A 57,671-nucleotide genomic window follows, 5' to 3' on the forward strand; every position below is an offset into this window, starting at 1 on the left:
GGCAGATTTTTTTATTGTCATAAGAACGAGCGTTGAATCTTATGCCAAAATGTATTGTTCGTCAATTTGACGGTTTTCAGTTCTTTTTCAGAAAGTTGGATATCGACTGAATCTGTTCGTGTGAGACTGAGTGCTTCGTTATCCATCCCGATGATCGGATAGTCGTTCCCGTCTTCAATGATGCGTAACGAAAGTTTCCGTCCACGGTTCAGTAGGAAAGCAGAACCGAGTGTCCGGTACCGGTTGTTGTTGACGGAAGCAATTTCGCTGACTTGAAGACAGTGAATCAATGGATCGACGATCGCACCAGAGAGTGACTTATTATAAGCCGTAGAGCCCGTCGGTGTTGAGATGACCATCCCATCCCCGCGGAATGTCTCAAACAGGAAGTCGTCGATATAGACTTCGATTGCGAGTGATTTGATGATGCTCGACTTCACGGAACATTCGTTCAGACAGAGCATCGGTGGTCCACCGTTGATGGATGCTTCGAGCAGTGGATAACGACGTACTTCGATTTCACCATCCGAGACACGGTTGCCTGTCTCTTTAAAGATCGCTTCGACCGCAGAAAGATCATTGATATCAAAATCACAGTAGAACGAGTTTGGTCCTTCAGCGAATCCAACATAGATCGCATCATCACGGAAACCTGTGAAGCGTGCCGCTTGCAAGAAAGCCCCATCTCCACCAATCGAGACGATGATGTTTGCTTGTCGGTGATCTTGGACAACGTTCAGTCCGTATCGTGTACCGACATCAATCAACTTTCGCACCTGCGTCTCGTGTCTTTGTGTATTTCGGTAGTACAGGTAGACATTATTTCGAGCCATGGTCAATTCCCCCTTGAAAGCGTTTCATGAACTCTTTCATTATACCTGTTTTTTGGAAAGACGGGTACTGAAGTCCATCAATTATGGCAGAACGCTTGCCATCTTCGCGGATCATTCCTATAGTTAAATAGAAAATACAGTATATCCAATCAGGGGAAAAGGGGAATTCATAATGGCAACGTTTAAAGGAAATCCAATCACACTTCAAGGTACGGCGGTTCAAGTCGGACAAACAGCACCTGACTTTCAAGTGTTAGCTAACGACTTATCACCGGTAACACGTGATACATATCAAGGTGTCCGGATCATCAGCGTCGTCCCATCAATCGATACAGGCGTTTGTGATGCGCAGACACGTAAATTCAATGAAGAAGCAGCAACAATCGAAGGTGTGACGGTCATGACGGTCTCAAACGACCTTCCATTCGCACAACGTCGCTGGTGCGCATCAAGCGGTCTCGATCAAGTCGTGACGTTGTCTGATCACCGTGATCTTTCATTCGGTACACAGTATGGCGTAGCCATCGAAGAATTACGCCTGCTTGCCCGTTCTGTTTTCGTTCTTGATTCAAACAACGAGATTACGTACGTTGAATATCTTGAAGAATCAACAGACGAAGTCAATTTCGAAGCAGCACTCGCTGCAGCACGTGAAGCGAAGTAAGAATGGTTTACAAACGCCGCTGAAGCGTTACAATGGAACTAATGATAGAAACGGCTCCCGCTCTACGGGGGGCCGTTTCGTTTTGGAGAGGATGACGTACATGGAGCCGTTAGAAAAGTTATATAAGGAATTAACACGTCAAACAAAACAAATCGAACGTGATCTGGATATGCCCTATTTAGAAGCGTTGACGACGGTGATTGATCGATTGAACGATCGTCATACTGAAAATGTAGACAAAGAGGTCATTCGGAAGGCAGTATCGCTTGCTATTCTAGAAGGTATGAAACAAGCGCAACCGAATCATTTGCCGACGCCAGATAGCGTCGCTTTGTTTGCTGGTTATCTAATCGGGAAATTGGTAGGTAAGGAGGACATCCGACTACTTGAGTTGGGGAGTGGGACAGGTGGCATGTTACATGCTGTCTTAAGTCAGCTTTCGACAGGTACATCTGCTGAGGCGGTCGAGGTAGATGAGACATTGATTCGTTTATCGGCAGCGGTAACGGAATTACTCGACTATCCTGTCACGTATACGCATCAAGATGCATTGCGACCATTATTGCTAGATCCGGTCGATCTTGCGATGGCCGATCTTCCTGTTGGCTATTATCCAGATGAGGAAGCAGCCGCTTCATACATTTTGAAACGAGACGAAGGCATGAGCTACAGTCATTTCTTGTTGATTGAACAAGCGATGCAATACGTCAAACCAGGCGGATTCGGTGTCTTCGTCATTCCGAACGGACTGTTTCAACATGATACGGAAGGGAAGTTGAAACAGTACTTCGAATCAAAAGCGCATGTCATCGGTATTTTGCAGTTACCGCTCACGATGTTCAAACAAGAACAGGCAGCAAAAAGTTATTTGATCGTCCGTAATCATTTAGCCGGTATGAAGATGCCAAAACAAGCATTGCTTGCTGAGTTGCCATCGTTCACAGATGCTCGCGCGTTTGGTGGTATGGTGAAACAGATTGATGAATGGATTAACACAGAATTAAAATGAATTACGCAAAGTGATTGAAATCTGTCGTTAATTTGACTATTCTAGTTGTAGAACAGAAATAGAAGAAAACCTAAACAGATGTGAATGTTCATTGGATTCAAATGGAAAAGGGGAAAAATCATGGCAAAAATTATGGCGGTAAACGCAGGTAGTTCGTCTTTGAAGTTCCAATTGCTCGAAATGCCGAACGAAACGATGATCGCAGTCGGACTCGTTGAACGCGTCGGTAAAGACGATGCAATCTTTACGATCAAATATGGTGAAGGACAAAAGTATACAGATGTCCTCCCACTTGCAACACATAAAGAAGCAGTCGAGTTGTCACTCGAAAAATTGATGGAGTTCGGAATCATCTCGTCTTACGATGAGATTAAAGGTGTTGGACACCGTGTGCTTCATGGTAAAGAAAAATATGCAGACTCTGTATTGATTACAGATGAAGTCATGCACGATATCGAGTCGTACACAGAACTCGGACCACTTCACATTCCACCAAACTTGATCGGAATCCGGGCATTCCAAGCATTGCTTCCGGAAGTGCCACAAGTGGCAGTCTTCGATACAGCGTTCCACCAAACGATGCCAGAAGAAAACTTCCTTTACAGCTTGCCGTATGATTACTATACAGAATACGGTATCCGTAAATATGGTTTCCACGGTACGAGCCACAAATACGTTACGGAACGTGCATCTGAATTACTCGGTCGTCCGTTAAAAGACCTCCGTTTGATCTCGTGTCACCTAGGTAGCGGAGCATCGATCGCAGCAGTTTCGGGTGGCGAATCAATCGATACGACGATGGGCTTCACACCGCTTGAAGGGATTACGATGGGAACACGTTCTGGTTCACTTGACCCAGCGTTGATTCCATTCTTGATGGAGAAAACAGGGAAAACAGCAGAAGACGTCTTGAACGTCATGAACAAAGAGTCTGGAATCTACGGTCTTTCAGGTCTTTCAAGTGACTTGCGTGATGTCCAGACAGCTGCTAAAGAAGGAAACCATCGTTCAGAGATGGCACTCCGTATCTTTGCGAACCGTATCCACGGTTACATCGGGCAATACGCTGCTGAGATGAATGGTGTCGATGCGATCATCTTCACAGCCGGTGTCGGAGAAAACTCAGATTCAATCCGTGAGCGTGTCTTACGTGGTCTCGAATTCATGGGCGTCTACTGGGATCCATCACTCAACAATGGTGCTCGTGGAGAAGAACTCTTCATTAACTACCCACACTCACCAGTTAAAGTCATCATCATTCCAACGAATGAGGAATTGATGATTGCACGCGACACGGTTCGTGTTGGTGGATTGGTTGCTCAAAACGCATAATTGTGTCAAAAGGACTGAGTCGTTATTCCGACGATTCAGTCCTTTTTTTGATGAAATCTAAGAATGAAAATATACGAACGTACGATCTATTGTTACGGTGTTTGTCATATAACGAAAAATGAATCGTCATCTTTGTAAAAATAAACCTGAAAAAGGGCGATTTCTTAAAAAAATGAGTCCTTTGTAACATAAAAGTAATAGTACAGACATATTTTTGTGGTCTATATGTAACGGCACGCTCTCATTTTGTCATGTATATTAATCTCAGTTAACAAACACGAAACAATGATGGAGGAGAAAATACATGATGAAACGGATGCTCGCAAGTGTTTTAACGGTCGTGTTAGCACTCAGTTCGTTCGCAGGTCTTCAAGCAGAGGCTGCAACTAAGAAAAGCGTCAAGTCAACAGTCGATAGCCTAGTCATTCGTCAAAAAGCAACTACTTCGTCGAAAAAACTCGGTCTTCTATATAAGAACCAAACGTTATCGTACAAAGCAAAAACAGGGAACTGGTACAAAGTAAGCTACAAAGGTAAAACGGCTTATCTTAGCGCGAAATACTCGAAACTCGTAAAATCGAGTGGATCGAAAAAACAATCGACAGGTGGTTGGAAAACAATCACGAACGTTAGTGCAACAGCTTATACACCATATGATCCAGGTAGTGGTAATCTGACAGCAATCGGTTGGAACATCAAAAGCTCGAAAAAGAAAGTCGTAGCGGTTGATCCACGTGTCATTCCACTTCGTTCGACAGTGAAAGTGTATTACAAAGGGAAATTAAAAGGGACGTATACAGCTGCTGATACTGGCGGTGCCATTAAAGGGAAAAAGATGGATATCCTTTACTACTCTCGTTCAGAAGCATTCAACTGGGGTCGTCGTTCGGTCACAGTAAAATACAAATGATTGCAAACCATCGGACATTGGTTCGATGGTTTTTTATTTAAGCAGATCGTCAAAAAGCCTCTCTTCCTTTGTAAATGAAGGAAGAGAGGCTTTTTGACGAAGAGTGATTCATAAACGGACGATCAAGACGTCACATTTTGCGTAACGCGTAATACTTTCAGAGACACTACCGATGAAGAAACGTTCAACAGCGTTTAAACCAGTTGCGCCACAAATGATTAAATCAGCATCATGATTAGGGGCAAGCTTTTTGGCGATCGTTACTTTCGGTGAGCCGTATTCAATCGCTACTTCGACTTCCTGTACACCGCGATCTTGAGCAGTCTTGACGTATTCGTCTAGCAATTCCTTCGCGTAAGATTCGGCACGTTCCGTGATAGTGCGGTCATAGGCTTCTACTGTTGCGAATGTCCGTGTATCAATGACGTGTGCGATGATCAATTTTGCATCATTCCGCAATGAAACATCGATTGCCGTCTCAAAGGCACGTTCTGCCTCTTTTGAGCCATCTACTGCTACGAGTACATTATGATAGACGATTGCCATGATGAATCCATCCCTTCGTAATCGATATGATGAGTACAACCTAATTATACCATTCTCTTACTGGGAGCGGATGAAACATTCAGTGAGTTCTAAAAATTGTCCTTCCTTTCTGTTCCGTCGTAAGATGGAGTCAGTGAAAGGGGGCGATGCCAAGATGAGGCACGCGTTAATTACAGCAGGTACAAAAGGACTGGGAGAACGAGTGACGCGCCAGTTACTGGAAGAAGGTTGGAGAGTGACAGCGTTTCATCGTTCCGAACCCGAATTTACACATCCGAATCTCATGACGATTCAAGCGGATGTGACGAATCAAGAAGAATTGGAACGCGCAACCCAACAAGCAATCAACGAGCAAGGTCGGATTGATGCGTTGATACTTAATGCAGGACCTTATATATTCGAACGAAAAGCGTTAGTAGATTACACGGATCAGGAATGGAATGAAGTGATCACCGGAAATCTGACAGCTAGTTTTTGGCTGTTGCGTCAAGTATTGCCTGTCATGCGTAAACAAGCCTACGGTCGAATCATTACGTACGGTTTCCCGGAAAGTGCAACAGCGCCAGGCTGGGTATGCCGGGCAGCGTTCGCTGCTGCTAAAAGCGGGATGGTAAGTTTGACGAAGAGTGTAGCGCTTGAAGAAGCGGAACACGGCATTACGGTCAACATGGTCAACCCAGGAAACATCGTCGGCGACAATAAGACGAAGTTGATTTCTGAAGCGGAGCAAGATGAGGCGACGCCGGTCGGAAGAACGGGTGTCGGAGAAGATATCGCTCGCGCAATCTCTTTCTTGTTGGCAGAAGAATCAAGTATGATCACGGGAGCAATCCTCGATGTGACAGGTGGCGTCAATGTCGTCCATCAATCCCGTAAGTAAGAGAAAATGAGGTTGACTCAAAAAAAAGAATGACGCGTCTTTTCACGCCCTTTCCTCAGGCGAGACACAAGCCAGTTTTCCTGCTTCATTTAAGCAGGAAAGCGGGTCTTGTTCGTCTCTGACAGCGCATAAATGCGCTTTTCCTGTAGGAGTGGCGTGTGACGCGTCATCCACGAGATAAGGGTGGCAGATTATCATTCTGCCACCCTTATCTTTATAGAGACTGACTGTTGAGTCAGCTCCATTTTTCTTGAGTTAAGATGATGGAATGGATTGAAGATGTTTTGGTGTGCGAGTTAACGCAACTGGACCTTCCGCAGTGAGATGAATATCATCCTCGATACGGACGCCACCGACACCTGGAACATAAATGCCTGGTTCGAGTGTGTAGACGATACCAGCTTCAGCCGTCAGTAGGTTGTTTGACGCGAGGGACGGGAATTCATGAACCTCGATTCCGAGTCCGTGACCGACACGGTGCGTGAAGTACTGTCCGTAGCCAGCGTTTGTAATAACGTCACGGGCTGCCTTATCTAACGCACCGAGTGTCGTGCCGATCTGACTCGCTTCTGTCGCGGCTTCAAGTGCTTGGCGAACCGTTTCATAGATCTTTTTCTGTTCTTCGTTCGCTTCGCCATAAATGAAGGTCCGTGTAATATCGGAACAGTAGCCTTTCCAAACGACGCCGAGGTCGAATAAGACGAAGTCGCCTTCTTGGATGACACGGTCGCCGGGTACACCGTGCGGATCAGCACTGTTTGCACCAAATAGGACAAGCGTATCAAATGACATCTCACGGACACCTTTTTTCTTCATTTCATATTCGATTTCTGCAATGACTTCGATTTCCGTGATCCCTGGGCGGATTGCTTGTTTACCGATTTCGATTGCTTCATCCGCAAGTGTGGCTGCTTCTTGAAGAATAGCGATTTCTTCCGGTGTTTTCTTCAGACGAAGCGCTTGTAAAGACTCACCGATATCAAGAATGGCTGCGTTCTCGAGACGTGAGCTTAGTTCCTGATAGCGACTAAACGTCATGTGTTCTCCTTCGATACCGATTCGGTTATTCAAGTGCTCGAATGTCGCGAATAATTCTGCTAATCGATCAAATGGGTTTTCGTGATCCTCATAGGTCACGACGTCTCCTTCCCAAGGACTCGCTGCAACGATACTTGCTTCGAGTGCCGGACAGAATAATACATGTTTGCCGGTTACATCGACGAGGACCGCCATGACACGTTCGTGGGGTTCAGCGTAGACTCCTGAGAAGTAAAACACATTTGCCTTCGAAGTGACGATGGCTAAGTCGATTCCTTGTTCTTTCAGGAATTCACTGATTTGATTCGTACGTTCGCTCATATATGATTCCACCTCTCTACTCATTTTCTACATAAGTATATCATCGTCCGGTTCGAAAAACATTTATCGTAAATCAGACTAGTACACGTTTTCATCTTTAGAGTAGTACAGTATAATGACAGGAGAGTAGAAAAAAGGAAAAGAAGGGATACAGTATGCCTACGAAACACGAACAGATCATTCGACATATCGAAGATCTTGATGTCGGAACAAAGATTTCCGTCCGACAAATCGCGAAGGATTTGACCGTATCCGAGGGGACGGCTTATCGCGCCATCAAGGAAGCAGAAAATTTAGGGTTCGTTTCGACGATTGAGCGAGTCGGAACGATTCGGATTAAAAAGAAACAAAAAGAAAATATCGAGAAGCTGACATTCGCGGAAGTCGTGAATATCGTTGATGGTCAGGTACTCGGTGGTCGAAATGGATTACACAAGACGTTGACGAAATTCGTCATTGGCGCAATGAAGCTCGAAGCGATGATGCGCTATATCGATGTCGATAGTCTCGTCATCATCGGAAACCGCGAAAAAGCACATGAACTCGTGCTTGAAGCTGGAGCTGCTGTATTGATTACCGGTGGCTTCGATACGACGGAGGATGCAAAACGACTGGCAGATGAGATGGAGTTGCCGATCATTTCGACGTCCTACGATACGTTCACGGTCGCGACGATGATCAACCGAGCGATTTATGATCGATTGATCAAAAAAGAGATTTTACTCGTTTCGGATATTTTAATTCCGTTGCATGATACGTTCTATTTGCAGACGACGGACCCGATTTCACGTTGGCACGAGTTGAACGAACAGACGAAACACAATCGTTATCCCGTCATCGATGAACAAATGAAGGTCGTCGGTGTCGTGACAGCGAAGGACATCATTGACCGTCCACATGACTGGGCTGTTGAAAAAGTCATGACCCGTCATCCGATCACGGTCGGTATTCGAACGAGTGTCACGAATTCTGCGCATCAGATGGTCTGGGAAGGAATCGAGATGTTACCGGTCATCGACCAGTACGGTCGATTGCTCGGGATCATTAGCCGTCAAGACGTCCTCAAGGCACTGCAACTCGCGAATCGTCAGCCACAAGTCGGAGAGACGTTCGACGATCTAATCACGGGGCAAATCAAGGCGGCAGAGGACGAACGGGGACCGTACTTATCGCTTGAGGTCTCACCACAAATGACGAACTTCATGGGGACTGCTTCGAGTGGGGTGTTGACGACACTTCTAGTCGAAGGGGCGACGCGAATGTTGCGTCACATGAAGAAAGGTGACCTTGTCATCGAAAACGTCAGCATCTATTTCATTAAACCTGTTCAAATCGAGAGCACGGTAACGATCCGGGCGAATGTCTTTGACGTCGGTCGAAAATTCGGGAAAGTCGATGTCGAGATGTATCAAGGCACACAAATCGTTGCGAAGGCACTCGTGACATCCCAACTCATCGATCGTTAAATGAACCAAAAAGAACCGAAGTCAATGGACTTCGGTTCCTCTGAATCTAGCTCAGGATTGCTCCATCTCGCGGACGACATACGGATAAATCTTTTTGTAACGGATGAATCCGGCGATGAATGAAGCAACACCGACGATGATTAAAATGGAACAAACGATTTTCCCGACGAGTGTCGTTAATCCGTTTCCAGAAACGAACTGGTTGACGGCAAATAGGATAACGAACAAGCTCAACCAAATGCTCGCTTGCGTATTGAACAAGTATTTTCGGTTCGTGCTTTTCGTATGGAACGCGCGGCGTTTTGCTAACAAATACCCACCAAGCGAGAAAACGATGAGGGCGATGAGGATGAATTGCATGTTAAAAGGACCTCCTTTTTGTCTTCATCTCATATCATATCAAGATTAGAGGAGCTGTGCACAGTGAAAGAGCAAATCAAACAAATGATTGAAGCGGCAGATACGATCATCATTCATCGTCATGAACGTCCAGATCCCGATGCACTCGGTAGTCAATTCGGTTTGCAATTGACGTTACAACATCAATTCCCTAGCAAAACGGTATTAACGGCCGGAGAAATGGCGACATCATTGTCATTCATGGGAGAGCTCGATCAAGTAGACGATGAATTATACAAAGAGGCGTTAGTCGTGATTCTGGATACAGCGAATCAAGCGCGGATTGACGGGAAGGTCGCAATGACAGGAAAAGACGTCATTAAAATCGACCATCATCCGGATGAAGATCCATACGCACCAGTACAACTCGTCGATACGACGATGAGTTCGACATCGGAACTGCTCGTTCATTTATTGAACGAATGGGGATACGAGATTCCAACATCAGCTGCCATTCAATTCTACGCTGGGATCGTTGGTGATACGGGACGTTTCCAATTCCGTGGCACGACGAAACGAACATTTGAAGTCGCAGCGCAATTGATTGATGCAGGAATCGATACGGACTGGTTGTATCGCAATATGTACGAAACAGAACTTGCGGCGCTTCATTTACAAGGATACGTCCTGCAACATATTCAATTGACGGATCAAGGTGTCGGTTATGTCGTATTGACACAAGATACGTTGAAGCAGTTTGGTGCGACGGTTGAGCAAGCATCGTTGCTCGTCAATAGTTTTGCCGGTTTAAAAGGCATGAAGTGTTGGGCATTGTTCCTTGAGACGGATACGGAGGTTCGCGTCCGGATTCGTTCGAAGGGTCCCGTCATCAATGAAGTAGCAAAAGAATTCAATGGTGGTGGACATCCGATGGCGTCTGGTGCAACGATTGGACAGTTGAGTGAAGTCGAACGTGTCATCCGTCGTCTGGACGAGGTCGCTGCTAACTTCCAGTTTTAAATGGAAAAAGGCTGCTCGGTCTCACTCCTCTCATTGAGGAAGCGAAGCGAACAGCCTTTTTACGCTTATTGCGTTTTTGTTTCGTCTTGCGGAATGAACCAAACGCCACGATCTGTGTGATCTTCAATGACATTCAGTTGAAGTTCAGCGACAGATTTGCGAATCTTCTCAGCGATTTCTTCCGTTTCAGTAAAAGCGGTAACACCGAGCTTTAATTGTTCGACTTTTTCACGTGCGATTTGACTGCGATTCAAAATCATGAGAAACGCTCCTTCCGTACCCGTCATGATATTTCTATACTTATTGTATCGAATAATAAATCAGATGGCGAGTACTTGAGTCAGTTAGATATGAAGGTTCTGAAAACTTTTAAAAACATCCATCAGAAGAGAAAGGAGAATGGAAGATGCATATAAATGTTCGAACGCAGTTTAGTCCATTGCAGAGTTTAGTTCGAATCGAGCCCTATCTCGATGAACTAGTCCGTCGACACATCGGACGAGCGGTCATCTGTGAAACGACATTGACAGGAGTTCCCGCATTCATCGATGCATGTCAGCGTCGAAATATGCAACCGATCGTCGGATGGGAGCAGCGAATCGAAGAAGAAGAATTTTGTATCTTATGGTTTGCTTTTTCTTCTGATGGACTGCGTCAACTGTATCGACTAGCCAGTCAACAAGGGGAGACTGAAGTTTCATCACTGATCGCGGTGCTCGTGCCACTGCGTCAAGCCTCTGAAGATGCGACGCGTCTACGTCGTTCCTTCGTTCAATGGATGGGACATGTTCCAGGAACGCGTACATATATGGGTGTGACCTCTAGTCGCTCAACGGTCGAACGAGAGAGTCGTGCGCGTTACCGCGAAGTCGCAGCAGCGCTTGGTGTTGAGACCGTCCCAGTCGATCCTGTTCGTTACATCCGTCGAGATGAAGCGTCAGCGTATCAAGCGATACGTGCGATTGGTGAAGCGACGACGTTCCAAGACCAAAAGACAGATCGTCTGATGCATTTAAAGACCCGGGAAGAGTTACTCGAAGACTTTACCGAGCGAGAAATTACGATGGCGGAGCAGTTTGCTACGACATCTGAACGCTTGGAATTACCGTTTCAACAACGTCCACTGCCGCGTGTCGCGGAAGACTCGAATGCGTTATTACGGAAACGTGCTGAGGAAGGGTTACTGGCACATGGTCATGAAAGTAATGAAGCGCGGGAACGTCTCGCTTATGAACTATCAGTCATCCATAAGACAGGATTTGCCGATTATTTTTTAATCGTTGAAGAACTCGTACGTAGTGCAAAAGCGAAAGGCATCTTCGTTGGACCTGGTCGAGGCTCAGCAGCCGGATCACTTGTCAGCTATGCGCTTGGGATCACGACGGTGGATCCATTGAAGTATGGATTACTATTCGAACGTTTCTTGAACCCCGAGCGGATTTCGATGCCGGATATCGATATCGATATCGAAGATGAACGACGCGAAGAAGTATTAGAGGATCTCGTGATGCGTTATGGAAAAGATCACGTCGCTCAAATCGGTACATTGTCGACGCTCGGTGCCAAAGCCGCTTTGCGAGACGTCGGACGGACGCTAGAGTTTTCGAAGGATGAATTAGATGCTGCGGTCAAACAGCTCGGAAAATCCACGACGTTACAAGGAATCGAACAAAACAAACAGACATATCGCTGGTTCTCTGGAAGCGAAAAGCGCCGGCAACTGTTGCAACTAGCGCAAGCGGTCGAGGGTCTCCCGCGACAACGTTCGGTTCACGCGGCTGGCGTCGTCATTGGATCTGAACAGCTCGTCGAGACGACACCCGTTGAAACGGGACCAAATGAACGCTATGTGACGCAGTTTTTGATGCAGGCATTGGAACGTCAAGGATTGTTGAAAATTGACTTGTTAGGATTACGAAATCTCAGTCGTTTGCGTCGGATGGAAGAATTGATTCGACGAGAACAGCCATCCTTTACGCTCACGCAAATTCCGGAAGAAGACCGCGCGACATTCCAAGTCTTTGCCCGCGCCGAGACGGATGATATTTTCCAATTCGAGTCGACAGGTATGAAACAGACGTTGCGCGAAGTCAAACCGAATCGGTTCGAGGATTTGGTAGCAACGATGTCACTCTATCGTCCGGGACCAATGAAATTCATTGATCTGTACGCGAAACGAAAAGCTGGTCAACCTTATCAGATGTTACATCCCGTATTAGAAGACGTACTTGCACCAACGTATGGCATCATCGTCTATCAGGAACAAGTCATGGAAATCACTCGTCGAGTGGCTGGATTTACACTCGCACAAGCAGATTTATTACGACGTGCGATTTCTAAGAAAAGTACGGATTCACTCGAACAGGAACGGGTTCGTTTTCTCGAAGGAGCAAAATCGAATGGATTCGATGATGCGATTGCACATTCACTCTATGAACAAATTGAGCGATTTGCTGGGTATGGATTCAACCGAAGCCATGCGGTCGCCTATTCAAAGATTAGTTACGCCCTCGGATATATCAAAGCGCATTTCCCACACATTTTCTTACTCGTCTCGGTCGAACAACCGGAGCGTCTCGTCCGATTGATGCGCGAACGACGTCTTCCTGTCCTATCGCCGGACGTCTGGATTTCCGATTACCGTTCTTCGTTAGAAGGCAAAGGGATTCGACTCGGAATACATGTGATTAAAGGTATTTCCGAGCGAGAGTTCGAACGTGTAAAGGAAGCATCAAAGCACACGGCGACGATTGCTGATCTATTGACCCACGTCGGATGGGGTAAGAAGGAGCGCGCAAAAATCGAATTGTTACTCTACAGTGGTGCGCTAGATCGAGCGACACACGGCGATCGCGGACTCGCTGAACAAGAAGTACTCGAATATTTCACTGAGTCGTCGAATACATTACTTCCAGACGAGTTGGCAATTCTCGGGAAACGCCGGACACAGAAGTCCTCGAAACGAAGTGATTCCGATTGGGCACGATTAGAACGGGAAGCGCTTGGGTTCTGGTTGACGTATTCGCCGTTGACGACAGCAATGAAAGCTCCGGTTGAATCTGCTTATTTCCATGACCTTGGCGTTGGTTCGGAAACACATTATTTAGTCTGTTATATTGATCAGATTCGAGAATTCAAGACGAAACGCGGTCAAGCGATGGCGGTCATTCAGGCAGTCGACGGATATTCGAATGAAGAGGTCGTCGTCTTCCCGAATCAATATGAACGATTCCGTCGATCACTTTATTTAGGGAACGTCTTGCTGATTGAACTAAAGGTGCAGGATCGCGAAGGGGAGCGTCAGTTCATTTTGGAACGTCTGCGTCCGCTTGGGCAAGATGTGCTATTCGTCAAGTTAACATCAAAAAATGAGCTAGCTGCACTCGAACAGTTGCTTGAAGCAGTACCAGGCGATATTCCAGTCGTCGTTCGCTACGCGGATTCACGCGAGACGAAATCGTTACCGCCGCTCTATGCAGTGCAGCATGATGAGGAATTACTAGCTCGGCTACGTATTCGGTTTGGCGAGGATCATGTCGTCCTGAAAAATGTCCCCCGCTCAAACTAGTACTAGGTAATAAGATTTGTTATAATAAGGGGTAATTGGTCTGACCAATGCCACCGATTGAAGCAACCGACTGAAGGGTCAGAAAGGTGGTGCCGTATCGATATGGAGAAGAAACGAAATGCGTTTGAAGCCAATATCGCGGCGATTAAATTGATGATCGAACAAGATGGATTAGTTCCAGGAGACCGTATTCCATCAGAACGGGAACTGGCAGAACGACTATCCATCAGTCGACCGTCCGTGCGAGAAGCATTACGGACGCTCGCTTATTTAGGGATCGTCGAGACACGACATGGAGGCGGAAGCTTTCTATTGAACCGTGACGATCATACCTATATTCAAATCATTGCTCAATTCTTAGTGACTGGCGATTCGAAGTTCGAAGACTTGGCAGGAACGCTCCGCTTGCTTGAGCAAGCAGCGCTCACGCAGCTGGATGACCTTTCGGTGCTTGCACCAGTCGTATCATCCGATGCAGCGTTTCGTGAGACGTTGATTCAGACGGTCGATAACGATTTGTTTGAACGAATCTGGCGACAAGTCAATGCCTTCCATAAAAGCTTCGGTCAAGGGGAACTCTATACGCAGGCGGAACGGGAACAACTCTTGAACCGCCCATAGGATGACAAGGGGGAACTGAACGTGCAAGCATTTTTTCGAAAACCTAAAAAGTTCGTCACGCTGACTTCGAAGGAGCAGCGTGTCGATGTGCCAGTTGGCCTAATGACGAAATGTCCGAAATGTAAATTAATCCAATATACGAAACAACTGGAGGCGAACTTACGTGTCTGTTCATGTGGGTATCATCACCCGTTGACCGCGCAAGAACGTTTTACGCAATTATTCGATGAAGGTTCGGTGACGTATTTCGACTTACCGGCAGTTCAAGCGGATCCGCTTGGATTCCAGGATTACCCGGAAAAATTAAAGGGCGACCAAGTCAGAACGGGTCTTGAGGAAGCGATCGTCTGTGGCGTCGGGAATGTGAATGGTCACCCACTCGTCGCTTGTGTCATGGATGCACGATTCCGCATGGGCTCGATGGGTGCAGCAGTCGGTGCTGCGATTTCTGAAGCGGTTCGTTACGCAACAAAACATCGTCTACCTGTCACGATTTTCTCCGCTTCAGGTGGAGCACGGATGCAAGAGGGAATGGTTAGTCTCATGCAGATGGCGAAATCGAGTCTCTTCTTAAAACAGCATTCAGATGCTGGATTACTTTATATTTCTTGTATGACGCATCCGACGACCGGCGGGGTATCAGCAAGTTTTGCGATGCTCGGTGACTTTAACATCGCTGAACCGGGGGCGTTGATCGGGTTTGCAGGTCGACGGATCATCGAACAGACGATACGTGAAAAACTACCGGAAGATTTCCAAACAGCAGAATTCTTATTACAAGCAGGTCAACTGGACGATGTCGTATCACGACATGATCTGAAAACGTACTATACGCGAATCTTAAAGCTACATGCGGAGGGAACGAACCATGCAACCATTTGACCAACCAGTCATCGCGTTACGCGAAAAAATTCTTGAGCTCCATGATATGGCGGAAACACAAGGACTAGACTTCAAGGAAGAACTCCAACTTCTTGAAGAACGCCTTCATCGGTTAGAACTCGATATTTACGGGAATATGAAAGCGTGGAATCGCGTTCAATTGGCACGTCATCCAGAACGTCCAACGACACTCGATTACATTGAATCCATTTGTGAAGACTTCATCGAGTTGCACGGCGATCGTCATGGATATGATGATGCGGCAATCGTCGGTGGAATCGGAACACTGAATGGTCGTCCGGTGACGATCATCGGTCATCAACGCGGAAAAGATACAAAAGAAAACATTCGTCGTAATTTCGGAATGCCACATCCGGAGGGGTACCGAAAAGCACTACGTCTCATGCAACAAGCGGAGAAATTCAATCGACCAATCATTACGTTTATCGACACGAAAGGGGCTTACCCAGGACGTGCAGCAGAAGAACGTGGTCAGAGTGAGGCCATCGCGAAAAACTTGTTTGAGATGGCTGGCATGACGGTTCCAATCATCTCAATCGTCATCGGTGAAGGTGGATCAGGTGGTGCTTTAGGAATCGGAGTGTGTGATCAACTCTTGATGCTCGAGAATTCAACGTATTCGGTCATCTCTCCTGAAGGTGCTGCAGCATTGTTATGGAAAGATGCAAGTCTTGCGGAGAAAGCGGCAGAATCGATGAAAATCACAGCGCCTGATTTATTACGACTCGGGATTGCGGATGCCATCATTCCAGAAGTCGTCGGAGGGGCGCATCTCGATGTGTCATTACAGGCGGATAAATTAAAAACTGTATTGGTACAGAAGCTTGAATCATTGGTTCATCTGACCAAGGAAGAGCTCATTGATCAGCGGACCGAAAAATATCACCAAATTGGCACATAAGCACCATGTAATCGCTATCATGATTGATATTCCTCATTTCCGGAATCGATGATGAAAAAGCTAGTGAAAGTTTATGCAATCTGCCCTGTTGTAAAACAAGAAAACAACGTGCTATTTTAGATTCAGATTAATGGAGAGGTGATTAACGTGAGTTTAAAACGGATTGCTGTCTTAACGAGTGGCGGCGATGCACCCGGTATGAACGCTGCGGTGCGTGCTGTCACGCGTAAAGCGATTTTTCATGGCTTAGAAGTATTCGGTGTCTACAATGGCTACCAAGGATTAATCAACGGGGACATCGTCCAGTTGAACCTTGGATCAGTCGGTGACATCATTCAACGAGGCGGAACGTTCCTACGTTCAGCACGTTGCCCTGAGTTCCGTACAGAAGAAGGACGAGCAAAAGCGGTCGTCAATCTAAAGAAATTTGAAATTGATGCACTCGTCGTCGTAGGCGGAGACGGGTCGTATCGTGGTGCCCAAAAATTGACGGGACTTGGTTTCCCGACAATTGGACTTCCAGGTACGATCGATAACGACATCCCTGGAACGGACTATACGATCGGTTTTGATACAGCGCTCAACACGGCGCTTGAAGCGATCGATAAAATCCGTGATACGGCATCGTCGCATGAGCGAACGTATGTCATTGAAGTCATGGGACGCGATGCGGGTGATATCGCATTATATGCAGGACTTGCTGGTGGAGCAGAATCGATTCTTGTTCCCGAGCGTCCTGAAGATTTAAAAGAAGTGCTTTCCCGTATTCAAAGTGGTGTCGACCGCGGTAAGAAGCACTCAATCGTCATCGTCGCTGAAGGAGCAGGTCGTGCTCAGGACGTGGGAGACGCTATCGCAAAAGAAACAGGTCTCGATACACGCGTCACGGTACTTGGTCACGTTCAACGTGGTGGAGCACCAACGGCAGCGGACCGTGTACTTGCAAGTCGGATGGGGGCGCATGCCATCGAAATCCTACTTCAAGGAAAACAAGGACGTGTCGTAGGTGTACGTGGTGGTAAGATGATCGATCTCGATATCGATGAGGCACTCGACGAAAATAAACATGAGCTGGATCTTGATATTCTTGAGCTTTCAAAACAGCTTTCGATTTAACGAACGTCGATAGGATTGAAATGGACAAGAGAACTTGGCCAAACACCGTAGGAGGTTTATGGAATATGCGTAGAACTAAAATTGTATGTACGATTGGACCGGCGTCAGAAAAACGTCTTCCAGAAATGATTGAAGCAGGTATGAACGTCGCTCGTTTGAACTTCTCACACGGCGATTATGAAGAACACGGTGCACGTATCACGGATATCCGTCGTGCAGCGAAAGAAGCAAACAAAATCGTTACTATTCTTCTTGATACGAAAGGACCAGAAATCCGGACACATTCGTTTGAAGAAGGAAAAGCGCTTCTCGAACGTGGTCAAGAAGTCATCATCGTCAGCGGAGACGCAAACGAAATCGTCGGAACGAAAGATAAATTCTCAGTCACGTATGAAGGACTCTATGATGACGTCGAAGTTGGTTCGATGATCATGCTTGATGACGGTCTCATCGGTCTTCGTGTCACTGAAAAACTTCCGAACCGTGAGCTTCGTTGTTCCATCGAAAACGAAGGCGTCATCAAGACGAAAAAAGGCGTTAACTTGCCAAACGTGAAGGTTAACCTTCCTGCTTTGACAGAAAAAGATATTGCGGATATCGAGTTCGGTATCAAGAGCGATATCGATTTGATCGCGGCATCTTTCGTACGCCGTGCGTCAGACGTCGTTGCGATTCGTCAATTGCTTGAGAAAAACAACGCGAGCCATATCAAAATCTTCCCGAAAATCGAGAACCAAGAAGGTGTCGATAACATCGAAGAAATCCTTGCGATTTCGGACGGTTTGATGGTAGCGCGTGGTGACCTCGGTATCGAGATTCCAACGGAAGAAGTCACGCCAACTCAAAAAGACTTGATCAAGCTTTGTAACGACTTCGGTAAACCAGTCATTACAGCAACACAAATGCTTGACTCGATGCAACGTTTCCCACGTCCAACACGTGCTGAAGCATCAGACGTCGCGAACGCGATTCTTGATGGTACGGATGCAATCATGCTTTCAGGTGAGACAGCAGCAGGGGACTACCCAATCGAATCTGTCCAAATGATGCACTCGATCGCAAAACGTACAGAAAAAATGCTCGACTACAAGCTCTTGTTGAAAGATCGTCAGACACGTAGTGAGCACACAGTAACGGATGCAATCGCTCAAGCGGTTACGCACACTGCAATCAACTTGGACGCAAAAGCAATCTTGACACCGACACAATCGGGTTACACGGCTGCACGTATCTCGAAATACCGTCCGGAGCCAAACATCGTCGCGGTTACACCAAGCGCACGTGTCGCACGTCAGTTAAACATCGTATGGGGCGTGTACCCAATCGTCGTTGATCATCTTTCAGACAACACGGATGACATGTTGACACTTGCTGCGGACACAGCAAAAGACGCTGGTTTCGTCACAGATGGTGATCTCGTCGTCATCTCAGCAGGTATTCCTGCTTTGACTGCTGGTACAACGAACATGTTGAAAATCCACATCGTCGGTAAAGAGATCGCAAACGGTCGCGGTATCGGTGAGCGTGGAGTCGTTGGCGAAGTCGTCATCGCAAACAATGCTGAAGAAGCAAACGCGAAAGCGAAGCCAGGCATGATCCTCGTTACGAACTCAACTGATCGTGACATGATGCCTGCAATCGAGATGGCTGCAGCGATGATCACAGTTGATGGCGGATTGACAAGCCATGCTGGAATCGTTGGACCATCACTCGGTAAACCAGTCATCGTTGGTGTCGAAGATGCATTGACAGTCTTCAAAGACGGTCAAATGATCTCAATCGATCCATTGACAGGTAAACTATATAACGCATAATCCATTCATGACGGACGTGACTTAGGTCATGTCCGTCTTTTTTTGTATGAGGAGGACGTATGGAAGCTTATCTTTTTTTGATTGCCCTCGTCTTCATTGGGGTCATCGCACAAAATAAATCATTAATCATCGCTGCAGCCTTCCTGCTGATCATCAAGGCGATCGGGCTGGATGGTAGACTGTTTCCTTCCTTACAGGCAAAAGGGATCACGTGGGGCGTCACATTGATCACGGTAGCGATCCTCGTACCGATTGCAGCAGGGGATATCGGATTTAAGGAGTTGCTCCAAAGTATTCGGGGACACATCGGCATCATCTCATTTTTATCAGGAATCTTTGTTGCAATCGTCGCAGCACACGGTGTTGGACTGATGAAAGAAGATCCACTCGTGACGACAGCCTTGCTAGCTGGAACGATTCTTGCAGTCGGACTCTTTAGAGGTGTACCGGTTGGACCATTGATTGGTGCTGGAATCGCGGCGCTCGTCATTGGAATGTGGGATGTCATCGCAAAAGCGTTCACAGGATGAGCCGAATCAGCAAAGTAACTGAATTAATTTTTTGATAATAGTATGCAAGTTCATTCACTTTTTGGGTATTTTTGTTTATACTAAGAACAGAAACAAGATGGTCTATTCAAGAGTACAGCGCTACAAGCATGGGGAACGACTCTTGAGTGGACGTCTTTTTTTCAATACGGAAATGAAAGCGTTTTAAATTTCTGGGGAAAAAAAGGGGGATTATTGTCATGACGCAAACTAAAGGTTTAGAAGGAATCGTCGCGACTTCATCGAAAATCAGTTCGATCATCGATGGTCAATTGACGTATGGCGGTTATACGATTGATGATTTGGCGGAGCACGCCTCATTTGAGGAAGTCGTCTTCTTGTTGTGGAACGACCGTCTACCAAAAGAAGAGGAATTGAAGCAACTATCGGAAGCACTCATTTCCGAAGCAACGGTTGCGACTGCCGTTCTTGAAACAATGAAGGCAGCACCGAAGTCGGCGAATGCGATGGCGACGATTCGAACAGCGCTCTCTCAACTCGCGCTTTACGATGAGACATCGGAAGATATGTCGACTGAGGCGAATTACGCTAAAGCCATCAAATTACAGGCACAAATCGCAACACTCGTCACAGCTTACGCCCGTATTAAAAAAGGACAAGAGCCGATCGCACCTAAAACGGGTCTTTCATACGCAGGAAACTTCTTGTTCATGTTGACGGGTGAAGAGCCAACGGAAGTTGCAGAAAAAGCTTTCAACCAAGCGCTCGTTCTTCACGCTGACCACGAGTTGAACGCTTCGACGTTCACAGCACGCGTGTGTGTCGCGACGCTCTCTGACGTCTACTCAGGTGTGACGGCAGCGATGGGCGCATTAAAAGGACCACTTCACGGTGGCGCGAACGAAGCCGTCATGAAGATGTTGTTAGAAATTGATTCGGTTGAAAAGGTTGACGAGTATGTTCATAATAAACTTGAGAACAAGCAAAAAATCATGGGCTTCGGTCACCGTGTCTACAAGGACGGCGATCCACGTGCGAAGCACCTTCAAGAAATGAGTCGTCAGCTGACTGCTCAAATCGGGGAGCCGAAATGGTATGAGATGTCAGTTAAGATCGACGAAATCGTCCAATCGGAAAAAGGATTGAAACCAAATGTTGATTTCTATTCCGCTTCTACGTACCATGCACTTGGACTTGATACAGAACTATTCACTCCAATCTTTGCAGTAAGTCGGATGTCAGGTTGGTTGGCGCACATTTTAGAGCAGTATAGCGATAACCGTCTGATTCGCCCGCGTGCAGACTACACGGGTGAAACGCACCGGACATACGTGTCCATCCAAGAACGTTAAAAGGACGGGGAGGAGCAATCCTCTCCTGATTTTTGATGTAGATTACAATTACTTAAGGGGGATTTTTAGACATGGCTACACTTCAAGGCGAAAACATCACAGTAACTAACGGTACACTTCAAGTTCCAAACGCTCCAATCATTCCGTTCATCATTGGTGACGGAACAGGACCTGACATCTGGAACGCAGCGGTACGTGTGTTTGATGCAGCAGTTGAAAAAGCATACAACGGTGAAAAGAAAATCGAATGGAAAGAAGTCTACGCTGGTGAAAAAGCATTCAACAAAACAGGCAACTGGTTACCGGAAGAGACACTTGACCTCATTCGCGAGCACATCATCGCAATCAAAGGACCACTTACGACACCAGTCGGCGGCGGAATCCGTTCGTTGAACGTTGCTCTACGTCAAGAGCTTGATTTGTACACATGTCTTCGTCCAGTTCGTTACTTCACAGGTGTTCCTTCACCGGTTAAACGCCCAGAAGATACAGACATGGTCATCTTCCGTGAAAATACTGAAGACATCTACGCAGGAATCGAATACGCAGAAGGCAGCGAAGGCGCTGCAAAACTGCTTGAGTTCCTTCAAAACGAAATGGGTGTCAATAAAATCCGCTTCCCTGAGACATCTGGTCTTGGAATCAAACCGATTTCAAAAGAGGGAACAGAACGCCTTGTTCGTGCAGCAATCGAATATGCACTCGAGAACAAACGTGCTTCATTGACGCTCGTTCATAAAGGAAACATCATGAAGTTCACTGAGGGTGCTTTCAAAAACTGGGGCTACGAGCTTGCTGAGCGTGAATACGCAGAGCACGTCTTCACTTGGAACCAGTACGATCGCATCAAGGAAGAAAAAGGAACAGATGCTGCGAACAAGGCACAAGCAGACGCAGAAGCTGCTGGTAAGTTGATCGTGAAAGACTCAATCGCTGATATCTTCTTACAACAAATCTTGACTCGTCCAAAAGAGTTCGATGTCGTTGCGACAATGAACTTGAACGGTGACTACATCTCGGATGCACTTGCTGCACAAGTCGGTGGTATCGGAATCGCACCTGGAGCAAACATCAACTACATGACAGGTCATGCGATCTTTGAAGCAACTCACGGTACAGCACCGAAATACGCTGGACTTGATAAAGTCAACCCATCGTCTGTCATCTTGTCAGGCGAAATGATGTTCCGTCACCTCGGCTGGAACGAAGCGGCAGATCTCATCATCAAATCGATGGAAACATCGATCGAATCGAAAGTCGTCACATACGACTTCGCACGTCTCATGGATGGTGCGACTGAAGTGAAGTGTTCTGAATTCGCGGACGAACTCATCAAAAACATGTAATCCGATCAGGAGGAATGAGTCGATGAACAGACGGAAGAAGATCGCAGTCATAGGAAGTGGCTTTACGGGAGCGACGACGGCACTCTATCTTGCTCAGCGAGAGCTAGGAGATGTCGTCCTCGTCGACCGACCCGAGCAAGAGAATCCGACGAAAGGAAAGGCGCTTGATATGCAAGAGGCAGCGCCGATCCTCGGATTTGATGCTTCGGTAAAAGGGACATCGAACTATGCGGACATCAACGGTGCGGATATCGTCGTCATCACTGCCGGTATCGCCCGAAAGCCAGGCATGAGCCGCGAAGACCTTGTAAGTACGAATGCCACCGTCATGACAGCTGTGACGAAGGAAATCGTCGCGCATGCACCGGAATCAATCATCATCGTTTTGACGAATCCCGTCGATGCGATGACGTATACGGTCTATCAGGCATCTGGTTTTCCGAAAGAGCGTGTCATCGGTCAATCCGGTGTCCTCGACACGGCACGCTTCCGGACATTCTTAGCAGAGGAACTGAACGTTTCTGTAAAGGATGTATCGGGATTCGTACTCGGAGGACACGGGGATGACATGGTGCCGCTAATGCGTTATTCGCAGGCGGGAGGCATTCCAATCGAGAAACTGATATCCAAGGAACGGTTAGATGCGATCGTTGACCGAACGCGTAAAGGCGGCGGTGAAATCGTTCAATTACTCGGAAACGGTTCCGCTTACTACGCACCGGCAGCAGCAATTGCTGAGATGGTCGAGGCGATCTTGAAGGACCAGCGACGTATTCTACCTGCCATTGCTTATCTCGAAGGCGAATATGGATATGACGATATGTATTTCGGTGTACCGGTCATTCTTGGCGGAAACGGTGTCGAGCATGTCTATGAACTCGAACTGACGACTGAGGAGCAAGAGGCTTTGAATCGCTCTGCCTCTACAGTCCGTTCTGTACTCGACTTATTAAAATCTTGATTCAAAAAAAGACGAACTTGTCACTTTCGACAAGTTCGTCTTTTTTCATCTCGTCATAATCGATGAGGAGAAGCATAGTGCGATAACTTGGCATACCAAGGGCAGACCAGTATAAGAAGAAATGTCAGCCACGGAATCAAATATCCGATTCGAAGGAAGTGACCTTGATGTTCCATATGGAGGTGTTGTGAGTTTTGACAATGCGGACAGGGCAGTCCGTGAGCAGACCACATTAAACGATAGATTGTTCGAGCAGACCAGGATTGACGACAAACGGTGCATCGTGCCACGCGAGTGCCTCCTTTCATTCATAGGTTAATTGTGTAAAGTGTGTTTTTCACAACATACGATACACATAGGAGAAAAGTTCCAATTTCAATAAACATGTAGAAAAAAAGATTGTATTAGGGTAAGGACAAAGGTACGTCATTTTATTCCACTAAGGGGGATGCCATATGCGCGCCGTAACATACCAAGGAGCAAAAGATGTTCAAGTCAAACAAGTCCAGGATCCATCGATTGATAAAAACGATGATATCATCGTCAAAATCACATCGACTGCCATTTGTGGATCAGATTTACACATCTATCAAGGAAATATGCCGGCTCACAAAGATTATGTCATTGGTCATGAACCGATGGGCATCGTTGAAGAGGTTGGACCAGGTGTGACGAAGGTCAAGCGTGGCGACCGCGTCGTGTTACCGTTTAATGTTGCTTGTGGTCACTGTTTCTTTTGTGAACATGATATGGAGAGTCAATGTGATAATTCGAACGGAAATCCCCATGTCGATACAGGTGGGTACTTCGGTTTTACAGAAGAGTTTGGTGGACATCCCGGTGGTCAGGCGGAATATTTAAAAGTTCCGTTCGGGAATTTCATGCCACTCGTGATTCCTGAATCATGCGAATTAGAAGATGAGGCATTATTGTTCTTATCTGACGTTTTACCTACGGCGTATTGGAGTGTCCTGCACGCGGGTGTGAAAAAAGGAGATACGGTCGTCGTACTCGGATCAGGACCAGTTGGACTAATGACACAAAAATTTGCATGGATGCAAGGAGCAAAGCGAGTCATTGCGGTGGATGATCAAGTGTATCGATTAAATCATGCTAAAGTCACGAATAAAGTCGAGACAGTAAATTTCTCGGATCACGCAGAAAGTGGTGCGTATATTAAAGAGCTGACACAAGGTGGAGCAGACGTCGTAATTGATTGCGTCGGTTTTGATGGGAAGATGTCCCCTGTAGAAAAAATTGAACAAAAGATTGGTCTACAAGGTGGAACGTTGAGTGCCATTGACATTGCAAAGGACGCTGTCCGGAAATTTGGTACTGTGCAGTTGACAGGAGTCTACGCTAAAAAATATAATCAGTTTCCGCTTGGCGATTTCTTTACCCGAAATATTACGCTGAAAATGGGACAAGCACCAGTCGTTCATTTGATGCCGGAACTGTTCCAGAAAATCATCAATCAAGAATTTGATCCGACGGATATCGTGACACACCGAGTGGCACTTGATGATGCTGCTTCTGCCTATCAGACATTTAATGATCGGACAGATGGATGCATCAAGGTCGTCTTGAAACCATAAGCTATATCATACTCAAACAGCCCATCCGATTATTGGATGGGCTGTTGTACATCATAGGATTAAAAGAAGAAGAAGGGCCATAGAAGACCGACGACTAGTCCGAGTAACAGACCGACGAACACCTGAAACTCGGTATGACCGACGAGCTCATTCAGGAGAGGAGTCTCATGGCGAATTCCTTTGAAATAATCATTGAGTAGTTTTGCCTGAACACCGACTGCTTGTCTGACACCGGTCGCATCATACATGATGATTGTCGCAAAGATGACAGCCAGTGCGAAAATCGAAGACGAGAAGCCCTCCTGAAAACCGATGACAACGGCTAAGGCGACGACAGTCGAACTATGTGAACTAGGCATACCACCGGAAGCAAACATGATTTCCAGGTCGAACTTTCGTGTCCGAACCAAACTCGTGACAAGCTTCGCTGCTTGAGCGATGAACCACGCCGTGATGGCTGCAAAAAGGGGATGGTTCCATTCCATACATTCTACCTCCTACAATTAACGATATGTATTGTTTCCCCGTTTTATTAGCTTTTACACGAACGATCTAGTTGGATTCGGCATCTCCTTTAAAGATTATGTAAAGAAACTGCAGAAAGATTTGTGGTTTTCCATTAAAAGTCGGTAAGATGAAGACAGACGAAGCGGATTCCACGGAATTCCTCATTCGAAAAGAAGGAAACTTGAGGGGGATGCAAGGTTTGAAAGATAAAATTATCGTGGTAGATGATGAGTTGTCGATTGCAACGTTGTTGAAGTTCAACTTAGAACAAGCCGGCTTCATCGTTGAAACAGCTCATGATGGGATGTCTGGTTTAAAATTAGCAGAAAAACAAGATGCGGCATTGATCGTCTTAGATTTGATGTTACCGGAGCTTGATGGTCTTGAAGTATGTAAACGTCTCCGCCAGCAAAAAATCAATACACCGATTTTGATGTTGACGGCAAAAGATGACGAATTTGATAAAGTTCTCGGATTAGAACTTGGAGCGGATGATTATTTGACGAAACCATTCAGTCCACGTGAAGTCGTTGCGCGCGTAAAAGCAATTTTACGTCGCATGAGTCATCAAACGACTTCGTCGGAAGAAGTGACGGATGGAACAATCATTATCGGAGATGTCAAAATCGTTCCTGACAATTACGAAGCATTTAAAGCCGAAGAGCGGTTAGAGCTCACGCCAAAAGAATTTGAGTTACTTGTTTACCTTGCAAAAAATAAAGGACGTGTGTTGACTCGCGACCAGTTGTTATCTGCCATCTGGAATTATGATTTTGTTGGCGATACCCGTATCGTAGATGTCCATATTAGTCATGTCCGAGAGAAAATCGAGCCGAATACGAAAAAACCGATTTACATTAAAACGATTCGCGGTTTAGGTTACAAGATGGAAGAGCCGAAGGCGGAATGAGTAAGTATCGCAAACGGTTTATCTTTAAAATGATTTCGTTCATCAGTCTCGTCCTTGTAGCACTTGGATTTTTATTAGGTCAATCCTTCAAAGAATTCTATGTCCAAAATGAAAAAGAAAAATTGATGGATGAAACAGCGCTAGTTGAGACGATTTTGAGAGATCGAGAAGTACCAGACATGTCTCGGTATGTAAATGAACTATATGCTGAATCGAATTTCGATATGATTTTATTCAACAGCCGTGGAGAAATCATTGCTGGAACACCTGTTGATGTGACGAAATTAAAAGTAGCGACCCTCAATTTTTCAGCCATTCCTGACGAGGGCACATTTGAATCGAAAACTGATGATAGTGTCGTCCAATTTACAAAACCTGTTCCGACAGCGGATGGGGGAGAAGTCTACGTCAGTTTCATTCGTTACGCCCAAGACTTGAATGTCATCTATTCACGGATTTGGACGGTCATCATTCTGTCCCTACTCGCCTCGTTAGTGATCATATTCTTGACGATCTATCGGTCGACGAAACGATTCCTACGTCCAATCGCAGAAGCAACAGATGTTTTACATGAACTGTCGCACGGGAACTACAAGTCGCGTGTGTATGAATTAGCGGCACCGGATGAATCACGCGATTTAGGGCGCTCTATCAATCTATTAGCGCGAAATCTCGAAAACGCATCGTCTGGTGAAGCAATGCAACGAGCACGTCTCGAATCTTTGATCGAATACATGGGCGCCGGTCTTATGTTGATTGATGAGAAGGGCTACGTCCTGCTCGTCAACCGGACGTATCGGGAAATGTTCAACATTCATGAACCTTCTAGTGGGAAGCTGTACTATCGTGTACTTCCGAACGAAAAAATGAGTCAGGTGATTGAAGATGTCTATCTGACGGAAAAACCGAATCGAAAGCAGTCGAGTGTTCGATTTGGCATCAATAGCCGGACGTTCATGGTCAGTGCCGCTCCGATTTTCGATAAGAACGGTCGGGTGCAGGGAACGACCGTCGTCTTTAACGACATCACGGAAATCAAGAAGCTAGAGCAGATGCGTAAAGACTTCGTCGCGAATGTCAGTCACGAATTGAAGACACCATTGACGTCCATTAAAGGATTTGCGGAAACGTTACTCGATGGTGCGCAAGAGGTTCCGGAAATCCGGGAGCAGTTCTTACGGATTATCCACGATGAATCGGAACGAATGCAAACATTGGTGGAAGATTTGCTTGAGCTGTCTCGTTTAGAACAAGATAACTATCAGCTCGAGACTGCAATCGTTGACGTGACAAGTCTCGTTCGGGAGACAGCAGCACTCCTGCATCGACGAGCAACAGAAAAAGAGATGACGATTCATATCGAAATGGAAGAGGAAGTCTTCATCCGAGCAGATCTGAATCGTCTGAAACAGGTCGTCGTTAACTTGGTTGCGAATGCGTTGAATTATACGCCGAACGGCGGCAACGTCTGGATTCAGCTCGAGGATGGAGAAGAGTCTGTCCAACTCATCATCAAAGATGATGGAATTGGTATTCATCCGAAAGAAACCCAACGAATCTTCGAACGTTTCTATCGTGTCGATAAGGCACGAAGCCGTAATTCTGGGGGAACGGGTCTTGGACTAGCCATCGTCAAACACATTGTCGACCTCCATCACGGTGAGATCGAAATCGCATCGGAAGAGCACAAAGGCACGACATTTACGATTCGTTTACCAAAACATGGCTGAATTTCACAGTGGATTCACATTTCCTTAATAGATGTATCTTATGATGAAAGTACCTTCTTCATCATCTGTATGGCGACTGGATCAGCTCCCATGTCGTCATGCCCTTGGCGGTTGACTCTCCGTGAGTCAATCGTCTTTTTTTGGTCATTTTTAGCGAACAAATGTGTGTAGAGTGATACAATAGGAACAGAAAATCGATTAAAGGGGCGTAGATGATGGAAAATAAATTGCTATTGATTGATGGGAACTCGTTGACCTATCGGGCGTTTTTCGCCTTACCACCAATGACGGATGCGCAAGGACGAAATACGAACGCAGCTTATGGCTTTACGATGATGTTATTGAAGTTGCTCGAGGAAGAACAACCGACACATATGCTCGTTGCCTTCGATGCTTCGAGTGAAACGTTCCGTCATGATGTCTATCAGGAGTATAAGGGAAGTCGGGAAAAGACACCGTCCGAACTACGTGAGCAATTCCCGATCGTCCGGGATATCTGTGAAGCGCTCGGTATTCAAATGATGGAACTCCATCGCTATGAGGCAGATGATTTGATTGGTACGCTCGCACGAACGATGTCGACGGATCGGACGCGGATCGTCACAGGTGATAAAGATTTACTTCAACTTGTCACGGATAAGGTCGAAGTCTTGATCACGAAGCGTGGGATCACGGACGTCCAGTGCATGACGGAGGAACTGTTCGCTGAGACGTATGGTGGTCTAAAGCCGATTCAAATGATTGACCTGAAGGGGTTAATGGGGGATAAGTCGGATAACATTCCAGGGATTCCTGGGATTGGTGAAAAGACGGCAGTTAAATTGATTTCGGCATACGGTTCTGTCGAAGGACTGTATGAACATGTTGAAGACTTAAAAGGGAAGCAGAAGGAAAAAGTCATCGCGAACGAAGAACTCGCACGACTATCGAAAGAACTTGCGACGATTAAAGTTGATGTCCCGCTCGAGACGACGCTAGAGGATTTGCAAATTCGCGACGTTGATACCCAAGTGCCGTATTCGTTGTTCCAGTCGCTTGGCTTCAAGTCGTTGACGAATCGATTTGCTCCTGTCGTCAAAGAAGAGGATAAAGAGCAGTTGAACGTCGTGACGATCACTTCACTTCCTGAAGACGTCACCGATGCGGTGTTGCTTGCTGAACAGCTACGAGAGGATTACATGGAAGAAGACATCATCGGGTTTGCGATCGCGACGCCTGACACGATCTATGTTGCTGCTCCAACGCTCGTCGAGGATCCGGCATTCCGCCAATGGATCGAGTCGGAACATCGGAAGATTTGTCTCGATGCCAAACAAGTCGCATTCGCGTTGCGTAAGCATGGCTTAACCTTAAACGGTTATGAGGATTTGTTATTAGCGGGTTACTTATTGAATTTAAGTGGCGGCACGACGCTCGCTTCAATTGCTGGTCATTATGCATTGATGGCACCGAACGAAGAAGCGGTCCTCGGTAAGGGAGCCAAACGTCTAGCCCCAGCGGATGACGTATTACACCCTTATCTTGCAGAGAAAGCACGGATGATCGAGTTATTGTTCCCGAAAGTCCGGGAAGAGTTGAAGGCGAATCAGCAATATGAGCTGTATGAAACACTAGAGCGTCCATTGTCAGGTGTCCTCGCTGAGATGGAGTGGACCGGGATTCGTGTCGACGTCGCGACGCTCCAATCGATGCAAGCAGATCTTGCCGGACGTTTAACGGAACTTGAGACGTTGGTCTTTGAAGCGGCAGGTGAGTCGTTCAATATCAATTCACCGAAACAACTTGGTGTGATTCTGTTTGAAAAACTCGAACTGCCCGCCTTCAAGAAAACAAAGACCGGCTACTCGACTGCCGCAGACGTCCTTGAAAAACTGCGTCCGCTGCATCCGGTCATCGATCACATCATGTTATACCGGGAGCTCCAAAAATTACAGTCGACGTATGTCGAAGGCTTACAAAAAGTCATCAAGGAAGACGGAAAGATTCATACCCGTTTTGCTCAGACGATTGCCCAGACAGGCCGTTTAAGTTCGGTCAATCCGAACCTTCAGAATATCCCGATTCGGATTGAAGAAGGACGGAAGATTCGAAAAGCCTTCGTTCCAAGTGAAGCAGGCTGGTCACTGTACGCTGCCGATTATTCACAAATCGAATTACGTGTCATGGCCGATATGTCGCAGGATCAGACGCTTGTCGATGCGTTCTTACATGATGAGGATATCCATACTCAAACGGCAAGTAGTGTCTTTGGTGTTGAACCGGAGGATGTCACAGGAAATATGCGGCGTCAGGCGAAAGCTGTCAACTTCGGCATCATTTATGGAATCAGCGATTATGGACTGTCACAAAACTTGAACATCACGCGGAAGGAAGCACAATCGTTCATCGATCGTTATTTCGAGCTGTTCCCGCAAATCAAACAGTTCATGGACACGGCAATCGAGACGGCACGAGCGAATGGATTCGTCGAAACGTTGATGAACCGGCGCCGTAACATCCCGGATATCAATTCGAAAAACTTCAACTTACGTGGTTTTGCGGAACGTACGGCAATCAATACGCCGATTCAAGGTTCCGCTGCGGATATCATAAAAAAAGCGATGCTTGATGTCCATGCTGCTTTACAGGCATCTGATCTGAAAGCGCGTTTGTTATTACAAGTACACGATGAGTTGATTTTTGAAGCACCAGACGAGGAACTCGACGCTTTACAGGCGCTTGTCAAACAAGCGATGGAGCAGACCGTCGAATTATCCGTACCGCTACGCGTTGATGGGGGCGCAGGACATACGTGGTACGAAACGAAGTAAGCAAGGAGGAATAGACGTGCCTGAATTACCTGAAGTCGAGACCGTTCGTCGCAGTTTAGAACGTTCGGTCTCTGGAAAAACAGTCTCTTCCGTCAAAGTCTACCACCCGAAAATGATTCGGGGGATGGAAGTGGCACCATTTGCAGATGCTTTACATCAAGAACGGATCGAACGCGTCGAACGTCGCGGTAAGTTCCTACTCTTTGATTTTGATCGTTTTTATCTCGTCAGCCATTTGCGGATGGAAGGGAAGTACTTCCCGTATCCGCAACCGGTCGAGCGGGATAAACATACTCATGTCGTCTTCCGTTTCACGGATGGTTCGGAGCTGCATTACAATGACGTCCGGAAGTTCGGAACGATGGAATTACGTGATAAGGAAACAGCGATGCAAACTGCTCCACTGGCACAGCTGGAGCGTGAACCATTTGATCCAGAGTTCACAGCAGAAGTGTTAGCGGAGAATTTAATTCGTAAAAAAAGAAGTCCAATCAAAACGGCATTGCTCGACCAATCGATCTTCCTTGGTCTCGGTAACATCTATGTCGATGAGACCCTTCATGCGGCACGTGTCCATCCGTTGACGAAGGCTGGTGCTTTGACGCTTGATGATATTTCACGCATCCATCAAGCCGGTGTCGACGTCTTACGACAAGCGGTAGAAGCAGGGGGAAGTACGATCCGAAGTTATGTCTCACCTTCCGGAAAAGGTGAGTTCCAGCTTCAACTCGCGGTATACGGTCAAAAGGGCGAACCATGTCCCCGTTGCGGCACTGCCATTGAAAAAATCAAAGTCGGTGGACGAGGAACGCACTTCTGTCCGACGTGCCAACAGGTCGCCTTATGAGGGTTGGTCTGACGGGCAGTATCGCCACCGGTAAAAGTACGGTCTCTAGCTATCTGAAGCAAAAAGGAATAGCGGTCATCGATGCGGATCTTGTTGCGCGAGAAGTCATTGAACCAGGAGGGCGAGCCTATGATGGGGTCAAGATGGCCTTCCCGGAAGCATTCGAAGAAGGACGTCTCGTTCGACCAAAACTCGGACAAATCATTTTTCAGGATAGCGAAAAACGACAACAGCTGAATCAGTTGATGCACCCAAGTATTCGACAACAGATGCTTGATGAAGCAGATGCCTATGAACGTTCAGGACATTCGCTCGTCGTATTTGATATTCCGTTATTACTTGAAGGCGATTGGCGGACGCTGTTCGACCGTGTCGTAGTCGTTTATTGTCCGGAATACATGCAGTTAAGACGATTGATGCAACGTAATGATCTATCGGAAGAAGAAGCATATGCACGTATTCATTCGCAACTTAGCATTGAACAGAAAAAAGAGCTTGCGGATGATGTGTTCTTCAATGATGGGAGTCTTGATTCGTTATATCAACAAATCGATAAATGGTTAGTATTATATGACACCGATAAGCATGAGAGTGGTACATGAAAAGTGTGAAGTGAGAGAAGTTTCCATCTTCTCTCACTTTTTTTAGAGAACATAATGAAATCGCTTACATTTCATGATATAGTTCTATCTGTAAACGGAGCTACATCCGTCACATTGAAGGGGGATCCGCACATGGGAGTCAAGGTGGCAGTCAATGGTTTTGGTCGAATTGGTCGAATGGTCTTTCGACGTCTGATCGCTGAGGGGAAAAGCGAAGTCGTAGCAATCAATGCAAGCTATCCAGTCGAAACACTCGCACATTTAATCAAGTACGATACGGTACATGGGAAATTCAATTATCCGGTCGACATCATCGATGGGGCGTTGATGGTTGACGGAAGACAAATTCAAATCGTCAGTGAACGCAATCCTGAACTATTGCCGTGGGGGGAACTCGGCATCGATATCGTCGTCGAAGCGACAGGAAAGTTCAACTCAGATACGGGTGCTGCGAAGCATTTAGTGGCAGGCGCAAAAAAGGTCGTCATCACGGCACCTGCTAAAGGGGATGTCCGGACGATCGTCATGGGTGTCAATGACGACATGTATGATCATGAAACAGATGCTATCGTCTCGAACGCATCGTGTACGACGAACTGTCTCGCACCTGTCGTGCAAGTCATCGACCGGGCATTCGGAATCGAATCGGGTCTCGTGACGACGGTTCACGCGTTTACGAACGATCAAAATAATATTGATAATCCACATAAGGATTTACGACGCGCCCGTGCATGTGGCTCATCCATCATTCCAACATCGACAGGTGCGGCAAAGGCGATTTCTCTCGTCTTGCCACACTTGGAAGGAAAATTGAATGGACTCGCGCTTCGTGTTCCGACACCGAACGTCTCACTCGTCGATCTCGTCGTCGAAGTCAGTCGCGATACGACGGTTGCTGAAGTGAACGAAGCGTTCACGAAAGCAGCGGACGGTGCGCTTGAAGGCATTCTCGGAATGACGATGGAACCGCTCGTTTCGATCGACTTCAACGGAGAAGAGCGTTCGACGGTCGTCGATGGACTCTCGACGATGGTCATGGGTGGTCGTCAGGTGAAGGTCCTCGCTTGGTACGATAATGAGTGGGGTTACTCCTGCCGCGTCGTCGACCTCGTACACCTTGTTTCGGCGCACTTAGAGGCGATGGGAACGGTTGAAAAAGAACTTGAATTGAATTAATGACAACGGGCAGATCCCAGTAACGACGGGACCTGTCCCGTTTTTTTTCTAGAAATGTATTAATTTTTGAAATTTATCCTTGTGTATCTTTTTGATACTCGCTATAATTCAAATCGTGAACTTCAATCGGTCTGGCAATCGCAGCTTAAAGGGTTAGGACCTCTCTGGACTAACTTTCCCCCGTGGGTGCGAACGACTCAGGCGCAAAGTAAGTGATCAACTACTTTGAAGACCATTGAATGTAGGGGGGATCCACAAATGGATACTATGGGAAGACACATTATTGCAGAACTTTGGGATTGTAATCCTGAAAAATTGAACGACATGGAATTCGTTGAACGACTTTTCGTTGACGCAGCACTTCAAGCAGGTGCAGAAGTACGAGAAGTAGCATTCCACAAGTTTGCACCACACGGCGTCAGTGGCGTCGTCATTATCTCTGAATCGCACTTGACGATTCACAGTTTCCCAGAGCACGGGTATGCATCGGTTGATGTCTTTACTTGTGGGGATCGGATCGATCCAGCCATCGCAGCGAACTACATTGCTGAAAAGCTCGATGCGAAAATCCGTGAAAATGTCGAAATTCCACGTGGTATGGGACCAGTTCAAGTTCCAGCGGCTACTGTCCAGCACGTCAACTGACAACACACACGAATTCGTCAAGCCCTCGTCGTTCAGACGAGGGCTTTTTAATATGTCTGACGTCTGTTATTCTTAATAGTAGAAGAAACAAAGAAAAGAGGATGACCATGGGACTGAAGGAACGCTTGCAAAAACAGCTAGAGACATCCGATACACATAAAAACGAAAATTTACGCACACACTACTATGCGGCAACAGTCGAGATGTTGTTTGCTGGTTTAGAAAATATCTTAAAGCAAGAGGGCGGGACAGTTCGTCGTGTTGACGCGGAACGTGGAGAACTCGCTTTTACATTAAAAGAAGTCGACGGACTCGCGACCGTCATTATGGTGGCGGGCGGACGTACGGCCGTCGATCTATTCTTACATCGTGAAAGTCTTCTCGGACCTGATCTCGAAAAACACATCGAGCGAATCTATGCATCACTTGATGCGGGATATCGATTAAAAATGATTGGAACAAAAGAAATCACGTGAACGGAGGTACGGCATGCGCTGTCCAGCCTGTAATTTTAACGGAACAAAAGTACTGGACTCAAGACCGGTCCAGGATTTCGGTTCGATTCGGAGGAGACGTGAATGTGAGTCTTGCGGCTATCGCTTTACGACTTTCGAAATGGTCGAACAGACCCCTTTAATCATCGTAAAGAAAGACGGAACGCGCGACGAGTTCAATCGTGATAAAATTTTGCGGGGACTAGTGCGTGCCTGTGAAAAACGACCAATTTCGATTGAACAGCTAGAAACAGTCGTCAGTCGGGTCGAAAAGGCATTGCGGGCGACAGCTCAGCATGAGATTCCAAGTGAGCAGGTCGGACGTCTCGTGTTAAATGAATTAGCTTCCGTCGATGAAGTAGCATACGTCCGCTTTGCGAGTGTCTATAAACAATTCAAGGACATCAATGTCTTTTTCCAAGAGCTCTCTGAGCTGATGGAGCGACATCAAGAAAATGACCGTGAAAATTGAACGTGATATAAGAGAGGTCGTCTGTCCGGTCAGCGCACCTCTCTTTTTCTCCCTAAAGAAAGGACGAGTCAGATGGTAGAACGTGAACTTTCCGGTACCGATCTTTGCTTAGTGATGAGCAATGGTGTCGTCGACCGTGAAGCCTATCAATCTTTATATTATTTGTACCAGCCGATCATTGGTGTCAAAGCACTTGGACTCTATCAAACGTTTTGGAGCGAGATGATTCCGGGAAAAACAAAATCCCAATACATCTCCCATGCAGAACTCGGAACGCTACTCGGTTTTTCCGTCGATGAGTTCAAGGAAGAATTATTCAAGCTAGAAGGGATCGGTTTGATCCGGACGTTCGAAGCGCGCCAAGCCGCGTATCGCTACATCTATCAAATCCGGGTGCCGCTTGCGCCGAACACTTTCTTGAATGACGGGGTGTTATCGAGTCTGCTATTCTACCGCGTCGGTGAAATCCGGTTCCGGTCGTTACAGCATCGTTTCCGGACGGAGCCGCTTCCGAAGAACATCGTTGATCGGACGGTCCGATTTGATCAAGTGTTCGATGTGAAAGCTGGTCTTGCTTCTGCGCATCAGCCGAAGGCCTATGCCAAACAGGAACGAGCAGTATATGAATTCGATTATTCGTTTGATTTAGAAGAGATGAAACGTCAAACCGATCGCTTTTTACCACGGACCTTTTACTCAAAGGCGATCGATCATCTGCTCGTGAAGCTTGCTTACGTCACGCAGTCGAATGAAGCATTGATGGCGGAACTGTTGAATGCCCGTTTCCGTCACGAAGCATACTTGCCGATGACCGATGCTGAGAAACAAGAACGTTGCAAACAGATGATGTTGTCAGCGAAACAAAAACTCAGCCGAGAGAAAAAAGCGAAGGTCGCCTCACTCGACACGATCGAGGTCGGAGACGTCGAAGCAACGGAGACGATGGAAAGCACCCATCCGAAGCATTATGTCGCGAAGTTGCGGAAGGTCAAAGCGCTGTCAGAACGAGATGAAGAGCTGATCCAGCAATTGATCATCGATTATGAAATGTCGTCTGGGATCGTCAATGCCGCCTACTATTATGCGCTCGTCGTTAAAAAGGATAATCGCTTCAGTAAGAACTTCCTCTTATCGATCGTCGATGATTGGAAACAGAAGGGGTACGTGACAGCATCCGAGGCACTGGCGAAGACGCAGGAGCAGGATGACTTGATCGCGAAGAAGCAGGAGCAAAAACAAGAACGCGCGCGTCAGACCGTTGGTGGACGTCGGGGACGGACCAGCAATACGAACGGCGGTCCGAATCCGAAGTGGTTGCAAGAAGAAAAAGCGAAACAACAGCAGTATGAAGCATCTAGAAAAGCGAGTTTCGAAGCAGATGTTCCGGACGATGAAGAGATGGAACGAATCTTACGGGAACTGAAGGGGAACTAAAGGAGTCGAGACATGGAACATATCCAATCATCTATCGAAAAAATATTAAGTCGACCGGACGTCGCAGAATCGGTTCGAGCGATTCAACAACGGGTGTTATCTCATCCAGGTGTCGTCATGTTTTTACGGACCCATCCGGAAATCGATCAACGGATGATCGAGCGGGGGATGCTGAAGCTGAATGAATACGCGGAACAGATGGACGGGAATCGACTGATTGAAAATAAAGCCGTCATCGAAGGCTATCAGCCGATCCTGCATGTCGAAAAAGGACAGATCGTTGTTTCGTATGAGAAATCACAAGCGCTCAAAGACCGAGAGGATGAACGCGCACTTGAGAAAAAATTCAAGAGTCTATTCCTTCCGGACGAAGTCCGCGATGCGAACTTTAGTGATTTTGACTTATCGACGTCGGATCGGAAGCGTGCCTTACGTGCAGCTTCCCAGTTCTTGAATCATCTGCGCTCAAAAGAGCATGTAAAGGGACTCTATCTGCACGGTAGCTTTGGTGTTGGGAAAACGTATCTCTTAGCTGCGATCGGGAATGCCTTGAAAAAAGAACGGATTGCGACGATTCTCGTTCATGCCCCAGGATTCGTCGCCGAGGCGAAGCGCAGGATTCGCTCCGACTCGTTTGATACGTTCCTTGAAGGATTCCAAACGATTCCGGTCTTATTAATTGATGATATCGGGGCGGAGTCGATCAGTCCGTGGGTACGGGATGAATTGTTCGGAATCATCTTACAGTACCGGATGATGCATCGTCTGCCAACATTGTTCAGCTCGAACTTGTCTTATGATGAACTGGAACTGCATTTTGGAATTACGAATGATCAGGGTGATAAGTTAAAAGCAGCACGACTGATGGAACGAATTCAGACGACGACACAACCAATCGAGTTCCTCGGTGAAAATCGACGACGCTACTAATTTTCCTTGTCAAGGAAGTGGCGAATTCGTTATACTAATGACACGTCAATAGACGATGCAACGATTGAGGATAAGAAGTATGAAATGAACCAAACTAGCGAGAGAAGAATGGTGGAAGCTTCTCATGGAATCATTCATGTCTTTACTCCCTCATAGCACGAACGGGGCTAATCCGTTTGCGCCTCACGCCCGTTAACGCGTGTTCGAGCCGAACCAGCAGATGGTCCGGGAACGAGGGTGGTACCACGAGATTAAGACTCGTCCCTTTTTAGGGATGAGTCTTTTTTATTTTGTTAAAGGGGGAAACAGTCATGTCAAACATCGCACTTACATTTCCAGACGGCGCCGTAAAAGAATTCGCAGCCGGCACGACAGCTGAAGAGGTTGCGGCTTCAATCAGCCCAGGACTTCGTAAAAAAGCATTTGCTGCAAAACTAAATGGACACGCCATCGATTACCGTCGTCCAATCGAAGAGGATGGCACAATCGAATTGATCATGCCGGATTCAGAAGAAGGTCTCGACTTGATTCGTCACTCATCGGCTCACTTGATGGCACAAGCCATTAAACGTTTATACCCAGATGAAACAATCCATCTCGGGATCGGACCGACAATCGAGAATGGTTTCTACTACGATATCGATATGGAACGTCGCCTAACTGAAGAAGATCTTCCGGAAATCGAGAAGATGATGAACAAAATCGCGGGTGAGAACTTGCCGATTGAACGCGAAGTCGTCTCACGTGACGAAGCACTCGCGATTTATAAAGAACTCAATGATCCGTTGAAAGTTGAATTGATCGAATCGATTCCTGCTGATCAGGATTTGACGATTTACCGTCAAGGCGAATTCTTCGATCTCTGCCGTGGACCACACGTGCCAGCAACAGCGAAGTTACAAGTCTTCAAATTGATGAGCATTGCTGGTGCTTACTGGCGGGGTGATTCAAAAAATAAGATGCTTCAACGGATTTACGGTACAGCATGGGCAACAAAAGACCAGTTGAAACAACATCTCCACTTCCTTGCTGAAGCGAAAGAGCGGGATCACCGTAAACTCGGGAAGGAACTTGGATTGTTCTTCACTTCTCAAGAAGTCGGTCAAGGACTTCCGATGTGGCTACCAAAAGGAGCAGCGATCCGTCGGACAGTCGAGCGTTATATCGTCGACAAAGAACTCGAACTTGGATATGAGCACGTCTATACACCGGTCCTCGGTTCAGTCGATCTATACAAGACATCGGGTCACTGGGATCACTATCAAGATGACATGTTCCCGAAAATGGAGATGGACAATGAAGAACTCGTTCTTCGTCCGATGAACTGTCCACACCACATGATGGTCTACAAAAACGAACCACGTTCGTACCGTGACTTACCGCTTCGTGTCGCGGAGCTTGGTGGCATGCACCGGTATGAGATGTCTGGTGCCTTAACTGGACTCCAACGCGTTCGTTACATGGTCCTAAACGATGGCCATACGTTCGTCCGTCCTGACCAAATGAAAGATGAGTTCAAAGCCATCGTTCACCTCATTCAAGAAGTCTATGCTGACTTCGGAATCACGGATTACAAATTCCGTCTTTCGTACCGTGACCCAGCGGATAAAGAGAAGTACTTCGATAACGATGCAATTTGGGAAATGGCGCAACGTGAGTTAAAAGAAACAATGGATGAGCTCGAACTGGAATACTTCGAAGCAGAAGGCGAAGCTGCCTTCTACGGACCGAAGCTTGACGTTCAAGTTCGGACAGCACTTGGTAAAGATGAGACGCTTTCGACAGTCCAACTCGACTTCCTCTTACCAGAGCGATTCGAATTGACGTACAAAGGAAATGACGGACAAGATCACCGTCCGGTCGTCTTACACCGAGGTGTCGTTTCGACGATGGAACGATTCGTTGCATACTTGATCGAAGAATACAAAGGCGCGTTCCCAACATGGCTTGCACCGGTTCAGGTGAAATTGATTCCGGTTTCTAAAGTGCATGAAGACTATGCTCGTGAAATCAAAGCGATCTTGCTGAAAAAAGGAATTCGTGTCGAAACAGATTTCCGTGACGAAAAACTCGGATACCGGATTCGTGAAGCACAAGTCAACAAAGTACCAGTCATGCTCGTTTTAGGTGATAAAGAAGTCGAATCACGCGAAGTCAACATTCGTCGCTACGGCTCAAAAGACTCAAGCAATGCATCACTTGAACAATTCGTATCCGATTTAGAAACAGAAATCGCAAACCGTTCAAAATAATGGCGTATTACCGATTGTTCCGTTTTACGGGATGATCGGTTTTTTTGTATATCCTTTAAAACAAATGAAGTAGATCCGATAAACAAGAGAGTTAGTTTTGAAAAAAGAAGATGGAAATATTTATTTTTATTTGGAAAAGTATTAGAATGTAATGGGAAATGGATAAATTTGTTTTATGAGTAGAAAGGACGTATGACATTGAAACGAACACTGACAGTAACGCTTGCTGCCTCCCTCTTGTTCATGGGAACTTCAGCTGAACAGCCAAAAGCAGCAACAACTAAAAAGACATATCGCATTACACCAAAAACAGAAGCAATCGATCCCTTGATTCGAAAATACACGACCTACAATGCAAAAACACGAAATCATTATACGATGCGTTCTTATTTAGAAAGACTTGAAAAAGAGGGTGGGGGTACACTAGTTTTAACGAAAGGAACATATCTATCTCCACTGCGTGTCGGAATTCCATCGAACACGACGGTCATTTTAGAAGACGGAGTCATCATCAAAAAGACATCTGAAACAGGGACGTCAAAAATCAGTGCGACGACGAGTGTCTTTGATTTAGTAGCACCGTCTGTGTTGCGTCTGAATAAAAAAGTGTCGAAATACAACGGTACGAAAAACGCACGGATCATCGGAAAAGGAAACGCACAAATCGACTTAAACGGCTTTTCGCGAGGATCTGCCTTTGCGATTGCACACAACCAAAATTTATATATCGGTGGCATCACAGTGCGTAATCAAAAAGGATCACATGCGATGGAGTTAGACGCGACGAAAAACGCGACGATTGAAAATATGAAGTTCGTTGATGCGACAATGATAGCGAATACAGGACCAAATGAATCGATTAATTTAGATACACCGGATCCAATCACGAAAGGTTTTCCGTGGAAGTGGTCTGCTCAAGATGGTACACCAAATTCGGATATCACGATTCGAAACAATGTTTTTTCTAACATCAACGTCGCCATTGGCACACATCAATATACAGAGAATCGTTTACACACGAATATCCGGATTGAAAATAACTTGATCGAAAAGACGAAGGACTATGCCATTTCAATGATGAACTGGAAAAATCCGACCGTCATCAACAATACGATTCGAGATGTACACCGGGCAGACGGAAAAGCAATGACGATTTTAGGGCGAGGCATCATCAGCGGAACGATTCGCTATAATACATTCGAAAACGCCGATCGTGCGATTCAAATGCAACCGTTTCAAAGCGATGGATATGCACCAATTTATAACTCATTTACGGAAACAGAAAAACAATACATGCAACAAAATACTGCCAAAGATGTTCAATTAAATAGAATCGTCTTATTTACGAAACTAAACGAATATACGTATGCAACAGCTGAACGATATGACTTTGTTCCGTACTAAACCAAGCAAAAGCACCCAAGACTAGCGTCGAGGGTGCTTGTTTTACGTTATGAACGCATTTGTTGCAAGAACGGTTCGATATCGACTTGAAGCGCTTCTGATAGTTTCTGACCGAGTGAAGCATCAGCACGGTAGAAGTTACAGATTGCGAGCAAGACTGTGTTCTCATGGCGAACCTGCTCGAGATCATTGACGAGGTTCTTCAGAAGAGCTGCTTGCTCGTCTTCTGTCAGACGACGGTATACTTCGCCGGCTTGACCGAAGTTGTTCGTCTTCTCGATTTCGAGACGACCGTGTTTATCATCAAGTAACGGCTGGTTTTCTTCCGTATACTCTGGTGTTTCTTTTGGTTCTTCTTGATATCGGTTTGGTTCGTAGTTCACCGGACTCGTTTGCTGACCAACTGGCATTGCACCATCACGTTGGTAGTTGTTCACTTGTGCGAACGGACAGTTGATCGGAAGTTGTTGGTAGTTCGTTCCGATACGGTAGCGTTGTGTGTCCGAGTAAGAGAACAGACGACCTTGTAACAACTTATCTTCAGATGGTAACATCCCTGGAATCAAGACACCTGGGTTGAAGCCGACAGATTCTGTTTCAGCGAAGTAGTTGTCGACGTTTTTGTTCAGTGTCATCGTACCAACGTGTTGGAACGGGATGACATCTTCAAACCAATCCTTTGTTGCATCGAGCGGATCGAAATCGAACTGATCGACGTCAGCCGGATCGAGCACCTGTACGAACAGATCCCATTCCGGATAATCTCCGTCTTCAATCGCTTGGAACGTATCGTTTGAAGCGTGGTTGAAGTCTTTTCCTTGAATCTCCGTTGCTTCTTCTGCTGAGAGATTATGAATGCCAGCTTTCGGTACCCAGCGTAGTTTAACGTAAACCGTATTGCCATGAGCGTTCACCCATTTGAATGAATGGACGGAAGAACCACGCATTTTACGGTAGCTTGCAGGAATGCCTTCATCCGTAAAAAGATGCATGAGCATGTTCGTCGATTCCGGACGAAGTGTCATGAAGTCCCAGTAGCGGTCAGGATCTTGAATGTTCGTGCGTGGATCTGGTTTAAGTGAATGGACCATATCCGGGAACTTCATAGCGTCACGAATGAAGAAGACAGGAAGGTTGTTCCCGACGAAATCCCAGTTTCCTTCTTCTGTATAGAACTTGACAGAGAATCCACGTGGATCGCGGAGTGTCTCTGGAGAATGCGTGCCGTGAATAACAGTCGAGAAACGGGCGAAAACAGGAACTTCTGTCCCTTCTTCTTGTAAAAACGCAGCTTTCGTGTACTTTTTCATTGAGTTTTTGACAGTGAAGACACCGTGAGCACCGAATCCACGAGCGTGTACGACACGCTCAGGTACACGTTCCCGGTCGAAATGGGCCATCTTTTCAATTAATTGATAGTCTTCTAATAACGTTGGTCCGCGACGTCCAGCCGTACGTGAATTCTGGTTGTCTCCGATTGGTACACCTTGATTAGTCGTTAATCGTTTTTCAGTCATCTGTTATTCTCCCCCTTATGTAAAATTAAATTGATTATAAAACAATAATCATTCTAAATAAACAATTTTGCTTGCGAATGTTCTGAATCTTTTTTTCCATGTTAAGAGTGTACCCGTGAAAAACAGGTTAGAAACTTCTTGCTTATCCGTCAAAGGATTGCTATTATAATCAAGTATGTGAGCAACGTTCTGTAAGAACATAGAAAGCGGCTTGACATCACGGGAAAACAAGTGCTATGATAGCAAAGTGAAATGACAACAAAGCAGAAGCATCCCGCTTCTCACCATGTATGACGACTCGTACTGGTTCATCATGAAGATACGCAATGTGTAGCGACTGCTATGCTTTGACGTTCCTTATGAGTGTGGGCGGGAAAAACTGCCGACGCTTTTTTTATAGCGTTTTCTATCATTCATTTTTCGTGCAATGCACGATGGAGGTGCTAACCATTAGCAAAGATCTGTTAATCAATGAAAGCATCCGTGCCCGGGAAGTTCGTCTTATCGGAGCGGATGGTGCTCAACTAGGTGTCCAATCACGCAACGAAGCGCTACGTCTCGCAGAGGAAGCGGAACTTGACCTCGTCATGGTCGCTCCACAAGCGACGCCGCCAGTTTGTAAGATCATGGACTACGGTAAATACCGTTTCGAGATGCAAAAGAAGGACAAAGAAACTCGGAAGAATCAGAAAGTGATTCAGATGAAAGAAGTTCGTCTTAGCCCGACGATCGAGGAGAACGACTTCCAAACGAAATTCCGTAATGCGAAGAAATTCTTGGAGAATGGTAACAAAGTGAAAGCGAGCATTCGTTTCCGCGGTCGTGCCATCACTCACTCGGAAATCGGTAAACGCGTTCTCGAACGCCTCGCAACGGATTTAAGTGAGTTCGGTGTTGTGGAACAGAGACCGAAGATGGAAGGACGCAGCATGTTCCTCGTGCTTGCTCCTAAGAAAGAAGACTAATCGAATCGAAGTAGGAGGGAATCTCTCATGCCTAAAATGAAATCGCACCGCGGTGCTTCTAAACGTTTCAAACGTACTGCTTCTGGCAAATTGAAACGTGGTCGTGCTTACACAAGCCACTTGTTCGGTAACAAATCAACAAAAGCGAAACGTAAATTACGTAAAGCTAGCATGGTATCTACGGGTGACTTCAAACGCATCCGTCACATGATCGCGAAGTAATTTATCCAATCGTATACAGATTTAGGAGGGAATTTATATGCCACGCGTAAAAGGCGGATATACGACTCGTCAACGTCGTAAAAAACAACTCAAATTAGCTAAGGGCTACTACGGCTCGAAACATACACTCTTCAAGGTTGCGAAACAGCAAGTCATGAAATCTCTCATGTACGCTTACCGTGACCGTCGTCAAAAGAAACGTGACTTCCGTCGCCTCTGGATCACTCGGATCAATGCGGCAGCACGTATCAACGGTCTTTCTTACAGCCGCATGATGCATGGTCTTAAATTAGCAGGTATCGACGTTAACCGTAAGATGCTCGCTGACCTCGCAGTTACAGATGCAACTGCATTTGCTTCACTTGCTGACACAGCAAAAGCAAAATTGAACGCTTAAGTTCTACAATTCGTCGGGGAATTTAATTCTCCGACGTTTTTTTCGATTTAATGATAAAATAAGAAGGCACGTCGATGAGACGGTCATATGATTTTTTTAGATAGAAGGAGAATTAAAGATGGATTGGTTGACACTTTTTGAGATGCAAGAACAGTTGGATAAACGGATTCAGTCAGAACATCAATTGACAGGCAATCAATTCGACGAGCGTCTGCTCGCCTTATTGGTCGAACTCGGTGAACTTGCGAACGAGACACGTTGCTTTAAGTTCTGGTCGAAGAAGGGACCATCCGCTCAAGTCACAATTCTTGAGGAATATGTCGATGGCGTCCATTTTCTACTCTCACTAGGTTTAGCACTTGATTACAAGAAAAGTCATTTTACAGAAGGTGACTTCTATTTGACAGCAACAGATGCTTTTTTAGACGTCTATAACAAAACGAACGTCTTTGCGATTTCGCGGACGGAACAAAGTTATGATGTTCTAATTGGTGCATACCTTGCATTAGGTGCTACACTAGGCTTTACACAGGATATGATTTTCAAGGCTTACATTTCTAAAAATGAAGCAAACCATGTGCGACAAGACAACGGTTACTAAGGAGGAAATCAGATGAACGAACAATTACATATGCTAAAACGTCTCACGGACGCAACAGGTGTACCGGGAAACGAAAAAGAAGTCCGGAACCTCATGCGTGAATATTTAGAACCTCATGCAGAAGCATTCCACCAGGATGGTCTCGGTAGCCTCTTTGCTGAACATAAAGGCGCAGGCGAAGATGCGCCACGTGTATTGATTGCGGGTCACATGGATGAAGTCGGATTCATGGTCACGAAGATTGATGAAAAAGGATTCCTTCGTTTCCAACCACTCGGCGGTTGGTGGGGTCAGGTCCTCTTGGCACAGCGTATGAATATTGTGACGTCATCTGGTGAAGTCATTCCAGGTGTAATTGGTGCAAAACCACCTCATGTTTTACCACCGGAAGCGCGCAATAAGCCGGTCGACATTAAAGACATGTTCATCGATATCGGTGCTTCATCAAAAGAAGAAGTCGACGGTTGGGGAATTCGTCCGGGTGATACGGTCGTTCCACATTGCGAATTTACTGTGATGAAAAATGAGAACTTCTTGATGGCAAAAGCGTGGGACAACCGGATTGGTTGTGCCATCGCAATCGAAGCAATCAAACGCTTAAAAGCAGACGGACATCCGAACACGATTTTCGCAGGAGCGACTGTTCAGGAAGAAGTCGGATTACGTGGGGCTCAAACTGTCGCACACCTGCTCAAACCATCAATCGCCTTTGCTGTCGATACAGGTATCCCGGGTGACACGCCAGGAATGACCGATCGTGAAGCATTGTCGAAATTAGGTGAAGGCGTTCAAGTCATCATGTTCGATGCAACGATGATCGCACATCGTGGATTGATCGATTTCGTGACGAAAGTCGCAACAGAAGAAAATATCAAGTATCAACTGGACTTAACACCAGGTGGCGGAACGGATGCAGCGAAGTTCCACTTATCGAATACAGGTGTTCCATCACTTGCATTGACTGTACCGATTCGTTACCTGCACACGAATGTCTCAATCATGCATAAAGCCGATTTCGAAGCAGCCGTCGATTTAGTCGTTGCTGTGACAAAACGTCTGGATGCGGAGACTGTCCAAGCGATCTACGAGGGGTAATAAAACAATGAAGCACATCGCATCAGCAAAGAACGAAATCGTTAAACAATGGAAAAAACTCTTAACGAAAAAAGGACGTCTGCAGACGAACCGTTTCTTAATTGAAGGAGAACACTTGATTGAAGAAGCTGTTCGCGCTGGAATCGTCAAGGAATTGATTGTGCGTGAATCGTATCAAGTACCCGGTTCTTGGAAACGAAATGCCGATGTCTTTACGATTGATGATGCCGTCATCAAAGTACTGGCTGAGACGGAAACGTCGCAAGGCATCTTCGCTGTCTGTGAGATGAAACAAGCTTCGGCACAATTAGAGCGAGGACGCTATTTGTTGCTCGATCGTCTGCAAGATCCAGGGAACGTTGGGACGATGATTCGGACAGCTGACGCAGCTGGATTCGATGGGGTCGTCGTCGGACCGGGAACAGTTGACGTCTATAACGGAAAAGTCATCCGTGCGACGCAAGGATCGCTGTTCCACCTACCGGTCATCTCCATGCCACTCGAAGAGGCAGTCAATGCCCTGCACGAACAAGGAATTGCGGTAATCGGCACGGCGTTAGAAGGAGCGACGTCTTATCAAACGATCGCACCGATGGATGCACTCGGTTTAATCATCGGAAACGAAGCACAAGGCGTTGCGCCAGAATTGCTCTCTTACTGTGATGAGCGTGCTTACATCCCGATTCGTGGTAAAGCGGAGTCTTTGAATGCGGCAGTAGCGGCTGGCATTTTGCTCTATCATTTTGCAAGCGTGGATTGAAACCGGCAAGCGTTCATGCTAAAGTGAACATCAGGAATACATCATGGACGTTGATGGAACAGAGTACGTTAGGGAACGATTCAATCAGGGAGAAGCGGTCGTAGACTGAAAACTGCTTCATGAATCTGCTAACCGAATTCACTCCGGAGTCGCACGAGAGATCGTGACGGGATGCGCCCGTTATCGCGCAATTGGAGGACTTTTCGATTGAAAAGTCAAACAAGGGTGGTACCACGGTGTTTACATCGTCCCTTCGGCATTTGCCGGAGGGACGTTTTTTTATATCTTCAACTAAAGGAGTGGGAAAGATGCGCGAGCAATTAGAAGCATTACGCGATGAAGCGTTGACATTAGTCGATCAGGCAACAACACAAAAAGATCTCAATGACGTCCGAGTCAAGTATCTCGGGAAAAAGGGACCAATCACAGAAGTATTACGAGGAATGGGAAAGTTATCAGCGGAAGAACGACCAGTTGTCGGTGAGATCGCAAATACGGTTCGTCAAGCGATCCAGGAGCAATTGGAACAACGTCTGACAGCTGTCAAACAACAAGAAATGGATGCAAAACTGGCAGCGGAAGCAATTGACGTCACGTTACCAGGACGTCCGAAAAAGGTCGGTCATGCGCATCTCTTGCAACAGGTGACGGATGAGATCGAAGATATCTTCGTCGGACTCGGTTATACGATTGCGGAAGGTCCAGAAGTCGAGCAAGATCTGTTCAACTTCGAGATGTTGAATTTACCGAAGGATCACCCGGCACGTGATATGCAAGACTCGTTCTACATCACGGAAGAAATTTTGATGCGAACGCATACGTCACCGGTCCAAGCACGGACGATGCTCGCTTCTAAAGGTGAACCGATCCGCATTCTCTGCCCAGGTAAAGTCTATCGTCGAGACGAAGATGATGCGACGCATTCGCACCAATTCATGCAAGTCGAAGGACTCGTCGTCGGAGAATCGATTTCGATGGCAGACTTAAAAGGAACGCTTGAAGCCTTCGCGAAGCAGATGTTCGGTGAAGCACGTGAAGTCCGCTTACGCCCAAGTTTCTTCCCGTTCACGGAGCCGTCCGTCGAAGTCGACGTCTCGTGCTTCAAATGTGGCGGTAAAGGATGCAACATCTGTAAACAGACGGGATGGATTGAAATTCTGGGCGCTGGAATGGTTCATCCTCACGTGCTCGAAATGGCCGAATATGATAGCACGAAAATGTCAGGTTTCGCATTCGGGATGGGTATCGAACGGATTGCCATGTTGAAATACGGTGTCGATGATATTCGCCACTTCTATACGAATGACGTTCGCTTCAGCGAACAGTTTTAAGGGGGAACGCAGATGTTAGTCTCAAAACAATGGTTGAACGAATATGTGGATGTCAGTCATACATCAGGACAAGATTTGGCTGATTTGATTACAAAGAGCGGAATCGAAGTCGAAGGCGTAGATGTCCGGGATGAGGCGTTGAACAACATCGTCGTCGGACGTGTATTAACGAAAGAAAAACATCCAGAAGCAGATAAATTGAATGTCACGACGGTCGACATCGGGCAAGACGAACCGGTCCAAATCGTGTGTGGTGCACCCAACGTCGAAGCCGGACAAGATGTCATCGTCGCACGCGTCGGAGCTCGCCTGCCAGGTATTAAAATCAAACGTGCTAAATTACGAGGTGTCGTCTCAGAAGGGATGATCTGTTCACTCGAAGAACTCGGATTCGAAAAGAAATATATCCGAGAAGATGAGCAGGACGGGATCCATACGTTCCGTGAACCAGTCACACCAGGACAAGACGTTTTGGAGTTACTCGGTCTACGTGATGAAATCCTCGAACTTGGATTAACGCCGAACCGGTCGGACTGCCTCAGCATGTATGGTGTCGCATACGAAGTGGCGGCGCTTTACGATACGACACCGACTTTCCCGGTCGTTGAAGTCAACGAAGCAGAAACTGCGACGGCAGTCGACGTGACGCTTGATTCAGAGGACTGCCCGTTCTACGCGGCACGAGAAATTCAAGGCGTCACGATTCAAGAATCACCGACTTGGTTAAAAAACCGCTTGATCGCGAACGGGATTCGTCCAATCAACAACGTCGTCGACGTTACGAACTTCGTCTTACTCGAGACAGGTCAACCGCTTCATTCATTTGATGCTGAAAAACTCGGAAAACGGATCGTCGTGCGTCAAGCGCACGCAGGAGAGTCGTTTACGACGCTCGACGAAGTCGAGCGGACGCTCGATTCTTCGATGCTCGTCATCACTGACGGTGAACACCCGGTCGCGCTTGCTGGTGTCATGGGCGGAGCGAATACCGAAGTCGATGAAAACACGACATCGATCATTTTAGAATCAGCTTACTTCGCACCGATTTCCGTCCGGAAGACGAGCCGTGTTCTTGGACTTCGCTCGGACTCGAGTGCTCGTTTCGAAAAGGGCGTTGATCCACGTCGTGTCTTGTTAGCACTCGATCGGGCTGCAACTTTGATTGCTGAACTCTCGGGTGGAACGGTTCAGGCTGGTGTCGCTCAAGCAGGAACGCTCGAGCTTAACGATCACTTGATTGAAGCGAGTGTCTCGTACATCAATCACCGTCTTGGTATGGAGATTGAAGGAACGGTCATGCAAACGTTACTCGAACGTCTTGGTCTCGGTGTTGAATTATCGGGTGATGCCTTGACAGTTAGCGTACCAACTCGCCGCCAAGACTTGAAAATTCCAGCTGATTTAGCGGAAGAAGTCGCTCGTCTCTACGGATATGATGCACTGACTTCAAGCTTACCGTCTGAAGCGAGCCGTGGTTTCTTACCAAAACGGAACATTCACCGTCGTCATTTACGCCGGACATTGCAGGGAGCAGGTCTTTCGCAAGCCATCACGTATTCATTGACGAGCGAACAACGCGCGATGCAATTCAATGAACGAGAAGATTTGCATCCGGTCAAATTGGCGATGCCAATCAGTGAAGCACGTTCGACACTGCGGACGTCACTCATTCCGGGACTCCTTGAAGTCGCGCAGCATAACGTCGCACGACAGCATGCCGATGTCGCGTTTTATGAACTCGGCAGTGTTTATCTGCAACGGGATGCGTCACTTGAGACACTCCCGATTGAACAAGAAATGATCGGTGGCGTCGCAGTCGGTGTGTCAGAACAACACCGTGCGCACGGAACGCTCGTCAAAACAGATTTCTTCGTCATGAAAGGAATCGTCGAGACACTCGCTTCTGCAGTTGGTGTTACGTTGACGTTCGAGGCAGCGAGCATTCCATCGATGCACCCAGGACGGACGGCGCGCATTTTGCTTGACGGAGAAGCGATCGGATTCGTCGGTCAAGTGCATCCTGGTCTGTCAAAAGAACAGTATGGTCTAAAAGAAGTGTACGTCTTTGAATTAGAGGCGATGGCACTACGTTCGAAAGAAGAGCAGGTCTACTCGGAAATTTCACGTTTCCCATCAATGACACGCGACTTAGCAATCGTCGTCGAGCGATCAGTGACGGCGCAATCCATCGTCGATGTCATGACGGAAGCAGCCGGTCCACTTCTTCAGACGATCGAATTGTTCGATGTCTACACGGGTGAGAACGTTGGAGAGAATGAAAAATCATTCGCTTTCTCCCTCCGTTATCAAAACAAAGAACGGACGTTAGTCGATGAAGAAATCACGACAGCGCAACAGCGAGTCGTAGATGCAGTGAAAGAAACGTTCAATGCGGAACTTCGCGCATAACCAGGATAAACAAACAGCCGCTTTCCTTTCAGAGGAAGGCGGCTGTTTTCGTTTGACGACAGATTCAAGAAGCAAGTTCTTCTGTTTCAGATGACGCAGCTTGTCGTTTCGTAAAGGTGAAATACAGTAGACCACTTACGAGAACGATCAGACTACAGGACAAGAACATATTGGAATAGCCGATACCGCTTGCGACAGAAGCAAGAATCAAGGCACCGATTCCAAAACCTGTGTCGTAAGCAAGGAAAAAGGTCGAGATGGCTTTCCCTTTCTGTGCAGGAGGTGCGAAATTCAAGAGGACGGTTTGAAGGCCCGGGAAGATGGAAGCAGAACCGACTCCAATAATGACGGCTGCAAGCAATAAACCGGCAAACGAAGGATACATGCCGAGAATGACAAAGCCTATCATATAAAGAACATACGATGGCAACAACACGAATGCAGCTCCTCGCTGATCAAACAATTTTCCGGCAATCGGTCGAATCCCGACCATCCCGAGAGCGACTAATGCATAAAAATAAGAAGCATATGCGACATGTCCGATCGAGTCCGTATACAGTGAGATAAACGCTGATGTACTAGAAATCGCAACGCCTGCCAACAGAGTTGCTATCAACAAAAGCGGACGTGATAAGAAGAGGGACTGACTTAAACGAAACGCGGACGTGCTTGGAATATGTTGACTCGTCAGCGGTAGACGCATCATTAACAACAAGGCGATGACTGCTAGGGCAGCAACTGTCACGAAGTACAGAACAAATGCTTTTTCTTGAATAAAGGTTAGACCAATGACAGGACCGAGGACGGATGCCAAGTTCATCGATAGGACGAAATAGCCCATCCCTTCACCTTGACGTGTTTTTGGAATCAATGTCGTAACGGCGAGACTGATCGAAGAAGATAACATTCCGAAACTAAACCCGTGGATGATACGAATAACGATTAAATAGAAGAATGATTCCAGTGGTAGGACAAGCAAGTAGCAGAGGCTCATTAATGTAAAGAGACTTGCAGAGACCATTAAGACACGCTTTAAATCATAACGATCTAACCAGTGACCGATCAGTGGGCGAGAACAGACGGTTGCCAGGATGAAACTCGTCACGATCCACCCGAGTGCTGAAGCGGAGACTGGAAACTGTTTAGCAGCTAGTAAAGGAAGTGAGGCATTAAGTAGATAAAACGTGATGAAGAGCAATAGGTTAATGATCAGCGTCATGACGTAATGACGCGAGAATAACCGAGTGGTCATGAAGATTCCTCCTGTCGATGTAGAGTAAGTAGGTGCGTCATCCACTCACCAAGCTGTTGCTGATCGGTGAGGGAGAAGGAGGCGAGTAAGCGTTGGTGGGTCTCTTGGACCGCAGCATCGATTTGGTCGAACCGTTCGATAGCTAAAGGTGTCAATGAGACAAAGTGTGTTCGTCCTTCTTTTATCCGAGTAATGAAACCAAGCGTCTCAAGACGTGAGACGGTTTTCGTCACAGCTGGTTTTTCAATGATTAAGTAATCGGCCAGTTGGACTTGTGAGACAGGTTGTAGTAATGCAACTGCTTTTATTAGTGCCCATTGACCCGTATGTAACGAGTAGGGAAGCAAGGTAGCATCAATCTCTCGTTTTACGAGACGTGAGACTTTTGATAGTTGTCCGAGTACATCTTCTTGTGTGTAGAGCATCCTATTTCTCCTTTTAGTTAACTAGTTAACTTTAAGAGTGTATCAAAGCTGATTAATAGGTGCAAGGGAAGAAACGCTCATTTCGAGCATTGAAGAGAATAATTTTCTAGCATGATAAAAGATTAAGCAGGTCTTAAAGCGGGTATGTTCCGTAAAAGAGTATTTGATTTACTTGAAACAATGGATACGACTGTTTATGTGATTGGTTCACTAATTCATCTTGACATAGAGAAGAGACAAGAAGGGAAGAGTACATCATGAATCGACTAGCGAAGCTTCTGAATGAACTATTACCACTCACTATAAAGGAAGCAATCAATCCACTCATTACGAATATCGCAACCGATTCGCGACAAATCACACCTGGCGGATTATTCATCTGTATCAACGGCTACACGGTTGATGGTCACGATTATATCAATCAGGCAATCGAGAACGGGGCTGTGGCGATTTTAGCTGAACGATCGTTTCCGGATTGCCCGATTCCCGTCATTACCGTGCCGGATACGAAACGACTTGCGGGTCAAGTCGCGAATCGCTTTTACGATCAACCGAGTCAAAAGATGCGTGTCTACGGTGTAACCGGAACAAACGGAAAAACGACGACGACGAAATTGGCGTATGATCTCTTTCGAGCAACAGGTGTGAAAGCCGGCATGATCAGCACGGTCGGTGCACGAATTGACGAGGAACTCATTGAGACGCCGAATACGACGCCTGAAGCCATCATCTTACATCGACTGTTGTATGAAATGGTTGAAAAAGGCGTGACGGATTGCATCATTGAAGTGTCTTCTCACGCACTAGCCGAAGGTCGAGTCGAGGGAGTGTCTTTCCACTCGGCAGCATTTACAAACCTGACGCATGATCATCTGGATTATCATCATTCAATGGAAGATTACGCAAAGACGAAAGCTTTGTTGTTTCAACAAGTCGCTGCGTCAAATGGTCGGACCATCGTCTTGAATCGAGAAGATGGTTGGAGTCGCGTCATGCGAGAAGCTGCGCCTTTGCAACCCGTTATCTGGTATACGACGAAACCCCACCGAACGTCACAGATTGCGGTCGAATGGCTGACGGATACCGTCAATGTGCGGATTGACGAGACGACAACACGTGTGCCGACAGCTTTACTAGGTGAGTTCAATGCAGCGAATTTAGCGGCAGCGATGGGATTGTTGCGGGCAGGCGATGCCAACCTCTATACGTTGATTCGTCATATTCCAGAACTGGAATTGCCGAAAGGACGACTCGAACGACTGGACTGGGCACCTTGTGAGATTTATATCGATTATGCCCATACACCGGATGGTCTAGAAAAATGTTTGCAGGCACTCACTTCTTCCGGAGAGTCGCTATCGGTCGTCTTAAGTGCAGCTGGAGAGCGTGATCGAACGAAACGAGCGGAGATGGGGCGAATCGCAAGTAAATATTGTGAACACATCATCGCAACGGTCCATGATGCGAGGACAGAGAATCCGGATCGAATCATCGAAGAGTTAATCGTCGATATTTCACGTGAACATTTAGTAGGGTGTCATACATCCCGTCACGAAGCGATTGTACAAGCAGCACATTTGGCGCACGAAGGGAAACGCATCGTCATCGTCGGGAAAGGTCATGACGAGGTAGAACGAATCGGTACAAAAACGATTCCTTTTAATGAAAAACACATACTGCTTGCGGAATTAGAACGACTGTCTGAAGGGAAGTCCGTCATTTAAAAAACCGACCATTCCGTTAAGGTCATGGTCGGTTTCGTTTCGCAGCTAGTTGTTGTGCCTTTTTCGTATTCGCAAAATGGGCTTTCGTCCAGTCACGAAGTTTGTCAGCTCCATAACGTAAAATCAGTGAGGCAGCGACTTGATCCACTTTAGCACCAGCACCTTTCGGAATGACGACACCTGTTGTTTCACTCAACTTGTCCATCTCCTTCAAAAAGATGGCGCGAGCAATGATCGAGGAGGCAGCGACGGCGACATGGAGTTGTTCCGCCTTGGTCGAGAAGTAGACATTTTCTCGAACGGGATTGATGACACCAGACAAGTGTTTATAGTAAACGGTCTTTTCAGCAAACTGATCTATCAAGATCGCTTCTGGTTTCGTCTCCAGTTTGTCAAGAAGTCGCTGCAGGACATCATTATGCATCAGGGCAGTCATCTTTCCTTGTGTCATCGTGCGTTGCATTTGATTGTATTCTGGATTGTGTAGGATACGATATGTGTACGGAATGACGGCATGAAGATCACGGGCGATCTTTCGAATCTCCGTGTCATTCAAGTGCTTGGAGTCACGTACACCCAGTTCTCGAAGGAGTGCAATCTGCTTTCGATCAACGAAGGAAGCGACGACGACGAGTGGACCGAAGAAATCGCCTTTTCCAACTTCGTCACTGCCAGCGACGGACCATTCTGCAAAACCATTTGGTAACGTTGAAACAAGTGGTTCCTTCGATTTAGTCGGTGTAGCCGTGCCGAAGCGTGAAGCGATCGTTTCGGCTTCGGTTCCTTGAAACATCACTTTTCCAGAATTGTAAATCGTGATGACACATCCGGGTACTTTAGCGGCGAAACGAGCATACGGTGGACTCTTCGTCTGTCCTTGTTTAAACTCTTGTATGACGAGATCTTGCTTTTCTTTAGATAAGCGTAAAACGATAGTTCCCACGAGATAACCTCCCTTTCCGGGATTAAGCATACCATCCTTAAGACCGATGGGGGACTTCTTTTCCTAAAACGAAAATGATGGTACTATATGAAAGAAGCAAAGTATGAGGAGGACAGAAAAATGGCTGATTCAGAAGGGTTGAACCGGACGACGATTCATATCGCAGGCAATGATTATACGATTGTCGGAACGGAGTCGCCAGAACACGTACGCGAAGTGGGTCTCCTCGTCGATACGAAAATTCGAGAAATCCGAGAACAAGCACCACAACTCGACGTTCGTCAAATCGCCGTCCTAGCGGCGCTTAATATTGGTAGTGATTACGTAAAAATAAAAAAGAATTTGGGTGAACTATAAACTATGATTTCTTTCGTTATCTTATTACTTCTCGCCTTAGGCATCATGACAGGTGTCCGACGGGGAGTCGTATTGCAGGCCGGGCATTTGCTCAGCCTGATCATTTCCTTCATCGTCGCCTTGTCGTTCTATGAGGAACTGGCGACGAAATTCCGTTTGTGGGTTCCATATCCGTCGACGCTGGATGATGCGGGAATCGATTTGACGATGTTCGCAATTCCAAGTTCAGCACGACTCGATGAAGTGTTCTATAAAGCCTTTTGGTTCGTCGTCCTGTTCTTCGGTACAAAAATCATCTTAGCGATCTTATTGTCGATGTTTGATTCGTTGACGAATGTCCCGATCTTAAAACAAGTCAAAGGATTATTAGGTGGCGTCTTCGGCTTCATCGAGATGTATATCTTCATCTTCTTGCTCTTGTTCTTAGCGGCATTCGTTCCGATTCAGTCGATACAGGATGCGATCGCAGACTCGAGTTTGGCAAGCTTCATCATCCAACATACACCGCTCCTTGCGAATTGGCTGATGGACAAAGTTGGATTGATAAAATAAACATGCTCCCGTTAAATGGGAGCTTTTTTTGAGGGGAGAATTGCACATGCGTACGATTCAAGATGCAATGCGTCACTTGGAACGAATCTCAGTCTATCTAGAGGTTAAAGGGGAAAATCCGTTTAAGATCAATGCTTTCCGAAAAGCAGCAAGTATCCTCGAAGCATCCGATGCTGACTTCATGGCAATCGAGGATTTCACGGCGATGAAGGGGATTGGTAAAGGAACGGCCGCTGTTCTTGAGGAGTACCGGGAAACGGGAACGAGTACGGCACTGACGGAACTCGAACAAGAAGTACCGGAAGGACTGATCGCTTTACTAAAGATCCCGGGTCTTGGTGGGAAGAAACTTGCTAAATTGCATGAAGTCGGCGTCATTGATGCGGATTCCTTTGCAGAGAAATTAGCGGATGGTACAGTCGAAACGATGCCTGGATTCGGTAAGAAGACGGTCGAAAAGTACGTCAAAGCGCTCGAAACGTTTGAAACACGACCGGAACGATTACCGTATGGTGTCATGCGGAAGGTCGTTGCGGAATTAAATCAGACCCTTGCGTCGTTCGATGAAATCATTCGCTTCGAAGTTGGTGGGAGCTTCCGCCGAGCAGAAGAGACGTGCAAGGACCTTGATTTCATCCTCTCGACGAACGAACCGGATCGGATCAAGGAGCAACTATTGGAACTGTCGCTCATCGATGAAGTCATTGCTGCCGGCAGTACGAAAGTATCACTCGTCTTAAAACGAGACGTCCATTATATCGCGGTTGATTTCCGAATCGTCGATGACGCGGCGTACGCGTCAACGTTACATCACTTCACGGGTTCGAAGGATCACAATGTCCGGATGCGTCAACTTGCCAAAGAACGGGGAGAGAGCATTTCTGAATATGGCGTTGAGACCGAGCGAGGATTAGTGCAGCCGAAGACGGAAGAAGAATTGTTTGCGCGGTACGACTTACCGTTCATCGCACCTGAATTACGAGCAGGGCGTCAAGAGTTCGAGCAGGATTTGTCACGCCTTTTGACGGAACAGGATATCCAAGCAGATGTACACATGCATACGACATGGTCAGATGGAACATTATCTGTTGAAGAATTAGTCGATGCGTGTGCTGCACGAGGGTATACATGGATGGCGATCACCGACCATAGTAAGTATATGAAGTTCGTCAATGGATTGACGGAAGAACGTCTACGTGCGCAACGTGTCGAAATCGAAGCAGCACGCAAGAAACATCCTGAGATGACGATTTTATGTGGCGTCGAGATGGATATCTTGCCTGATGGGTCGCTCGATTATGAAGATGATTTCTTAAAAGAGATGGATTACGTCATTGCCTCGATTCACTCGAAATTCGATCAGACGGAAGAAGAGATCATGCAACGGCTTGAGAATGCGTGTCGTAATCCTTACGTTTCTCTGATTGCCCATCCGACAGGACGAATCATCGGTAGACGAGAGGGCTATGCCGTTAACGTTGATCGCTTGATCGAACTAGCAGCCGAGACAGGAACAGCGCTTGAGATGAATGCAAACCCGGCACGATTCGATTTGACGGCAAGTTCCCTAGCAAAAGCGAAGGTTGCTGGTGTGAAAATTTTGATCAATACAGATACACACCGACCAGAAATGTTAGAAGATATGAAACTTGGAGTCCTCCATGCACGTAAAGCCTATTTGGAGGCGTCTGATGTCATCAATACGTGGAGTGCCGAAGCAGCACTTGCTTTCTTCGGTCGAAAACGTTTAGGAGTGGATTAAATGAATGCCAACGCATTACGCGTCTTAGAATATGAGAAGTTAAAAGAAAACATGTTATCGTTCACGGCAAGCTCACTTGGAGCACAGTTCGTTCGAGCGATG

The 57,671-nt window shown here is 46.6% G+C and carries 54 protein-coding genes (1 of these 54 running past the window's edge); 44 read left to right on the forward strand and 10 right to left on the reverse strand.

The window, feature by feature from the left end:
- Positions 1-17: 17 nt before the first annotated feature.
- The gene (locus tag EXG77_RS04210; RefSeq protein ID WP_023469054.1) at positions 18-833 is read right to left on the reverse strand and encodes an NAD kinase; all 816 of its coding nucleotides are present in this window, start codon (positions 831-833) and stop codon (positions 18-20) included.
- A gap of 172 nt (positions 834-1,005) precedes the next feature.
- On the opposite strand from EXG77_RS04210, the gene tpx reads away from it, so the two are divergent.
- The 4 genes from tpx (at position 1,006) to EXG77_RS04230 (ending at position 4,748) form a co-directional block, all read left to right on the forward strand.
- Positions 1,006-1,497, forward strand: a complete 492-nt coding sequence (gene tpx, locus EXG77_RS04215; protein WP_035396538.1) for a thiol peroxidase — start codon at positions 1,006-1,008, stop codon at positions 1,495-1,497.
- A gap of 100 nt (positions 1,498-1,597) precedes the next feature.
- On the forward strand, positions 1,598-2,506 hold the full coding sequence (locus EXG77_RS04220) for a class I SAM-dependent methyltransferase (protein ID WP_023469052.1): 909 nt from the start codon (positions 1,598-1,600) through the stop codon (positions 2,504-2,506).
- A gap of 120 nt (positions 2,507-2,626) precedes the next feature.
- A complete protein-coding gene (locus tag EXG77_RS04225; RefSeq protein ID WP_023469051.1) occupies positions 2,627-3,838 on the forward strand; it encodes an acetate kinase in 1,212 nt (403 codons plus the stop codon).
- A gap of 304 nt (positions 3,839-4,142) precedes the next feature.
- Entirely contained in the window at positions 4,143-4,748 is a 606-nt protein-coding gene (locus EXG77_RS04230; protein ID WP_023469050.1) for a 3D domain-containing protein, read from the forward strand.
- A gap of 108 nt (positions 4,749-4,856) precedes the next feature.
- Here the strand turns inward: EXG77_RS04230 and EXG77_RS04235 are convergent, their stop codons facing one another.
- Positions 4,857-5,294, reverse strand: coding sequence for a universal stress protein (locus tag EXG77_RS04235; RefSeq protein WP_029342342.1), 438 nt, complete (start codon positions 5,292-5,294; stop codon positions 4,857-4,859).
- Between the two features lie 154 nt (positions 5,295-5,448).
- Here EXG77_RS04235 and EXG77_RS04240 point away from each other — a divergent pair, with 154 nt between their 5' ends.
- Positions 5,449-6,174 (forward strand): SDR family oxidoreductase, encoded by a 726-nt coding sequence (locus EXG77_RS04240; protein ID WP_035396540.1) that lies wholly within the window; start codon positions 5,449-5,451, stop codon positions 6,172-6,174.
- 255 nt (positions 6,175-6,429) lie between these two features.
- On the opposite strand, the gene EXG77_RS04245 is transcribed toward EXG77_RS04240, so the two are convergent.
- A complete protein-coding gene (locus EXG77_RS04245; RefSeq protein ID WP_035396546.1) occupies positions 6,430-7,533 on the reverse strand; it encodes a Xaa-Pro peptidase family protein in 1,104 nt (367 codons plus the stop codon).
- A 155-nt stretch (positions 7,534-7,688) separates the two neighbouring features.
- Here EXG77_RS04245 and EXG77_RS04250 point away from each other — a divergent pair, with 155 nt between their 5' ends.
- Complete coding sequence (locus EXG77_RS04250; protein WP_023469046.1) at positions 7,689-8,999, forward strand: DRTGG domain-containing protein; 1,311 nt, start codon at positions 7,689-7,691, stop codon at positions 8,997-8,999.
- Between the two features lie 51 nt (positions 9,000-9,050).
- Here EXG77_RS04250 and EXG77_RS04255 read toward each other — a convergent pair whose 3' ends face one another.
- A complete protein-coding gene (locus EXG77_RS04255) occupies positions 9,051-9,359 on the reverse strand; it encodes a YtpI family protein (RefSeq protein WP_023469045.1) in 309 nt (102 codons plus the stop codon).
- 63 nt (positions 9,360-9,422) lie between these two features.
- Here EXG77_RS04255 and EXG77_RS04260 point away from each other — a divergent pair, with 63 nt between their 5' ends.
- A complete protein-coding gene (locus tag EXG77_RS04260) occupies positions 9,423-10,358 on the forward strand; it encodes a bifunctional oligoribonuclease/PAP phosphatase NrnA (RefSeq protein ID WP_035396547.1) in 936 nt (311 codons plus the stop codon).
- A gap of 65 nt (positions 10,359-10,423) precedes the next feature.
- Here EXG77_RS04260 and EXG77_RS04265 read toward each other — a convergent pair whose 3' ends face one another.
- Positions 10,424-10,618, reverse strand: coding sequence for a hypothetical protein (locus EXG77_RS04265; RefSeq protein WP_023469043.1), 195 nt, complete (start codon positions 10,616-10,618; stop codon positions 10,424-10,426).
- 146 nt (positions 10,619-10,764) lie between these two features.
- On the opposite strand from EXG77_RS04265, the gene dnaE reads away from it, so the two are divergent.
- The 11 genes from dnaE (at position 10,765) to EXG77_RS04320 (ending at position 25,044) form a co-directional block, all read left to right on the forward strand.
- The gene (gene dnaE / locus EXG77_RS04270) at positions 10,765-13,926 is read left to right on the forward strand and encodes a DNA polymerase III subunit alpha (RefSeq protein WP_035396548.1); all 3,162 of its coding nucleotides are present in this window, start codon (positions 10,765-10,767) and stop codon (positions 13,924-13,926) included.
- A 102-nt stretch (positions 13,927-14,028) separates the two neighbouring features.
- Positions 14,029-14,547: a FadR/GntR family transcriptional regulator gene (locus EXG77_RS04275; RefSeq protein WP_023469041.1), complete on the forward strand. Its 519-nt coding sequence runs from the start codon at positions 14,029-14,031 to the stop codon at positions 14,545-14,547.
- 21 nt (positions 14,548-14,568) lie between these two features.
- Positions 14,569-15,429, forward strand: coding sequence for an acetyl-CoA carboxylase, carboxyltransferase subunit beta (gene accD / locus EXG77_RS04280; RefSeq protein WP_023469040.1), 861 nt, complete (start codon positions 14,569-14,571; stop codon positions 15,427-15,429).
- Positions 15,416-16,351, forward strand: coding sequence for an acetyl-CoA carboxylase carboxyl transferase subunit alpha (accA, locus tag EXG77_RS04285; protein WP_023469039.1), 936 nt, complete (start codon positions 15,416-15,418; stop codon positions 16,349-16,351). Before accD ends, accA begins: the two co-directional genes overlap by 14 nt.
- A 147-nt stretch (positions 16,352-16,498) precedes the next feature.
- Complete coding sequence (pfkA, locus tag EXG77_RS04290; RefSeq protein ID WP_023469038.1) at positions 16,499-17,467, forward strand: 6-phosphofructokinase; 969 nt, start codon at positions 16,499-16,501, stop codon at positions 17,465-17,467.
- A gap of 65 nt (positions 17,468-17,532) precedes the next feature.
- Positions 17,533-19,281, forward strand: a complete 1,749-nt coding sequence (gene pyk / locus EXG77_RS04295; protein WP_023469037.1) for a pyruvate kinase — start codon at positions 17,533-17,535, stop codon at positions 19,279-19,281.
- A gap of 59 nt (positions 19,282-19,340) precedes the next feature.
- Entirely contained in the window at positions 19,341-19,811 is a 471-nt protein-coding gene (locus tag EXG77_RS04300; protein ID WP_035396549.1) for a DUF441 domain-containing protein, read from the forward strand.
- Positions 19,812-20,029: 218 nt separating this feature from the next.
- A complete protein-coding gene (citZ, locus tag EXG77_RS04305) occupies positions 20,030-21,142 on the forward strand; it encodes a citrate synthase (protein ID WP_023469035.1) in 1,113 nt (370 codons plus the stop codon).
- 71 nt (positions 21,143-21,213) lie between these two features.
- Positions 21,214-22,488, forward strand: a complete 1,275-nt coding sequence (icd, locus tag EXG77_RS04310; RefSeq protein ID WP_023469034.1) for an NADP-dependent isocitrate dehydrogenase — start codon at positions 21,214-21,216, stop codon at positions 22,486-22,488.
- Positions 22,489-22,510: 22 nt separating this feature from the next.
- Positions 22,511-23,449 (forward strand): malate dehydrogenase, encoded by a 939-nt coding sequence (gene mdh / locus EXG77_RS04315; protein WP_035396551.1) that lies wholly within the window; start codon positions 22,511-22,513, stop codon positions 23,447-23,449.
- A 455-nt stretch (positions 23,450-23,904) separates the two neighbouring features.
- Entirely contained in the window at positions 23,905-25,044 is a 1,140-nt protein-coding gene (locus EXG77_RS04320) for a zinc-dependent alcohol dehydrogenase (protein ID WP_035396552.1), read from the forward strand.
- Between the two features lie 59 nt (positions 25,045-25,103).
- Here EXG77_RS04320 and EXG77_RS04325 read toward each other — a convergent pair whose 3' ends face one another.
- Positions 25,104-25,529, reverse strand: a complete 426-nt coding sequence (locus tag EXG77_RS04325; RefSeq protein ID WP_035396553.1) for a divergent PAP2 family protein — start codon at positions 25,527-25,529, stop codon at positions 25,104-25,106.
- 212 nt (positions 25,530-25,741) lie between these two features.
- Between EXG77_RS04325 and EXG77_RS04330 the strand changes: the two genes are divergently transcribed.
- The 13 genes from EXG77_RS04330 (at position 25,742) to EXG77_RS04390 (ending at position 41,257) form a co-directional block, all read left to right on the forward strand.
- Entirely contained in the window at positions 25,742-26,461 is a 720-nt protein-coding gene (locus EXG77_RS04330) for a response regulator (protein ID WP_370448377.1), read from the forward strand.
- Positions 26,458-28,191 carry a two-component system histidine kinase PnpS gene (pnpS, locus tag EXG77_RS04335; protein WP_023469029.1) on the forward strand — a complete coding sequence of 578 codons (1,734 nt, stop codon included), beginning with the start codon at positions 26,458-26,460 and terminating at the stop codon, positions 28,189-28,191. Before EXG77_RS04330 ends, pnpS begins: the two co-directional genes overlap by 4 nt.
- Before the next feature lie 212 nt (positions 28,192-28,403).
- Positions 28,404-31,001 carry a DNA polymerase I gene (polA, locus tag EXG77_RS04340; RefSeq protein ID WP_035396554.1) on the forward strand — a complete coding sequence of 866 codons (2,598 nt, stop codon included), beginning with the start codon at positions 28,404-28,406 and terminating at the stop codon, positions 30,999-31,001.
- Between the two features lie 16 nt (positions 31,002-31,017).
- Positions 31,018-31,848 (forward strand): DNA-formamidopyrimidine glycosylase, encoded by an 831-nt coding sequence (gene mutM / locus EXG77_RS04345; protein ID WP_035396555.1) that lies wholly within the window; start codon positions 31,018-31,020, stop codon positions 31,846-31,848.
- Positions 31,845-32,450 carry a dephospho-CoA kinase gene (gene coaE, locus EXG77_RS04350; protein WP_035396558.1) on the forward strand — a complete coding sequence of 202 codons (606 nt, stop codon included), beginning with the start codon at positions 31,845-31,847 and terminating at the stop codon, positions 32,448-32,450. The genes mutM and coaE overlap by 4 nt, the downstream gene beginning before the upstream one ends.
- Before the next feature lie 132 nt (positions 32,451-32,582).
- Positions 32,583-33,626, forward strand: a complete 1,044-nt coding sequence (locus EXG77_RS04355) for a glyceraldehyde-3-phosphate dehydrogenase (RefSeq protein WP_023469025.1) — start codon at positions 32,583-32,585, stop codon at positions 33,624-33,626.
- A 258-nt stretch (positions 33,627-33,884) separates the two neighbouring features.
- The gene (gene speD, locus EXG77_RS04360; RefSeq protein ID WP_023469024.1) at positions 33,885-34,271 is read left to right on the forward strand and encodes an adenosylmethionine decarboxylase; all 387 of its coding nucleotides are present in this window, start codon (positions 33,885-33,887) and stop codon (positions 34,269-34,271) included.
- Between the two features lie 107 nt (positions 34,272-34,378).
- A complete protein-coding gene (locus EXG77_RS04365) occupies positions 34,379-34,747 on the forward strand; it encodes a hypothetical protein (protein ID WP_023469023.1) in 369 nt (122 codons plus the stop codon).
- 13 nt (positions 34,748-34,760) lie between these two features.
- Positions 34,761-35,237 (forward strand): transcriptional regulator NrdR, encoded by a 477-nt coding sequence (gene nrdR, locus EXG77_RS04370; RefSeq protein WP_023469022.1) that lies wholly within the window; start codon positions 34,761-34,763, stop codon positions 35,235-35,237.
- A 72-nt stretch (positions 35,238-35,309) separates the two neighbouring features.
- A complete protein-coding gene (locus EXG77_RS04375) occupies positions 35,310-36,671 on the forward strand; it encodes a replication initiation and membrane attachment family protein (RefSeq protein ID WP_035396560.1) in 1,362 nt (453 codons plus the stop codon).
- A 12-nt stretch (positions 36,672-36,683) separates the two neighbouring features.
- A complete protein-coding gene (gene dnaI, locus EXG77_RS04380; protein ID WP_035396561.1) occupies positions 36,684-37,601 on the forward strand; it encodes a primosomal protein DnaI in 918 nt (305 codons plus the stop codon).
- 311 nt (positions 37,602-37,912) lie between these two features.
- Positions 37,913-39,853: a threonine--tRNA ligase gene (gene thrS, locus EXG77_RS04385; RefSeq protein WP_035396562.1), complete on the forward strand. Its 1,941-nt coding sequence runs from the start codon at positions 37,913-37,915 to the stop codon at positions 39,851-39,853.
- A gap of 192 nt (positions 39,854-40,045) precedes the next feature.
- The gene (locus EXG77_RS04390; protein ID WP_052017094.1) at positions 40,046-41,257 is read left to right on the forward strand and encodes a hypothetical protein; all 1,212 of its coding nucleotides are present in this window, start codon (positions 40,046-40,048) and stop codon (positions 41,255-41,257) included.
- A gap of 47 nt (positions 41,258-41,304) precedes the next feature.
- Here EXG77_RS04390 and EXG77_RS04395 read toward each other — a convergent pair whose 3' ends face one another.
- On the reverse strand, positions 41,305-42,774 hold the full coding sequence (locus tag EXG77_RS04395) for a catalase (RefSeq protein WP_023469017.1): 1,470 nt from the start codon (positions 42,772-42,774) through the stop codon (positions 41,305-41,307).
- Positions 42,775-43,208: 434 nt separating this feature from the next.
- Here EXG77_RS04395 and infC point away from each other — a divergent pair, with 434 nt between their 5' ends.
- From infC to pheT, 8 genes are all read left to right on the forward strand, one after another.
- Positions 43,209-43,739 (forward strand): translation initiation factor IF-3, encoded by a 531-nt coding sequence (gene infC / locus EXG77_RS04400; protein WP_029342318.1) that lies wholly within the window; start codon positions 43,209-43,211, stop codon positions 43,737-43,739.
- A gap of 27 nt (positions 43,740-43,766) precedes the next feature.
- Positions 43,767-43,961, forward strand: coding sequence for a 50S ribosomal protein L35 (gene rpmI / locus EXG77_RS04405; RefSeq protein ID WP_023469015.1), 195 nt, complete (start codon positions 43,767-43,769; stop codon positions 43,959-43,961).
- 37 nt (positions 43,962-43,998) lie between these two features.
- A complete protein-coding gene (gene rplT / locus EXG77_RS04410; RefSeq protein ID WP_012371057.1) occupies positions 43,999-44,358 on the forward strand; it encodes a 50S ribosomal protein L20 in 360 nt (119 codons plus the stop codon).
- A 118-nt stretch (positions 44,359-44,476) separates the two neighbouring features.
- Positions 44,477-44,959, forward strand: coding sequence for a dUTP diphosphatase (locus EXG77_RS04415; protein WP_023469014.1), 483 nt, complete (start codon positions 44,477-44,479; stop codon positions 44,957-44,959).
- Positions 44,960-44,971: 12 nt separating this feature from the next.
- Entirely contained in the window at positions 44,972-46,054 is a 1,083-nt protein-coding gene (locus tag EXG77_RS04420; RefSeq protein WP_023469013.1) for a M42 family metallopeptidase, read from the forward strand.
- On the forward strand, positions 46,029-46,814 hold the full coding sequence (locus EXG77_RS04425) for a TrmH family RNA methyltransferase (RefSeq protein WP_369792088.1): 786 nt from the start codon (positions 46,029-46,031) through the stop codon (positions 46,812-46,814). Before EXG77_RS04420 ends, EXG77_RS04425 begins: the two co-directional genes overlap by 26 nt.
- A 308-nt stretch (positions 46,815-47,122) precedes the next feature.
- Positions 47,123-48,145 (forward strand): phenylalanine--tRNA ligase subunit alpha, encoded by a 1,023-nt coding sequence (pheS, locus tag EXG77_RS04430; RefSeq protein ID WP_035396564.1) that lies wholly within the window; start codon positions 47,123-47,125, stop codon positions 48,143-48,145.
- 12 nt (positions 48,146-48,157) lie between these two features.
- Entirely contained in the window at positions 48,158-50,554 is a 2,397-nt protein-coding gene (pheT, locus tag EXG77_RS04435) for a phenylalanine--tRNA ligase subunit beta (protein ID WP_035396567.1), read from the forward strand.
- Between the two features lie 64 nt (positions 50,555-50,618).
- Here the strand turns inward: pheT and EXG77_RS04440 are convergent, their stop codons facing one another.
- Together EXG77_RS04440 and EXG77_RS04445 are read right to left on the reverse strand one after the other, a co-directional pair.
- Positions 50,619-51,806 carry an MFS transporter gene (locus EXG77_RS04440; RefSeq protein WP_035396569.1) on the reverse strand — a complete coding sequence of 396 codons (1,188 nt, stop codon included), beginning with the start codon at positions 51,804-51,806 and terminating at the stop codon, positions 50,619-50,621.
- Positions 51,803-52,231 carry a MarR family winged helix-turn-helix transcriptional regulator gene (locus EXG77_RS04445; protein WP_023469008.1) on the reverse strand — a complete coding sequence of 143 codons (429 nt, stop codon included), beginning with the start codon at positions 52,229-52,231 and terminating at the stop codon, positions 51,803-51,805. The genes EXG77_RS04440 and EXG77_RS04445 overlap by 4 nt, the downstream gene beginning before the upstream one ends.
- A gap of 257 nt (positions 52,232-52,488) precedes the next feature.
- Between EXG77_RS04445 and EXG77_RS04450 the strand changes: the two genes are divergently transcribed.
- Positions 52,489-53,955, forward strand: a complete 1,467-nt coding sequence (locus EXG77_RS04450; protein WP_023469007.1) for a UDP-N-acetylmuramoyl-L-alanyl-D-glutamate--2,6-diaminopimelate ligase — start codon at positions 52,489-52,491, stop codon at positions 53,953-53,955.
- A 22-nt stretch (positions 53,956-53,977) separates the two neighbouring features.
- Here EXG77_RS04450 and rnhC read toward each other — a convergent pair whose 3' ends face one another.
- Complete coding sequence (rnhC, locus tag EXG77_RS04455; RefSeq protein ID WP_023469006.1) at positions 53,978-54,898, reverse strand: ribonuclease HIII; 921 nt, start codon at positions 54,896-54,898, stop codon at positions 53,978-53,980.
- A 120-nt stretch (positions 54,899-55,018) separates the two neighbouring features.
- On the opposite strand from rnhC, the gene zapA reads away from it, so the two are divergent.
- The 4 genes in view from zapA to EXG77_RS04475 are tightly spaced (at most 46 nt apart) and all read left to right on the forward strand, a layout consistent with a single transcriptional unit that may run on beyond the window.
- The gene (gene zapA / locus EXG77_RS04460) at positions 55,019-55,255 is read left to right on the forward strand and encodes a cell division protein ZapA (protein ID WP_029342308.1); all 237 of its coding nucleotides are present in this window, start codon (positions 55,019-55,021) and stop codon (positions 55,253-55,255) included.
- Between the two features lie 3 nt (positions 55,256-55,258).
- On the forward strand, positions 55,259-55,807 hold the full coding sequence (locus tag EXG77_RS04465; protein WP_023469004.1) for a CvpA family protein: 549 nt from the start codon (positions 55,259-55,261) through the stop codon (positions 55,805-55,807).
- 46 nt (positions 55,808-55,853) lie between these two features.
- Positions 55,854-57,569, forward strand: coding sequence for a DNA polymerase/3'-5' exonuclease PolX (polX, locus tag EXG77_RS04470; RefSeq protein WP_035396571.1), 1,716 nt, complete (start codon positions 55,854-55,856; stop codon positions 57,567-57,569).
- Positions 57,570-57,671, forward strand: partial view of an endonuclease MutS2 gene (locus tag EXG77_RS04475; protein ID WP_035396573.1) — the 5' end (the start) only. Its footprint extends 2,265 nt past the window's final position; the window shows 102 of its 2,367 coding nt (coding positions 1-102); its start codon is at positions 57,570-57,572; its stop codon lies off the right edge, out of view.

This window comes from Exiguobacterium sp. OS-77 (genome assembly GCF_000414195.2).
GTDB classification, from domain to species: domain Bacteria; phylum Bacillota; class Bacilli; order Exiguobacteriales; family Exiguobacteriaceae; genus Exiguobacterium_A; species Exiguobacterium_A indicum.

What these genes read in the sequence shown, in the direction of transcription:
- EXG77_RS04220 (WP_023469052.1), top strand. Translation starts at nt 1,598, where the DNA reads ATGGAGCCGTTAGAAAAGTTATATAAGGAATTAACACGTCAAACAAAA.
- EXG77_RS04440 (WP_035396569.1), bottom strand. Translation starts at nt 51,806, where the DNA reads ATGACCACTCGGTTATTCTCGCGTCATTACGTCATGACGCTGATCATT.
- citZ (WP_023469035.1), top strand. Translation starts at nt 20,030, where the DNA reads ATGACGCAAACTAAAGGTTTAGAAGGAATCGTCGCGACTTCATCGAAA.
- EXG77_RS04265 (WP_023469043.1), bottom strand. Translation starts at nt 10,618, where the DNA reads ATGATTTTGAATCGCAGTCAAATCGCACGTGAAAAAGTCGAACAATTA.
- nrdR (WP_023469022.1), top strand. Translation starts at nt 34,761, where the DNA reads ATGCGCTGTCCAGCCTGTAATTTTAACGGAACAAAAGTACTGGACTCA.
- pheS (WP_035396564.1), top strand. Translation starts at nt 47,123, where the DNA reads ATGCGCGAGCAATTAGAAGCATTACGCGATGAAGCGTTGACATTAGTC.
- rpmI (WP_023469015.1), top strand. Translation starts at nt 43,767, where the DNA reads ATGCCTAAAATGAAATCGCACCGCGGTGCTTCTAAACGTTTCAAACGT.
- polA (WP_035396554.1), top strand. Translation starts at nt 28,404, where the DNA reads ATGATGGAAAATAAATTGCTATTGATTGATGGGAACTCGTTGACCTAT.
- EXG77_RS04415 (WP_023469014.1), top strand. Translation starts at nt 44,477, where the DNA reads ATGGATTGGTTGACACTTTTTGAGATGCAAGAACAGTTGGATAAACGG.
- EXG77_RS04445 (WP_023469008.1), bottom strand. Translation starts at nt 52,231, where the DNA reads ATGCTCTACACACAAGAAGATGTACTCGGACAACTATCAAAAGTCTCA.
- pheT (WP_035396567.1), top strand. Translation starts at nt 48,158, where the DNA reads ATGTTAGTCTCAAAACAATGGTTGAACGAATATGTGGATGTCAGTCAT.
- EXG77_RS04245 (WP_035396546.1), bottom strand. Translation starts at nt 7,533, where the DNA reads ATGAGCGAACGTACGAATCAAATCAGTGAATTCCTGAAAGAACAAGGA.
- dnaI (WP_035396561.1), top strand. Translation starts at nt 36,684, where the DNA reads ATGGAACATATCCAATCATCTATCGAAAAAATATTAAGTCGACCGGAC.
- mdh (WP_035396551.1), top strand. Translation starts at nt 22,511, where the DNA reads ATGAACAGACGGAAGAAGATCGCAGTCATAGGAAGTGGCTTTACGGGA.
- EXG77_RS04235 (WP_029342342.1), bottom strand. Translation starts at nt 5,294, where the DNA reads ATGGCAATCGTCTATCATAATGTACTCGTAGCAGTAGATGGCTCAAAA.
- EXG77_RS04255 (WP_023469045.1), bottom strand. Translation starts at nt 9,359, where the DNA reads ATGCAATTCATCCTCATCGCCCTCATCGTTTTCTCGCTTGGTGGGTAT.
- EXG77_RS04420 (WP_023469013.1), top strand. Translation starts at nt 44,972, where the DNA reads ATGAACGAACAATTACATATGCTAAAACGTCTCACGGACGCAACAGGT.
- polX (WP_035396571.1), top strand. Translation starts at nt 55,854, where the DNA reads ATGCGTACGATTCAAGATGCAATGCGTCACTTGGAACGAATCTCAGTC.
- EXG77_RS04355 (WP_023469025.1), top strand. Translation starts at nt 32,583, where the DNA reads ATGGGAGTCAAGGTGGCAGTCAATGGTTTTGGTCGAATTGGTCGAATG.
- EXG77_RS04390 (WP_052017094.1), top strand. Translation starts at nt 40,046, where the DNA reads ATGACATTGAAACGAACACTGACAGTAACGCTTGCTGCCTCCCTCTTG.
- speD (WP_023469024.1), top strand. Translation starts at nt 33,885, where the DNA reads ATGGATACTATGGGAAGACACATTATTGCAGAACTTTGGGATTGTAAT.
- tpx (WP_035396538.1), top strand. Translation starts at nt 1,006, where the DNA reads ATGGCAACGTTTAAAGGAAATCCAATCACACTTCAAGGTACGGCGGTT.
- EXG77_RS04395 (WP_023469017.1), bottom strand. Translation starts at nt 42,774, where the DNA reads ATGACTGAAAAACGATTAACGACTAATCAAGGTGTACCAATCGGAGAC.
- zapA (WP_029342308.1), top strand. Translation starts at nt 55,019, where the DNA reads ATGGCTGATTCAGAAGGGTTGAACCGGACGACGATTCATATCGCAGGC.
- EXG77_RS04325 (WP_035396553.1), bottom strand. Translation starts at nt 25,529, where the DNA reads ATGGAATGGAACCATCCCCTTTTTGCAGCCATCACGGCGTGGTTCATC.
- EXG77_RS04330 (WP_370448377.1), top strand. Translation starts at nt 25,742, where the DNA reads ATGCAAGGTTTGAAAGATAAAATTATCGTGGTAGATGATGAGTTGTCG.
- EXG77_RS04230 (WP_023469050.1), top strand. Translation starts at nt 4,143, where the DNA reads ATGATGAAACGGATGCTCGCAAGTGTTTTAACGGTCGTGTTAGCACTC.
- EXG77_RS04365 (WP_023469023.1), top strand. Translation starts at nt 34,379, where the DNA reads ATGGGACTGAAGGAACGCTTGCAAAAACAGCTAGAGACATCCGATACA.
- dnaE (WP_035396548.1), top strand. Translation starts at nt 10,765, where the DNA reads ATGCATATAAATGTTCGAACGCAGTTTAGTCCATTGCAGAGTTTAGTT.
- EXG77_RS04225 (WP_023469051.1), top strand. Translation starts at nt 2,627, where the DNA reads ATGGCAAAAATTATGGCGGTAAACGCAGGTAGTTCGTCTTTGAAGTTC.
- rplT (WP_012371057.1), top strand. Translation starts at nt 43,999, where the DNA reads ATGCCACGCGTAAAAGGCGGATATACGACTCGTCAACGTCGTAAAAAA.
- EXG77_RS04240 (WP_035396540.1), top strand. Translation starts at nt 5,449, where the DNA reads ATGAGGCACGCGTTAATTACAGCAGGTACAAAAGGACTGGGAGAACGA.
- EXG77_RS04320 (WP_035396552.1), top strand. Translation starts at nt 23,905, where the DNA reads ATGCGCGCCGTAACATACCAAGGAGCAAAAGATGTTCAAGTCAAACAA.
- infC (WP_029342318.1), top strand. Translation starts at nt 43,209, where the DNA reads ATGGAGGTGCTAACCATTAGCAAAGATCTGTTAATCAATGAAAGCATC.
- EXG77_RS04250 (WP_023469046.1), top strand. Translation starts at nt 7,689, where the DNA reads ATGCCTACGAAACACGAACAGATCATTCGACATATCGAAGATCTTGAT.
- coaE (WP_035396558.1), top strand. Translation starts at nt 31,845, where the DNA reads ATGAGGGTTGGTCTGACGGGCAGTATCGCCACCGGTAAAAGTACGGTC.
- pyk (WP_023469037.1), top strand. Translation starts at nt 17,533, where the DNA reads ATGCGTAGAACTAAAATTGTATGTACGATTGGACCGGCGTCAGAAAAA.
- EXG77_RS04275 (WP_023469041.1), top strand. Translation starts at nt 14,029, where the DNA reads ATGGAGAAGAAACGAAATGCGTTTGAAGCCAATATCGCGGCGATTAAA.
- EXG77_RS04465 (WP_023469004.1), top strand. Translation starts at nt 55,259, where the DNA reads ATGATTTCTTTCGTTATCTTATTACTTCTCGCCTTAGGCATCATGACA.
- EXG77_RS04300 (WP_035396549.1), top strand. Translation starts at nt 19,341, where the DNA reads ATGGAAGCTTATCTTTTTTTGATTGCCCTCGTCTTCATTGGGGTCATC.
- EXG77_RS04210 (WP_023469054.1), bottom strand. Translation starts at nt 833, where the DNA reads ATGGCTCGAAATAATGTCTACCTGTACTACCGAAATACACAAAGACAC.
- EXG77_RS04375 (WP_035396560.1), top strand. Translation starts at nt 35,310, where the DNA reads ATGGTAGAACGTGAACTTTCCGGTACCGATCTTTGCTTAGTGATGAGC.
- accA (WP_023469039.1), top strand. Translation starts at nt 15,416, where the DNA reads ATGCAACCATTTGACCAACCAGTCATCGCGTTACGCGAAAAAATTCTT.
- pnpS (WP_023469029.1), top strand. Translation starts at nt 26,458, where the DNA reads ATGAGTAAGTATCGCAAACGGTTTATCTTTAAAATGATTTCGTTCATC.
- icd (WP_023469034.1), top strand. Translation starts at nt 21,214, where the DNA reads ATGGCTACACTTCAAGGCGAAAACATCACAGTAACTAACGGTACACTT.
- thrS (WP_035396562.1), top strand. Translation starts at nt 37,913, where the DNA reads ATGTCAAACATCGCACTTACATTTCCAGACGGCGCCGTAAAAGAATTC.
- EXG77_RS04450 (WP_023469007.1), top strand. Translation starts at nt 52,489, where the DNA reads ATGAATCGACTAGCGAAGCTTCTGAATGAACTATTACCACTCACTATA.